Origin of the sequence: Microbacterium sp. zg-YB36, assembly GCF_024623575.2 — a bacterium.
Lineage (GTDB): Bacteria > Actinomycetota > Actinomycetes > Actinomycetales > Microbacteriaceae > Microbacterium.
Window position 1 is genome coordinate 115,344 of the sequence record NZ_JANJFD020000010.1, and the last position, 57,671, is coordinate 173,014.

General features: G+C 69.1%; 45 protein-coding genes (2 of these 45 cut by a window edge). 28 read left to right on the forward strand and 17 right to left on the reverse strand.

Going from position 1 to position 57,671, the window contains the following annotated elements:
• From NQ151_RS14240 to NQ151_RS14255, 4 genes are all read left to right on the forward strand, one after another.
• On the forward strand, positions 1 to 167 hold the end of the coding sequence (locus tag NQ151_RS14240) for a DUF3375 domain-containing protein (RefSeq protein ID WP_257528491.1). 1,303 nt of this gene lie to the left of the window's left edge; 167 of the gene's 1,470 nt are visible here — the last part of the coding sequence; its start codon lies off the left edge, out of view; it ends in the stop codon at positions 165 to 167.
• Positions 160 to 891: a DUF4194 domain-containing protein gene (locus tag NQ151_RS14245; RefSeq protein WP_257528492.1), complete on the forward strand. Its 732-nt coding sequence runs from the start codon at positions 160 to 162 to the stop codon at positions 889 to 891. The genes NQ151_RS14240 and NQ151_RS14245 overlap by 8 nt, the downstream gene beginning before the upstream one ends.
• Positions 888 to 4,244: an ATP-binding protein gene (locus NQ151_RS14250; protein ID WP_257528493.1), complete on the forward strand. Its 3,357-nt coding sequence runs from the start codon at positions 888 to 890 to the stop codon at positions 4,242 to 4,244. The genes NQ151_RS14245 and NQ151_RS14250 overlap by 4 nt, the downstream gene beginning before the upstream one ends.
• Positions 4,245 to 4,321: 77 nt before the next feature.
• Positions 4,322 to 5,563, forward strand: a complete 1,242-nt coding sequence (locus NQ151_RS14255) for a maltokinase N-terminal cap-like domain-containing protein (RefSeq protein WP_257508969.1) — start codon at positions 4,322 to 4,324, stop codon at positions 5,561 to 5,563.
• Position 5,564: 1 nt separating this feature from the next.
• Here NQ151_RS14255 and treS read toward each other — a convergent pair whose 3' ends face one another.
• Both treS and NQ151_RS14265 read right to left on the reverse strand, forming a co-directional pair.
• Positions 5,565 to 7,859 carry a maltose alpha-D-glucosyltransferase gene (gene treS, locus NQ151_RS14260; protein ID WP_257528494.1) on the reverse strand — a complete coding sequence of 765 codons (2,295 nt, stop codon included), beginning with the start codon at positions 7,857 to 7,859 and terminating at the stop codon, positions 5,565 to 5,567.
• A 78-nt stretch (positions 7,860 to 7,937) separates the two neighbouring features.
• The gene (locus NQ151_RS14265; protein WP_257508967.1) at positions 7,938 to 8,672 is read right to left on the reverse strand and encodes an alpha/beta fold hydrolase; all 735 of its coding nucleotides are present in this window, start codon (positions 8,670 to 8,672) and stop codon (positions 7,938 to 7,940) included.
• Positions 8,673 to 8,899: 227 nt separating this feature from the next.
• Between NQ151_RS14265 and NQ151_RS14270 the strand changes: the two genes are divergently transcribed.
• Positions 8,900 to 9,184 (forward strand): hypothetical protein, encoded by a 285-nt coding sequence (locus NQ151_RS14270; protein WP_257528495.1) that lies wholly within the window; start codon positions 8,900 to 8,902, stop codon positions 9,182 to 9,184.
• A gap of 192 nt (positions 9,185 to 9,376) precedes the next feature.
• Here NQ151_RS14270 and NQ151_RS14275 read toward each other — a convergent pair whose 3' ends face one another.
• The 4 genes from NQ151_RS14275 to NQ151_RS14290 all read right to left on the reverse strand — a co-directional run bounded on the left by NQ151_RS14275 (position 9,377) and on the right by NQ151_RS14290 (position 18,998).
• Positions 9,377 to 15,190: a peroxidase family protein gene (locus NQ151_RS14275; RefSeq protein WP_257528496.1), complete on the reverse strand. Its 5,814-nt coding sequence runs from the start codon at positions 15,188 to 15,190 to the stop codon at positions 9,377 to 9,379.
• A 194-nt stretch (positions 15,191 to 15,384) separates the two neighbouring features.
• Positions 15,385 to 17,583: an MMPL family transporter gene (locus NQ151_RS14280; RefSeq protein WP_257528497.1), complete on the reverse strand. Its 2,199-nt coding sequence runs from the start codon at positions 17,581 to 17,583 to the stop codon at positions 15,385 to 15,387.
• A gap of 118 nt (positions 17,584 to 17,701) precedes the next feature.
• Positions 17,702 to 18,463 carry a CPBP family intramembrane glutamic endopeptidase gene (locus tag NQ151_RS14285; protein WP_257528498.1) on the reverse strand — a complete coding sequence of 254 codons (762 nt, stop codon included), beginning with the start codon at positions 18,461 to 18,463 and terminating at the stop codon, positions 17,702 to 17,704.
• The gene (locus NQ151_RS14290) at positions 18,447 to 18,998 is read right to left on the reverse strand and encodes a hypothetical protein (RefSeq protein WP_257508962.1); all 552 of its coding nucleotides are present in this window, start codon (positions 18,996 to 18,998) and stop codon (positions 18,447 to 18,449) included. The genes NQ151_RS14285 and NQ151_RS14290 overlap by 17 nt, the downstream gene beginning before the upstream one ends.
• 202 nt (positions 18,999 to 19,200) lie before the next feature.
• Here NQ151_RS14290 and NQ151_RS14295 point away from each other — a divergent pair, with 202 nt between their 5' ends.
• The 7 genes from NQ151_RS14295 (at position 19,201) to NQ151_RS14325 (ending at position 27,813) form a co-directional block, all read left to right on the forward strand.
• A complete protein-coding gene (locus NQ151_RS14295; protein WP_257528499.1) occupies positions 19,201 to 20,577 on the forward strand; it encodes a tyrosine-protein kinase domain-containing protein in 1,377 nt (458 codons plus the stop codon).
• Positions 20,578 to 20,715: 138 nt separating this feature from the next.
• Positions 20,716 to 22,203 (forward strand): sugar transferase, encoded by a 1,488-nt coding sequence (locus tag NQ151_RS14300; protein ID WP_257528500.1) that lies wholly within the window; start codon positions 20,716 to 20,718, stop codon positions 22,201 to 22,203.
• 11 nt (positions 22,204 to 22,214) lie between these two features.
• Positions 22,215 to 23,198, forward strand: coding sequence for a WaaS/CpsH family glycosyltransferase (locus tag NQ151_RS14305; protein ID WP_502883579.1), 984 nt, complete (start codon positions 22,215 to 22,217; stop codon positions 23,196 to 23,198).
• A 1-nt stretch (position 23,199) separates the two neighbouring features.
• The gene (locus NQ151_RS14310; RefSeq protein WP_257528502.1) at positions 23,200 to 24,279 is read left to right on the forward strand and encodes a glycosyltransferase; all 1,080 of its coding nucleotides are present in this window, start codon (positions 23,200 to 23,202) and stop codon (positions 24,277 to 24,279) included.
• Positions 24,276 to 25,688 carry a hypothetical protein gene (locus tag NQ151_RS14315; protein WP_257528503.1) on the forward strand — a complete coding sequence of 471 codons (1,413 nt, stop codon included), beginning with the start codon at positions 24,276 to 24,278 and terminating at the stop codon, positions 25,686 to 25,688. The genes NQ151_RS14310 and NQ151_RS14315 overlap by 4 nt, the downstream gene beginning before the upstream one ends.
• Positions 25,685 to 26,698, forward strand: coding sequence for a stealth family protein (locus tag NQ151_RS14320; protein WP_257528504.1), 1,014 nt, complete (start codon positions 25,685 to 25,687; stop codon positions 26,696 to 26,698). Before NQ151_RS14315 ends, NQ151_RS14320 begins: the two co-directional genes overlap by 4 nt.
• The gene (locus NQ151_RS14325) at positions 26,695 to 27,813 is read left to right on the forward strand and encodes an NAD-dependent epimerase/dehydratase family protein (protein ID WP_257528505.1); all 1,119 of its coding nucleotides are present in this window, start codon (positions 26,695 to 26,697) and stop codon (positions 27,811 to 27,813) included. Before NQ151_RS14320 ends, NQ151_RS14325 begins: the two co-directional genes overlap by 4 nt.
• Here the strand turns inward: NQ151_RS14325 and NQ151_RS14330 are convergent.
• Both NQ151_RS14330 and NQ151_RS14335 read right to left on the reverse strand, forming a co-directional pair.
• Complete coding sequence (locus tag NQ151_RS14330; RefSeq protein ID WP_257528506.1) at positions 27,806 to 28,675, reverse strand: hypothetical protein; 870 nt, start codon at positions 28,673 to 28,675, stop codon at positions 27,806 to 27,808. The two genes, NQ151_RS14325 and NQ151_RS14330, sit on opposite strands and share 8 nt — an antisense overlap.
• The gene (locus NQ151_RS14335; RefSeq protein WP_257528507.1) at positions 28,672 to 29,949 is read right to left on the reverse strand and encodes a lipopolysaccharide biosynthesis protein; all 1,278 of its coding nucleotides are present in this window, start codon (positions 29,947 to 29,949) and stop codon (positions 28,672 to 28,674) included. Before NQ151_RS14335 ends, NQ151_RS14330 begins: the two co-directional genes overlap by 4 nt.
• Before the next feature lie 225 nt (positions 29,950 to 30,174).
• Here NQ151_RS14335 and NQ151_RS14340 point away from each other — a divergent pair, with 225 nt between their 5' ends.
• From NQ151_RS14340 to NQ151_RS14355, 4 genes are all read left to right on the forward strand, one after another.
• Positions 30,175 to 31,914 (forward strand): DUF4012 domain-containing protein, encoded by a 1,740-nt coding sequence (locus NQ151_RS14340; RefSeq protein WP_257528508.1) that lies wholly within the window; start codon positions 30,175 to 30,177, stop codon positions 31,912 to 31,914.
• Positions 31,915 to 32,003: 89 nt separating this feature from the next.
• Entirely contained in the window at positions 32,004 to 32,777 is a 774-nt protein-coding gene (locus NQ151_RS14345) for a response regulator transcription factor (RefSeq protein ID WP_257528509.1), read from the forward strand.
• Positions 32,778 to 32,799: 22 nt separating this feature from the next.
• The gene (locus NQ151_RS14350; RefSeq protein ID WP_257528510.1) at positions 32,800 to 34,446 is read left to right on the forward strand and encodes a sensor histidine kinase; all 1,647 of its coding nucleotides are present in this window, start codon (positions 32,800 to 32,802) and stop codon (positions 34,444 to 34,446) included.
• A complete protein-coding gene (locus NQ151_RS14355; protein ID WP_257528511.1) occupies positions 34,443 to 35,555 on the forward strand; it encodes a diguanylate cyclase domain-containing protein in 1,113 nt (370 codons plus the stop codon). Before NQ151_RS14350 ends, NQ151_RS14355 begins: the two co-directional genes overlap by 4 nt.
• Before the next feature lie 105 nt (positions 35,556 to 35,660).
• Here NQ151_RS14355 and NQ151_RS14360 read toward each other — a convergent pair whose 3' ends face one another.
• Both NQ151_RS14360 and NQ151_RS14365 read right to left on the reverse strand, forming a co-directional pair.
• The gene (locus NQ151_RS14360) at positions 35,661 to 36,017 is read right to left on the reverse strand and encodes a response regulator (protein ID WP_257508948.1); all 357 of its coding nucleotides are present in this window, start codon (positions 36,015 to 36,017) and stop codon (positions 35,661 to 35,663) included.
• A complete protein-coding gene (locus NQ151_RS14365; protein ID WP_257528512.1) occupies positions 36,011 to 38,647 on the reverse strand; it encodes an ATP-binding protein in 2,637 nt (878 codons plus the stop codon). The genes NQ151_RS14360 and NQ151_RS14365 overlap by 7 nt, the downstream gene beginning before the upstream one ends.
• Positions 38,648 to 39,105: 458 nt before the next feature.
• Here NQ151_RS14365 and NQ151_RS16790 point away from each other — a divergent pair, with 458 nt between their 5' ends.
• Entirely contained in the window at positions 39,106 to 39,579 is a 474-nt protein-coding gene (locus tag NQ151_RS16790; RefSeq protein WP_353477578.1) for an LLM class flavin-dependent oxidoreductase, read from the forward strand.
• Positions 39,576 to 39,878 carry a hypothetical protein gene (locus NQ151_RS14370; RefSeq protein WP_257528513.1) on the forward strand — a complete coding sequence of 101 codons (303 nt, stop codon included), beginning with the start codon at positions 39,576 to 39,578 and terminating at the stop codon, positions 39,876 to 39,878. Before NQ151_RS16790 ends, NQ151_RS14370 begins: the two co-directional genes overlap by 4 nt.
• Before the next feature lie 10 nt (positions 39,879 to 39,888).
• Here NQ151_RS14370 and NQ151_RS14375 read toward each other — a convergent pair whose 3' ends face one another.
• Positions 39,889 to 41,874, reverse strand: a complete 1,986-nt coding sequence (locus NQ151_RS14375; RefSeq protein ID WP_257528514.1) for a helix-turn-helix transcriptional regulator — start codon at positions 41,872 to 41,874, stop codon at positions 39,889 to 39,891.
• 314 nt (positions 41,875 to 42,188) lie between these two features.
• Here NQ151_RS14375 and NQ151_RS14380 point away from each other — a divergent pair, with 314 nt between their 5' ends.
• The 9 genes from NQ151_RS14380 to NQ151_RS14420 all read left to right on the forward strand — a co-directional run bounded on the left by NQ151_RS14380 (position 42,189) and on the right by NQ151_RS14420 (position 50,220).
• Positions 42,189 to 42,929 (forward strand): alpha/beta hydrolase, encoded by a 741-nt coding sequence (locus NQ151_RS14380; protein WP_257528515.1) that lies wholly within the window; start codon positions 42,189 to 42,191, stop codon positions 42,927 to 42,929.
• 2 nt (positions 42,930 to 42,931) lie between these two features.
• The gene (locus tag NQ151_RS14385; protein WP_257508941.1) at positions 42,932 to 43,648 is read left to right on the forward strand and encodes an alpha/beta fold hydrolase; all 717 of its coding nucleotides are present in this window, start codon (positions 42,932 to 42,934) and stop codon (positions 43,646 to 43,648) included.
• 93 nt (positions 43,649 to 43,741) lie between these two features.
• Positions 43,742 to 44,452, forward strand: coding sequence for an alpha/beta fold hydrolase (locus NQ151_RS14390; protein WP_257508940.1), 711 nt, complete (start codon positions 43,742 to 43,744; stop codon positions 44,450 to 44,452).
• Positions 44,453 to 44,567: 115 nt separating this feature from the next.
• Entirely contained in the window at positions 44,568 to 45,230 is a 663-nt protein-coding gene (locus NQ151_RS14395) for a hypothetical protein (RefSeq protein ID WP_257528516.1), read from the forward strand.
• Positions 45,231 to 45,398: 168 nt separating this feature from the next.
• Positions 45,399 to 46,235 carry an ABC transporter ATP-binding protein gene (locus NQ151_RS14400; RefSeq protein ID WP_257528517.1) on the forward strand — a complete coding sequence of 279 codons (837 nt, stop codon included), beginning with the start codon at positions 45,399 to 45,401 and terminating at the stop codon, positions 46,233 to 46,235.
• Complete coding sequence (locus tag NQ151_RS14405; RefSeq protein ID WP_257528518.1) at positions 46,232 to 47,005, forward strand: ABC transporter ATP-binding protein; 774 nt, start codon at positions 46,232 to 46,234, stop codon at positions 47,003 to 47,005. Before NQ151_RS14400 ends, NQ151_RS14405 begins: the two co-directional genes overlap by 4 nt.
• Entirely contained in the window at positions 46,998 to 47,879 is an 882-nt protein-coding gene (locus NQ151_RS14410; RefSeq protein ID WP_257508936.1) for a branched-chain amino acid ABC transporter permease, read from the forward strand. The genes NQ151_RS14405 and NQ151_RS14410 overlap by 8 nt, the downstream gene beginning before the upstream one ends.
• Positions 47,876 to 48,994, forward strand: coding sequence for a branched-chain amino acid ABC transporter permease (locus tag NQ151_RS14415; protein ID WP_257528519.1), 1,119 nt, complete (start codon positions 47,876 to 47,878; stop codon positions 48,992 to 48,994). Before NQ151_RS14410 ends, NQ151_RS14415 begins: the two co-directional genes overlap by 4 nt.
• Positions 48,991 to 50,220, forward strand: coding sequence for an ABC transporter substrate-binding protein (locus tag NQ151_RS14420; RefSeq protein ID WP_257528520.1), 1,230 nt, complete (start codon positions 48,991 to 48,993; stop codon positions 50,218 to 50,220). Before NQ151_RS14415 ends, NQ151_RS14420 begins: the two co-directional genes overlap by 4 nt.
• A gap of 71 nt (positions 50,221 to 50,291) precedes the next feature.
• Here the strand turns inward: NQ151_RS14420 and NQ151_RS14425 are convergent, their stop codons facing one another.
• From NQ151_RS14425 to NQ151_RS14450, 6 genes are all read right to left on the reverse strand, one after another.
• A complete protein-coding gene (locus NQ151_RS14425; RefSeq protein ID WP_257528521.1) occupies positions 50,292 to 51,263 on the reverse strand; it encodes a fumarylacetoacetate hydrolase family protein in 972 nt (323 codons plus the stop codon).
• The gene (locus NQ151_RS14430) at positions 51,260 to 52,282 is read right to left on the reverse strand and encodes an amidohydrolase family protein (protein WP_257528522.1); all 1,023 of its coding nucleotides are present in this window, start codon (positions 52,280 to 52,282) and stop codon (positions 51,260 to 51,262) included. The genes NQ151_RS14425 and NQ151_RS14430 overlap by 4 nt, the downstream gene beginning before the upstream one ends.
• On the reverse strand, positions 52,279 to 53,412 hold the full coding sequence (locus tag NQ151_RS14435) for an FAD-dependent monooxygenase (protein ID WP_257508931.1): 1,134 nt from the start codon (positions 53,410 to 53,412) through the stop codon (positions 52,279 to 52,281). The genes NQ151_RS14430 and NQ151_RS14435 overlap by 4 nt, the downstream gene beginning before the upstream one ends.
• A gap of 42 nt (positions 53,413 to 53,454) precedes the next feature.
• Positions 53,455 to 54,453: a cyclase family protein gene (locus NQ151_RS14440; protein ID WP_257508930.1), complete on the reverse strand. Its 999-nt coding sequence runs from the start codon at positions 54,451 to 54,453 to the stop codon at positions 53,455 to 53,457.
• A complete protein-coding gene (locus NQ151_RS14445; RefSeq protein ID WP_257508929.1) occupies positions 54,450 to 55,415 on the reverse strand; it encodes a fumarylacetoacetate hydrolase family protein in 966 nt (321 codons plus the stop codon). The genes NQ151_RS14440 and NQ151_RS14445 overlap by 4 nt, the downstream gene beginning before the upstream one ends.
• 80 nt (positions 55,416 to 55,495) lie before the next feature.
• Positions 55,496 to 56,506 (reverse strand): VOC family protein, encoded by a 1,011-nt coding sequence (locus tag NQ151_RS14450; RefSeq protein ID WP_257508928.1) that lies wholly within the window; start codon positions 56,504 to 56,506, stop codon positions 55,496 to 55,498.
• Positions 56,507 to 56,661: 155 nt separating this feature from the next.
• On the opposite strand from NQ151_RS14450, the gene NQ151_RS14455 reads away from it, so the two are divergent.
• Positions 56,662 to 57,671 carry the 5' portion of a LysR family transcriptional regulator gene (locus NQ151_RS14455; protein ID WP_257528523.1) on the forward strand. The gene runs 19 nt beyond the window's last position, so 1,010 of the gene's 1,029 nt are visible here — the first part of the coding sequence; the start codon lies at positions 56,662 to 56,664; the stop codon falls past the right edge of the window.

Genomic DNA, 57,671 nt, shown 5'->3' on the forward strand with positions numbered 1-57,671 from the left:
GCCGCCCCGTCGATCTGCTGGGGCTGCTGGAGATCGCCCACCGCAACGGCATGACCGAGAGCGACGAGATCTCCGTCGCCGAGGCGCGACGCCCCGACGGCACGAGCCGTCGGTTCGCCTTCGGCGGCGTCACCGCGAGCACAGTGAAAGAGCCCGAGCATGACTGACCTCCCGATCACCGAGGACCTCCCCACCGACGAGCCGTTCATCGCTCCCGTCGCGATGGAGTACGACCCGGAGCAGCTGTTTCCCGGCGACCGCGGCGTGCTCGACCCCGACGCGCGGCGCGTGCTCGTGCGTCTGCTGCAGCGCCGCTTTCTCCTTGCCGACCGCAACCGGAGCGAGTGGACCGTGCTGATGGACCATAGGCACGCGATCGAGTCCCGCCTCAACGATCTGTTCGTGCGGCTCGTCGTCGACCACGACCGCGGCGTCGCCTACAAGGAGCAGGTGCGATCGGATGAACTCGAGATCCCGATCCTCCTCCGCGACGAGGCATACTCCCGCGCCGAGACGCTCGTGCTCGTGCACCTGCGCACCGTCTATCAGCGCGAGACCACTGCCGGTGAGCCGTCAGCCCGCGTCGACGTCGAAGACATCGAGCAGACCGTGCTGACCTACTTCGCCGAGGCAGACGGCAGCACCGCCCGCCGCCAGAAGGCGATCAGGGCCGCCGTGGCACGGCTCCGCCAAGACGGCATCATCGAAGAGGAGTCGGAGGGCCGCTTCCGCATCAGCCCCCTCGTGGAGATCCTGCTCAGCTCCGAGCGGCTGCGGGAGCTGCGCGATTGGCTCGACGAGCAGTCGGCGCGCTCCGGCGCGATCGATCTAGACGAGTCAGACGAACCCGATGGCATGGATGCCGACAGCTACGCGGAGGCCGCACTGTGACCATGCTCGACACCCTCTTCGGCCTCATCCCCGCGGCATCCCGAGGCCAGCAATGGGTCGCCGATGAACTGCAGCTGGTCAACTGGGGCGGGTACGACGGCGCCCACCGTGTGCGTTTCTCCCCCACCGCGACCTTGCTCTGCGGTGGGTCGGGTTCGGGCAAGTCGACGCTCATGGATGCCTATGTCGCGCTCATGATGCCGCACACCACTCCCTTCAACGGCGCCTCCAACGGTGCCGTCGTCGGGCGGCCGCGCGGTCAGGAGCAGCGCAACATCCTCTCCTACGGTCGCGGGAAGATCGACGAGACCCGCACCGAGGACGGCACGAAGCTGACCGTCCTGCGCGGCGACGGCACCGACACGTGGACCGCCATCTCGATGACCTGGCTCGATCACGACGGCTCCCGCTTCACGGCGGTGCGCGCCTGGTACATCCCGGCAACCGCCCGCCACCTCGAAGACACCGTCCGCGTCCGCGCGACCGTCACGGGCCGGTTCGACCTGGGCTCGCTGGAAGCGGCGGCAGCGCAGCGGCTGACGGATGCCGCGGTCAAGAGTGCGGGCCTGGACACCGTCGCCACCGACCGCGAGTTCTCCGCGCGCCTGCACTCCGTGCTCGGCATCGGCGCGGCGGGAGCCGGCACCAAGGCGATGAGCCTGCTCGCCCGCATCCAGGCCGGTCAGCAGATCACCACCGTGGACGACCTCTACAAGAGGATGGTGCTCGAAGAGCCCGAGACGATGGCCACCGCCGACGCCGTCGTCGCGCACTTCGACGGCCTCGAGAGCACCCGCAGCCGCATGCTGACCGCACAGCAGCAGGTGCGCGCACTGGAGCCGATCCGCTCGGCGCGGGCACGCATCGGGGAGGCCGCGGAACGGCTGCGCCTGATCGATGAGATCGGCCGGTTCACCGAGCCGGATTCCCTCGCAACGCTGTGGCGCGCCTCCCGCCGCCTGGACCTGCTGCGAGACGTCGAGGCGGAACTGCAGACGGCCACGCACGCCGCCGACGCCAAAGTGCGTGAGCACCAGGCGATGGCGGATGCCGCAGACCTCGAGCGGGAAGGGCTCGGCGAAGTGCTGCGCGCCGCCGGCGGCGATCGCCTGGAGACCGCGCATCGCGAACTGCGCGCGCTGGAGCGCCGGCTCGACGATGCGACGCGGAAGCGGGAGCGGCTGGACGCGGCGCTCGGCGTCCTGCAGGCGCAGATCGCCTCGGCGCGGGAGTTCGAGGCGCTGTCCGACCGTGCCCGCAGTGCGCTCGCAGACCCCGATGCGAAGGCCACGCTGCGCGAGGCGTACGGGCAGGCGATCGGCGCGAGGAACGCGCTGGTCACCCGCGTGAGCGAGCTCGTGACTGAACGTCGCGAAGCGGCGGACCGCCACGACAACATCCCCGCCCGGCTCCGCGACTCCCGGGAGCTGCTGGCGCGGGCGGCCGGGCTCGACTCCGATCAGCTGCCTTTCGTGGGCGAACTGGTCGAGGTGCGCACCGAGTTCGAGCCGTGGCGGGAGGCGTTCAACCTCGCGCTCGGCGGGTTCGCCACGACGCTGCTCATCGACGCCACCCACCTGCCGGCGTTCCGGGCCGCCATCGACACCGTGCGCACGCCGGAGCGGCTGCGCTACGAGGGCGTGCACGCCGACCTCCCCGAGGCGGGGGCCGATGACCCGCAGACGCTGCCGGGACGGCTCGACTTCAAGAGCACGCGGTTCACCGGCTGGCTGCAGGACGAACTGTCGCGCCGATTCGGCTACGTCTGCGTCGACACGTCCGCCGAGCTGTCGGCACACCGCATGGCGCTCACGATCGCCGGGCAGACCTCGCAGGGCGCCCGCGGCGCGCACGGTGGGCACGGCCGCCGCAACGTCCTGGGGTTCTCGACCCATCGTCGCATCGGCGAGCTCGAGGCCCAGCTGGCAGCGGTGCGCGGCGAACTGGCGGTCGCTCAGACGGCGACGCTGGATGCCGCAGCCGAGCTGGATGCGCTCGACGCTCGACGCGGTGCCTACGACAAGATCCAGGATCTGACGTGGGACCAGGTCGACGTGGCATCCCTCGAGCAGGAGCGCGCGCGCTGGAGCGCGATCATCGAGGAGGTGACCGCCGACAATCCCACGATCGCCGGCATCCAGTCGCAGATCGCCGCCAAGCGAGCCCACGCCGCCCAGCTTCGCGAGGGGATCGGCCGCGCCAAGGCCGAGCAGCAGCGCCTGGCCGATGCGTGGGCCGCCACCACCGATGAGGTCGATCTGGCCCAAGCCGCGGTCGATTCGGCTGAGGATGCCGGGCGCGCACTGACCGACGACCAGACGGCGTACCTCGACGGCCAGTTCCTGTTGCCCGACAGCACGGGTGCGTCCACGCGCACGCAGGATCTGACCCGCTTCGACGCCGCCCTCGACTCGGCGTCCCGGCGCTTCGCCGAAGATCAGCGTGCAGCCCAGGAGGCCGTCGGCGAACAGCGCGACAGCCTGCGCCGCACCCTGGCGGGCTTCCTCGACCGCTGGCCCAACCCCAACCTGCTGGCCGATCCCGACCACTCACTGGGGGATTTCGAGCGCATCCTCGCCGACCTCGAGACCAGCGGTCTGCACGAGCTCGAGGCGGAGTGGCGGGACAGCCTGCTGAAGCTGTCGGGCAACGACCTCACCAACCTCGACTCCACGCTCGGCCGGTCGCTGCGCGAGATCCGCGATCGCATCGAGCCGATCAACCTGATCATGCAGGACCTGCCGTTCTACGACGACGACCACCGCCTGCAGATCTCGCCGCGCGAAAACCAGTCGGAAGCACGGCGACGGTTCCGCAAGGAGCTGCGCGAGGTGCGCGGACTCATCGACGCCGCGACGACGGACGAGGACCGCGAGCGCGTCTACCAGCGGATGGCGCGCCTGATCAACCGCCTCCGCCGCACCGCTCCCGACTTCGCCGACCTCATCGACGTGCGCAACCACGTGCGCGTGAGCGCCGAACGCATCCACGCCGGGACCCAGCAACACGTCGCCCTCTACGACCACATCGGGGAGAAGTCCGGCGGCGAATCGCAGGAGCTCATCGCCTTCATCGTCGGCGCCGCACTGCGCTACCAACTGGGGGATGCCGGCTCCCAGCGCCCGCGCTACGCGCCGGTATTCCTCGACGAGGCGCTCATCAAGGCCGACGCACACTTCACCAAGCGTGCGATCGGCGCGTGGCGGGGGCTGGGGTTCCAGCTCATCATCGGTGCGCCCAACGACAAGTACAGCGCGATCGAACCGCACGTGGACGTCGAGTACGACATCCTCAAGGACACCCACGGCCGCTCGTGGGCCAAGCCGAAGGTGGGACTGCCCGCCGGGGCGTGACCCGCGACGCGGTACTACGTCGCAGGCCTGTTCGTCCACCCCTTTCTTTCAAGACCCTATGTGCGTCATGGTAGAGGGTGCATTTCACGGATGAACTCAACGCTTGGGTCGCACGGCAGCGGTGGTACGCGGGCAAGAGCCACGAACCACGGTTCCGGATCCTCGACGTCCAGCCCGCCCCCGGGGCCAACCGCTACCTACTCATGGACGACGCCGGGTCGACACCGGCGCTCTACCACGTGCCTCTGGCGCTCGTCGCGACGCCCGCCGATGGCGACGCCGTCGTTTGCCACACCCCCGATGGCTATCTCATCGATGCGACGCGGCATCCCGCGTTCGCGGTCGGAACGCTCGCGGAGATGGGCGTCGATGTCAGCCGGGTGACCGGCTCCCGGGTGCTGTCGGCCGAGCAGTCCAACACGTCGATCGTCTACGACCAGGACGGCGAACCAACGATCATCCTCAAGCTCTTCCGCACCCTTCACCACGGCGAGAATCCCGACGTCACCGTCCAGCGCGTGCTGAGCGACGCCGGGTCGCCGTATGTGCCGGGATTCCTGGGGAGCCTGGACGCCGAATGGCCCGATGCCGGGCGCGAGTCGGGTGTCGCCCGCGGCACCCTGGGGTTCGCGCAGGAATTCCTCCGCGGCGTGCGGGACGGGTGGGCGGTTGCGCTGGACGCGGCGCGGGATCGGCAGGACTTCACCGCGGCCGCGCGCGAGCTCGGGACCGCCGTTGCCGGCGTGCACGGAGCTCTCGGTGCGGCACTGGGGACAGTGGATGCCGGACCTGACGAGGTGGCGGCGATGGGCGCCACCTGGCGGCGGCGCCTGGCGATCGCCGGGGCCGAGGTCCCCGCGGTCGCCGACCGACGCGCGGCGATCGACGCCGTCTACCAGGCGGCGCTCGAGCGACCCTGGCCACGGCTGCAGCGCATCCACGGCGACCTGCACCTCGGCCAGGTGCTCGCGGTGCCCCACGGGGGATGGCGCATGGTCGACTTCGAGGGCGAGCCCCTTCGGCCGATGCACGAGCGCGCCGCCCCGGATCTTCCTCCCCGCGACGTCGCCGGCATGCTGCGCTCCTTCGACTACGCCGGTGCGGTCGGTGGCGGTCCGGAAGCGGGCGGCTGGGCGGCGGCCTGCCGTGCGGCGTTCGTCGACGCCTACTCCGGCGCGCCGGGCTCAGTCGCGCTCGACCCCCAGTTGCTGAAGGCGCTGGTACTCGACAAGGCGGTCTACGAGGCGATCTACGAGGCCCGCAATCGGCCGGACTGGCTGCCCGTACCTCTCGCGGGCATCGACAGCGCCCTCGCCTGAGTCACCCGGCGTCGGATTGCAACGGCTTGAGCATGAGGAACATCGCTCCATAGGCCGGCAGGGAGACGGCGAAGCTTCGCAGGTCGTCGACCCGCCCGACGGTCTCGCCGGAGGCGGCATCCACCACCTCGCTGTCCGGCACGAGCTGCTCCGACCGTACGGTTCCTTCGGTCGGCTCGGAAGAGAAGTTGAGCACGGTCACCTGGATAGGGGCGTCCGCCTCCGGGTTGCCCTCGTCGAGGCGGTGCACGAGCACGAGCATGCCGGCGTGTGCGACTTCGGGGATGTCCACCTGCGAGGCCGTCGCGATGCCGTACTCCCGACGCAGGTCGAGGATGCTTGCCAGACGTGAGGCGAACGACTCCGGGTCCTCCAGCTGCGCGGGCAGCGGACCGTAGAGCGCACGCCCGCGCGGCATCCCCGCCGCCGAACGCGTCGCCTGCGGGTCGACATTCAGCAGGTCGTGCGCTCCGCGCTCGATCCACCGGGTGTCGCCCGCCGCGATCAGGTCGGCGACGTCGTCGCTGGGGATGGTGAGCATGCCGACCAGATCCCAGCCGGAGAGCGCGAAGACGCCGGGCTGCCATGCGTTGTACGCGCACAGCAGGAGGTGCGCAGCACGGATAGCCGGCACATCGGTCTCAGCGATCTCGTCGAGTCGCGCGATCCCCCTCGTCGCTGCGATCAGAGAGGTCGTCGTGCAGGCGATGCCGTTCTGGGTGAAGACGCGGTTGTAGTCGGCCGTACCGGTGAGAGTCTCGGTGAGTTCGGCGCGCACCAGCTCGGCGAGCTGGCCGCCCGAGATCTCCTGCCCCCGGAAGCGGTACTGATCGTCACCGTGCCGTGTCGCCCAGTGGACCAATTCATAGGTGAGCTCGTCGTGGTTCTGCATCCCGTGCACGAGCTGCACCGGCTGCACGCCGAGCTCGATCGACGTCGTGAGCGCGAGCCGGAGGAACTCCGTCTGACCGGTGGCGAGGGCGTGGTGGTAGCCGGGACGCCCGATGAAGTCGTAGGAGAGGTCGGCTCCGACCGCTGCGGTGTCGCGGATGTCCTCGATCGTGAGGTTGAGCTCCTGGAAGGTGAAGCCGCCGACCTTGCGCACCATTCCGGCGATGATGTGGTTGGCCGCGTGCGAGAGCGGATGCCCCTCCGACCAGGCGGGGCCACCCGCGCTCTTCTCCACGCCGAGGAAGCCGTTCGCGTCGAGGCGCAGGGCACTCGTGCCGAGCTCGCCGAGCGAGTGCAGGGCGTCGCCGATGACGAGACGCATACCCGCGAACGTGGGGTCCAGCCAGTTGATCGAGGGCTGTCCCTGCTTGAAGTAGTGCAGGTAGACCCAGCGGCGCGTGATGCCATCGGGGCCGATCACCGGCGCCGTCGCGCTCCAGTTCGTCTCCTTCACGCCCGGGGTGTAGAAGATGACGCGCTGGAGGGCGCCGATGATGTAGCCGCGCTCCTCGAGCTCCTGTTCGGACGCAGGAGAGAGATTCACGCTGTCGACCCCGTCCGGGACGTCGGGCAGAAGACCCCAATCCTCGGGCACGATCTCGACCATGTGGTAGATCCCGGGGTAGTCCTTGAACCCCATCTCGGCGAGCCGGAAGTCGGCCCCCTTCCCGGTGTGGCCCGGGACGATGTCATCGATGACGCTGCCGCCATGACTGTCGGCGGTGTCGCACAGGGCCCGGAACTCCTCTTCGGTGCCGAACGCGGGGTCGATCTCGGTGCTGATGCGGTCGAAGTGCCCGTCGACGCTGGGGGTGTCCAACCATCCGGCGATGCCTCCGGCCCGTTTCACCGGCCCGGTGTGGATGGCGTTGATCCCGACGCGCTCGAACGCCGACCACAGCTCTTCGTCACCGAGTGCTGCCAGGAACGACTGCCCCGGCCGGGTGATGAGGGATAGCGGGTACGCCGTGAACCACACGTCGGTCGTCGTGATCGCGCGCCTGGCGTCGGGGCGTGCGTAGGGATTGCGCCACATCGCGGGCTGGCCCGCGAGCTGGCGGGCGAGGACGTCCGCGTCCTTGAGCATCGACTGACGCACGAGCCACTCGACGTACGACGGGTTGGTGCCGTTGGCCGTGCGCGGGTCGGTCTTGATGCGGCGCACGCTGCCGCCGCGGAACTGGTCGCGCGGTCGCAGCCTCCTCGGCCGCGCGGGATAGCGCTGCTCGTCGTAGCTGATCTCGACCTTCTCGGTATCGGACTCCTCCTCGCCCAGAGCGGTCATTCCAGTCAGATCGATGGGGCCGGTGTAGAGATCTTCCGGTCGAAATTCGTCGTGCGGCATTGCTCAACGTTAGGCGATCAGAGCTCCCCACAATGACGACTGGTGCACAGCGGCGAAAGGAACTATGGGCTGCCGCCATCAGCCGACCGCTTCCACCGCTGACCGGATCGCGGCGAGAGTGACCTCCGGCCGCGACACCATCGACACGTGCGACGCATCGACTTCGGTGATCGTCGCGTTCGCGCGCTGGGCCATGTGTCGCTGGGTGGCGATCGGAATGACACGGTCCTCGGTGCCCAGCACCGCCCAGCTCGGAATCGACTTCCACGCGGGTGCGGCGGACGGCGTCACGTTCGCGACGAAGGACGCGGGTCGCTGCGTGGCAGCGATGACCCACCGGTCGGCTTCGGAGAGGTCCTGAGCGAAGGCCGTGTGCACCGTCTCCGGCTTCAGGAAGGCTTCGGCGGCGCCCTCGGGAGCACCCGGGTAGCCGGCGACGTCGAGCACCGTCGTCGGGTCGGCAACGGCGAGCGCCGAGCCCGAGCCTTCCAAGATGCCCACGACGGTTTCGCCCTCGTCGGGGATGAAGGCGTCCACGTAGACGAGCGCCCTGACATCGCCGCCGTTCGCCCCGGCGTTGGTGATCACGGCGCCGCCGTACGAGTGGCCGACGAGCACGACGGGGCCGGCGGTGCGCTGCGCGAGGAACGAACTGATGTACGCGGCATCCGAAGTCAGTCCGCGAAGTTCGTTCGGTGGCGCGAGGACCGTGTACCCCTCGGCCTGGAGTGGAACGATCACGGCGTTCCAGCTGGACGCATCCGCCCATGCGCCATGGACCAGGACGATCGTGGGCTTGCTGCTTTCTGGCATCGGACTTCCCCTTCGATAGGTCGCCAAACGGCGATTCGATTCGGGGGGCCGCGCCCTGTGGTACCCAGACGTTGAGCCAAAGATAGAGCCTGACTGCCGGTGTCCGACAGGGGGCACCGGGGGTGAGGTTGACTCTGTTCCGACCACACGGTGTTCACTCAACGACAGGGCCGCGCTCGGGACGTGGATGGATGTCCGGCGATGGGCCCGCGGAGAGGAACGGAATGATGAAAGTCGGAAGAATCGTGCTCTTGGTGGTGGTCATCCTCGCCTGGGTGGTCGCAGCGGGAGGCCTCATCAGCGGCATCTTCGATGTGTCCGCATTCCCCGAGGGGTTGCGCAATATTCTCGAACTGTGGCCGGATCCGGGCACCATGCTGGGCACGGTCGTCCGGTTCGGTGCCGTCGCCGTGCTGATCGCCGCGATCGTCGCCTACCGGGTCCTGGGAAATGCGGACAAGCGACGCGAGCAGGACCAGATCGAATCCGTCCGCGTGACGCACGTGGACTGAGCAGCGCGAGCGAGCAGGCCGTGCGACAGGCCACAACAGGCGCAGGAGGGCCGGCCCGTGAAGGCCGGCCCTCCTGCCGCCGCGCGTCCGGCGCCTCCTGCTACCCCCGGGGAGGGTCGCACATGTGGGAGACGGGGTTCGCGCCGGGGCGGCTGCTCGGATTGCTCATTCTGCTCGTTGCGACCGACGCACTCAGGGAAGCGTGACAGGAACGCTCGTCCAGGCGGATGCCTCATCAGGGTTCTGTGCGCCGTCGAGGTAGGACACGGTCACCCTGATCCAGCGGCCGACGTCAGTCGACTGCGGCGTGTACGCGGTCCCAGGAGGCACGATGGCCTCGGGCGGGTACGGCGTCCACTCGGGCTCGGCTCCCGGAGCATTGGGATCGGTCGCCGTCCACGACCAGGCGTAGGTGAGCTCCCCCTCCTCGGAGATTCCGCCGTCGGGATCGCTCGGCGTGCCGACGAGGATCAGCGCGCCGGGCTGCAGCGGGTCCGCGTGGTCGATCAGCAGCGTTCCCGGACCCGATGGACCTTCCGCGACCGCCGCATCGGACACCGGCGACGTCGCGGTTGCGAAGGAACCGTCCGCAGCCGTCCAACTGGCTGTCACCCGCAGGAGCAGACCGACAGCGGCCTGGTCGGGCACGTAGATCCCCGAACCGGTGCCGAGTGGGTTGGGTAGCTCTTCCCACTCCGTGACGGTCTCGACGGTCTCACCCTCGCCGCCCCACCAGGTGTAGCGGAGGTTGGTCACCGCCTGCAGGTCGAACGGAACCTCCGTCGGGGCGCCGGCCGCATCCGCCGCCCACACGTTGGCCGTGACCGGCTGGGCCTCGATCGGTTCCGTCGGCGTCATCGTCACCGCAGCATCGACCGTGCACGAGGTCCAGCTCGTCCCGTCCTCGGAGAGCTCGGCGCAGCCGTTGAGGAACTGCAGCCGCTCGAAACCGTGAAGGACATCGTTGCCGTTGCTCTCTTCCGGCTCTTCGGCGCCGACGTGAGACACGCGCCAGTAGCCCGAACCGAGCGGACCGATCGGCGTGATCGTGTATTCGGCGAAGGCATTGGCGTAGTACGCGGTGTCGGTGGAGAGGTCCGCGTTGGGGTCATCGACGATGTCGCGCACGATGTTGATCGCGCCTGGGTCGAGCGTGCCGGCGAACACCCGGCTCTGCAGCTGCGACGCACTGTTGTAGAAGTTCGTCCCATCCGTCAGACGCACGCGGAGCATCTTGTCTCCGTCGAGGAAGTCGTCGCCGCCTCGGCCTTCGACCATGTCGCTGCCGGGTCCCGCGATGATCAGCTTGTGCACGCCGTCGACATCGCCTTCAGGCGTGCCCCGCAGGAACGGGAGCGAGAAGTCGCCGAGCGCGACGGGCTCGCCGTCCACCTGGATGACCGGGCGCAGCATCTCCGACAGCCCGGGAATGCGGTCGATCGCCTCCTCCGTCGCCTGGTTCAGCTCGATCTCACTCTCGGAGAGATCGTCGGGCTCGGCGATCGGACCGCGCAGGGTGTCGTTGCCCGATCCGCCGGAGAGTGCTTCGAGCAGGTCGAACCGCGACGGCAGCGGGTTGTTCGGCTCGAACACCCGGTTGAATGCGAAGTCCGCAGTGATCCCGACGCTTGAGCCGTAGTAGGTGAGCCAGTCCCAGCCCAGCCCGCCGTGGTGACGGTCGGTTCCGCCGGAGTTCCCGATGAGGATGTCGTCACCGCCCTCGCCTTCGACGTCGTCGTTGCCGAGCCGGCCTGCCACGACGTCGTTGCCGCCCAGCGTGTCGTTCTGGAACTGGTCGGCGTTGTCGGCTTGGAGCAGGTCGGCGTGCCCGGATCCCTCGACCCAGTCGTCGTGCTCCCCGCCGATGACGGTCATGCGACCTGTCGTGCCGAGCAGGATGTCGTCACCCATTCCGGAGAAGAACGTGGAGGCGTCCCCGCCGCCGTTGACCATGAAGTCGTCGCCGAGCCCACCGATGGCGAGGTCGATACCGCCACCGACGTTGATGGCGTCGTCTCCCTGCTTGCCCTTGAGGTTGTCGTCGCCGAACGAGTCGGTGATGATGTCGTCTCCGGCCCCGCCGACGAGTGCGTCGTTTCCGGCGCCACCCTCGATGCGGTCGCGACCGCTGTAACCCCAGATGGAGTCGTCGCCCTCGTCGCCGCGCAGGTTGTCGTTGCCTGCGGTGCCGTGCATCTCCACGTGCTCGTCGCCCTGCCAGCGCCACTGACCGCCGACGAGACTGAGTCCCGGTTCGCGCTGCCCGGCCGGCAGCGCGGCTTGCTCGTCGATGTCGACGATGGGGTCCTGCAACGCGAAGATGTCGGCGGGCAGATTCGACGCATCCGTATTGCGCTGGATGATGTCAGAGAACGTGTTGCCCTCGAGCGCCGCGAAGAGCTGTTCGCCTTCGTTGCGGAACAGGTAGTAGAACCGGTCACCGAACTGCAGTTTCTCCAGCTGCGTCTCGAAGACGAAGTTGAACGTCGAGCCGAGCATGCCGCCGAACGGGTCCAGCCGCTCTGCGAGGCCGCCGACCCAGAAGTCGACGTTGTCGAGTCCGGTCTCCTGCGCCGCCCAGGCGCCAGTGCTGAACAGGAAGTCCTCCCGGTCTGCGGGCGCCGCCACGATGGGTGGTGCGAGCGCCGCGATCTGCGCCTCGACATCGGCCGACACCGAGCTCGGGCTGCCGACGATCTGAACCTGCTGGACGCCGAGTCGCTGGAGTTCGGCGACCGTGCCCGCCGCGAGTGCGGTCGGCTGCGTCAGCAGCAGCGGACCGCCCGCAACGCCGGCTGCGGGTCCGGCCGCGAGTGCGTCGGGGAAGTTCAGCCCGGTCGTGACGAACGCCGTCTCCGCGCCATCCGGGTAGAACTCCTGGCTCACCTTCACAGCGGTGTCGTAGCGGTTCACCCCCGCGATGCGACGCGTGTCGCCGTGCGCCGCGACCGCCGTCTGTACGGCCGCGCTGACCGACGGGGTGCCGCCGACGATCACGATCTCATCGGGCGCGAGCCGCGCGAGTTCCGCCGCCGTTGCCGGCGGCAGTGCCGTCGGCGTCGTCAACAGGACCGGCGAGCCGTCACGCGCCGCTACTGCGCTCACGGAGAGCGCGTCGGGGTAGTTGGTGCCATCGACCACGAACACCCGGTCCACACCCGGGTCAGCGAACCGCTGGCTGATGAGTGCTGCCGTGTGGAACCGGTTGGTGCCGGCGATGACGTCCACCGCGCCCGAGGTCGCGTACTCACTCATGTTGGCGATCGTCGCTGTGCTGACGGTGGTCGGCCCGCCCAGCACCACGATCCGCTCCGGCTGAAGCCGGGTCAGCTCGGCGGCCGTCGCCGACGGGATCTCACCCTCGGCGCTGTGCGCGACGAGAAGGAGCGGCCCGCCCTCCGCCCGGGCGGCCGCCGCGGCCGCGAGCCCGTCGGGGAAGTTGTAGCCGTTCGTGATGTAGACGACGGGCACGGGCCCGGCCTCGGGGAACTGTCGCTGGCTGACCAGAGCCGCCGTCTGGAAGCGGTCGGAGCCGGAGTGCCGGATGACGAACTCCTCGCCGGGCAGCGATCCGTTGACCAGGAGTGCAGCGGCGATGCGCTTGTCCTCGATCGTCGTCGCCTCCTGGATCGACGGATGCGTCCCGTAGGCCGCCATGAAGTTCACCAGCGATGCCCGCTCACCCGCGCGACCGAAGTTGTTCCCGTTCTTGATGTTGCGCCCGAAGTCGTCCCAGCTCGAGTAGGGAGCGAGAGTCGTATCTCCCGTCGCGTCGAAGAACGTCCGGCGCGCCTCCTGCAGGCCCGGCACTCCGGTGTCACGACCGCGTAGCAGGTTCAGCGTCGCGAGGTCCAGCGGGAGCCCCAGCAGGTTGTTGCGCAGGACATCGACGATGTGCTCGTCGATCTGGCTGCCTACCCGCCCGGTCATGCCGTTGATGAGCGACCCCGCCGCCTCCTCCGACGACAGCGAGCCGTTCTCGTCGAACAGCGTCGGGTTGAGGAATCCCGTCAGAAGCGGGATGTCCTGCATGGCCTGCCCGCCCTCGGTCGACTCGCGTCCGATCTCCTCCGTCATCATCGAGTGTCCGAAACGGTAGACCACATGCGCGAACTCCGCCGTGATCGAGGGGTCGATGGACGGGTTGTAGCTGTTCTCGTTGAAGACCACGGCGTCGAGGTTCGGCGACACCTTGCGGCCGAACTCCTCGAATACGAGGTGCTGGTACTGCATCTCGGTCGCGAACTTCGCCGCCTGGAAGAGCCGTTCCGTGAACGACCAGTCGTCCTGATCCCAGTTCGCCGGCAGGGATGCCGGGCTACCGCCCGCCGGGAAGTACCCGGGGAGGTTCTCCTCGGGCTTGTCGGACACGTACGAGTGCGCCTCACCGCGGAAGGCCTTGACGAATTCGGTGATCCCGCCGCGCTCGGCGGAGTCCTGAGCTTCCAGCTCGGGGCGCTCTCCGTTGAGCACCTGGAGGATCTGGTCGACCATGCGGTTGTGCTCGGCGTGGAACACCGCGTGCACGGCGGTGAGGCCGATGTTCTCGTTCACCCGGCCATCACCGGCGATGTAGTGCTCGTCGAGGGTGGCGTTGTCATATCCGGAGAGCACCGGCTCCCCGTTCTCATCGAGCACGGGGGTGCCGTCCTCGTTGAAGCGCGGGAGCAGGTCGCCGCTGCCCGGGTCCACGACAGGTGTCGAGCCGTGCGAGATGTCGTCGAGGAATGCGTGCCCGGTGCCGAGCACATCATTCGGGACCTCGACGCCGCCCGGAGCGCCTGAGACGAACCCGCTGCCGGTCACGTACTGCGGGTAGCCGTTGGGGCCCGGGACGAAGTTGCCATACGGGTCGACGGCGATCTGCGGGACGTCGAGCAGGTCAGCATCGGTGATCTCCAGTCCCAGGATGTCTCTCGCCTGCGCCTTCACGTCCTTCCACTTGGCCATGCCGCCGGTGTCACCCTCGATGAGGCGGCCGGTCTCCACCGGGACACCCCCTTCGAGGACGTACTCGCGGAGGAAGACCTGGTGGGCCGGGTGCGAGCTGTAGGTCTGGTTCTGGTCGATGAACGGCGACGTCAGGTTCTTGTGCTCGGGAGAGGTCTCGTCCATGCGACTGGCCCGCGACAGGGTGATGTAGTTCGCCTCCGGGTTGCATTCCACCGTCTCGCCGGGACGCTGCCCGCTGGGCGGGCAGTACAGCGGGTCGCCCTCCGACAGCGGCACGATCAAGGTCCCGCTGCCGCCCTTGCCGACGAGGTCCAGACCGTGGTCGAAGAACTGGCCGAAGAAACCCATGAACGTGTTGAACGGCGCCGACAGCTCTTCGTCGGGCGCGGTGTTCGGGATGACGACGCGGTCGGTCCCGGGTACCGGGATGGCGGTGCCGGCTTGGACCTGGTTGGCGATCGCGGGGTTGTCCATCGACTGGTCGACGATCGTGTTGCTGATCTCGCGTGGTTGGGCGTCGTACACGTTGCCGCTCGTCTGGCCGTAGCAGGTCGTCCCTGCTGCGCACCCGGCCGTCTGCTCTGGGGTGTTGGCCTCGAAGCCGAGGTCGAGTTCTTCGGGGTCGGCCTGGCGCCACTCGGCCTCGAGCAGGCGCGGGAACGCGTTGTCGGAGGCGCCGTACTCGGACTGCGTCACCCGCAGGTTGTTGAACGAGCCGTCAACGGTACGCACACCCTTCGGGCGGGCCTCGTCGGATACGCAGTTCTGCGCGGCATCCCCCTGGTCGGTGCACAACAGCTCGTAGTTCGACGGGTTGAGCACGTCAGCGGCATGCGCCTCCGAAACCTGGATCTGCCGGAGGATGAACTCCAGATCGTTCTGAGTGAGGACGAACGAGGGGTCCTCGTCCGTCGCCGCGTGCGCGACTTGCGGTGGCGCGGCGAACAGCAGCGTCACCACCAATCCGGTCACGGTGATGACGGCGAGCGCGAGGCGCCACAGCAGCCACTTCTTCTCCGAGACGTCCCCAAGCGACTGCAGATTCGTGTCCATCGACTTCCGTGCCCTTCAGACCGGGCGATGCGCCCCCAAGCGGAATCCCGACACTTCCCAATGTGCCGGCCGCACCGACCCCAACCGGTGCTGTCTGATTCCTACCGGACCTCACATGGAATAGCAAGGTAATTTTCACGCAATATTCAGATTCGATCCAGGGAGCGCCCAGGTTTTCCCCTGCGTCTGGCGTCTCAGACGGACGCGTGCTCTCTCTCCGGCTGCGTGGCCACGACGGGTGCAGGTCGCACCGCGTGCGCGCTCGGCCACCACGACCGGAAGTCGAGGTCGTACACGAGAGCGGGCACCAGGAGCGTACGCACGACGAAGGTGTCCAGCAGCACGCCGAAGGCGACGATGAACGCGATCTGCGTCAGGAAGAGCAGCGGCAGCACACCGAGCGCGGCGAAGGTCGCGGCCAGGACGACCCCGGCAGATGTGATGACGCCGCCGGTGAGGACGAGACTTCGCAGGATGCCCGCCCGCGCGCCATGGACGACGGTCTCCTCACGGGCGCGCGCCATCAGGAAGATGTTGTAGTCGACACCGAGCGCGATGAGGAAGACGAACGCGAACAGCGGCACCGTCGGATCGGCGCCCGAGAATCCGAACAGCTCGTTGAAGACGATGGCCGACACCCCGAGCGCCGCGCCGTACGACAGCGCGACACTGCCGATCACGATCACCGGCGCCACGAGCGATCGGAGCAGGGCCACGAGCACCGCGAAGATCGCCAGCAGGACGAGCGGGATGATGACCCCGCGATCGCGCAACGCCGCCTCGTTCGCATCGACGTCGATGGCCGTCTGGCCGCCGACGAGGACGTCGGCGCCGACCCGGTCGAGCGCGGTCCGCAGCTCGCGTACGACGGCCTCCGCCTCCGGCGTGTCCGGCGCATGGTCCAGCGTCGCCTCGAGGAGCACGCGATTGTCGATCACCAGTGGCGCGAGTGCGATTCCCGATCCCGCGGCGAACGGCTGGATCCCGTCCGGAGTGACGGGGGTGGGCCCGCCCAGCGTCGCGACGCGGGTGTGATCGACGCCCTCGACCTGGAGGATCGCCGCTGTGACCTCGAGCATGCGGGGCGCGTCGACGACCACCACAGCCGGAGTCCCCGAGCCCGCAGGGTAGTGCTCGGCGAGCACAGCCAGCCCGTCGCGCGCCTGCGACTGCCCCATGACGTATTCACTCGACGGCGAGCCGTCGGCGCGTAGCTGGGTGAGTCCCAGCGCCATGACGATGAGGGCGAGACCGGTGACGATCCACACCCTGCGATGCCGGCGCGCGACGAAGCGCGCGACGCGCGGCCACAGACCAGCGCCCGCCACGACGTCCGCGTGCTGTTCGTGGGCGACGAGCCGACGCGGCCAGAACGCGGCGCGGCCTGCCCACATCAGAAGGGCGGGCAGGAGGGTGAACGTGGCCAGGAGCGCGAAGGCGATCCCGATCGACGCGATCGGCCCGAGGGTGCGATTCGAGCCGAGTTCGCTCACCAGCAGCACCATGAGCGCCGCGATGACCGTAAGGCCGGATGCGAGGATCGGCTTCCAGCACCCCTTCAGCGCATCCCACGTGGCGTCCCACTTCGACCGCCCGCGCGCGAGCGCCTCGGTGTAGCGACTGATGTACAGAAGCGCGTAGTTGGTGCTCGCCCCGACCACCAGGATGAGCAGGATCCCCTGAGTCTGGCCGGCGAGGAGCACGGCACCAGAACGAGCGAGACCCGCGACGACGAGCACGGCCCCGCACAGCGCGGCCAAGCTCGTGAAGACCACGATGAGGGGCAGGAGCGGCGAGCGGTAGACGGTGATCAGGATGAGCAGCACCGCCCCGAGTGCGGCGAGGAGGAGTAGCCCGTCGATGCCGGAAAAGGCGGCGATGACGTCGGCGGCGAAGCCCGCCCCGCCCGTGATGTAGACGGCCGTTGCATCCGGCACCGCTTCCTGCAGCCCTGTCCGCAGCTGCGCGACCGTCTCGTCCAGTGCGCCCTGCGAGTCGACGGGGATGACGAACTCCGCGGCGAGCCGGTCGTCCGAGACGATGAGCGGAGTCGACCGGAACAGCGCCAGTCCCTCGATCTGCGGCATCCGCTGGACTTGCCGTTCGATCAGCGGCGCCGCATGGTCATCGAGCGGTTCGTCGAAGGTGAAGACCGCAACCGCGTACGAATACCCCTGCACCCGGAACTCGTCGTCGAGTCGGTCGACCTGCGTCGACTCGGCACTGTCGGGCAGGAAGTGCACACGATCGTTGGTGCCCAGGTCGTTGAGCTGGCTGAACATCCGCCCGCCTCCAAGGAAGATCGCGAACCACAGGACGATCACCGTCGCCGTGATCGCGATGCGCGCGCCCCGCGAGGCGCTCTCACGCCGACGCGCTGCTGGATTCCCCATACCGGCCCCCCAAGGTGGTGTGGGAGCAAAGATAGGGGGATTCCCCGTCTGAGATCCACCTTTAGCTGCTCCTTTACTGCAGCTCAGGAGAATTTCTCCTGGGGATACCACCGGGCTGCTATATCAGCAGAAGCGCCGCCCCGACGCCGTTGAAGACGACGTGCGCCGCGATCGGCGCGACGATCCGACCCGTGAGCACGGCGAGAGTGCCGCACACGATGCCCGTGAGCGTCGCGGCGAGCAGGAGGTCAGCGCGCAGGCCGCCCGCGACCGCGTGCAGCGCGACGAACGCCGCCGTCGACACCGCTATCGCGACGACGGCCGACGCCGTCCGCCCGATCGAGCGCGACAGGACGTCGGTCACGGCACCGAGCACGAGACCACGGAAGAACGCCTCCTCCACGATCGGCGCGAGGACCACGGCGGCGACCAGCGTGACGGCGACCGCTTGTGTCGAGGCGACGAATCCGGATGCCTGGGAAGCCGTAGGTGTGAGGATCTCGACGGCGGCCCTCAGCCCGAGCCCCGCACACGCTCCCGCTGCCAGGTCGCTCCACGACCAGCGCCAGACGCCCCTGAGCGGACTCGCCCGGCTCCGGGCGCCGCTCCCCGCGATGACGACGGCGACGGCGAGCGGCGCCATCGTCAGCACGACCAGCGCAGCGGCAAGTGCAGCGGGCGTCCACCCCGCGACGAACGGCGGCCACATCACCGCGATGACGGTGAGCACGAAGCCGGCCGCGGCAACGGCGAGGGCGCGCCATGGACTTGTGTAGCGCGGGCCGGCGCGGTGGACTGCGCCGGGGTCGCGTTGCCTGCCGCCCGCCACCACTGCGCGGCGGGTCGCGCTCGACGCGGTGAACCTACCGGCTCCGCTCACGCCGCCGTGCCAGCGCCGCCGTGAGCGCAACACCGCCGATGCCCAGCGCGCCTGCACCGACCCAGATCAACGCGGTCGGCACCGTCCCGCCTGTTCCCGGCAGCCCCCCGCCGCCCTCGGCGGCAGTCGCGCCGGTCACCGTGATCGACGCCGTCGCCGCGAACGTGCCGGCGGTATCGCTGACGCTGACCGTGTAGGTTTCGGTCTCGGTCACCTGCGGTGCCGTGAAGGTCGCCGACAGGATGCCGCTGCCTGACGCGGTCTTGGTCACCTGGGTGGTGCCGACAGCGGCGAAGACCGCGGACAGCGTCCCGGTGGACACGCCGGGCCCGCTCACAGTGAACACGGCCGATGTTCCGGGCTCGATCGTCCCGTCGCCACCGCACTCGACGACAGTCGACTGGCCGGGCGAGATCGTGGGATCCTGCACCTCGCAGGTGACGTCGGGTGGATAGGTCTGCGCGACGGCGGCGCCCGCCGTCATGATGATGAGAGCGCCGCTGATTCCGATGACGGAAGCAATCCTCTTGAGCATGAGTCCCCCAGTTCGATGCCTGCAACCCCTCGGACGCGGCCCCCGCCGCGTCGAGTGCGGCAATGCTACTCCCGGCCAGAGGTAATCACCAGCTTAGATTCAGACATTCACCAGGTTCGCTCAACCTGGATTGCGAGCGACGCCCCCGAAACCCGCCCAGGCGGTGTGGCACAATACCCGGAAGACCGGACGAGGGGGCGTCATGGAGCTCAGGGAGTACGTCCGGATTCTGCGCAGGAACTGGGCGATTATCGTCGCCGTCACGTTGCTGGGGGTCGGCGTCGCCGCGGCCTGGTCACTGTCGCGCACCCCCGAGTACCGCGCGCAGAGCACGGTCTTCGTCTCGAGCCAGGCGGGCGAGAGCATCGCCGAACTCGAGCAGGGGTCGAGCTTCACCCAGTCGCGTGTGGCGACCTACGCGAACCTGGTGACGACGCCGATCGTGCTCGATCCTGCCGTCGAAACGCTCGACGTCGACGTCGAGTCCGCCGATCTCGCGGCCCACGTGCGGGCAACGGTGGTGCCGAACACGTCTCTGATCACGATCGCCGTCACCGACACCGACCCCGAACGCGCCGCCGACACCGCCAACGCCGTGGCGGCATCGCTCGCCGCGACGGTCGAGGCGCTCGAGTCCGCCGACGGCAGCGGCGGTACGCCGAGCCCCGTACGCCTGACGCCGGTGCACGCTGCACGGGCGCCGCAATCGCCGTCGGGCCCCAACGTGCGACTGGACCTGTTGATCGGCGGACTCATCGGAGCCGCCGTCGGCATGGGAGCCGTCGTCCTGCGGACGGCGCTCGACACGCGCATCTCCAGCGCCCGCGATCTGGTCGCCGTCTCCGACCGGCCCCTCCTGGGCATGATCCCCTTCGACAGGAAGGCGAAGGAGCGTCCCCTCATCGTGCAGGATGAGCCGCTCGGTCCGCGCGCCGAGGCATTCCGTGCGCTGCGCACGAATCTGCAGTTCCTCGATCTGGACACCCGGCCGTCTTTCGTCATCACCTCGAGCGAGGCCGGCGAGGGCAAGTCGACGACGCTCATCAACCTCGCGACCGTGCTCGCCGACGCGGGACGCACTGTCGCACTCGTCGACGCGGATCTGCGCCGGCCCCGGGTCGCCGCCCTGCTCGGCATCGAGGGCGGTGCGGGGCTGACCGACGTGCTCATCGGCCGCGCCACTGCCGAAGAGCTCCTGGCCCCGTGGCGCACGAGCAACCTGCGAGTGCTCCCGGCCGGCACGATCCCACCCAATCCGAGCGAGCTCCTCGACTCCGCGCGGATGCGCTCGCTGTTGACCGCCCTGGAGCGCGAGTTCGACATCGTGCTGCTGGATGCGCCTCCCCTGCTCCCGGTGACGGATGCCGCGATCCTCGCAAAGGAGACTGGCGGCGCGATCGTCGTCGTCGCAGCCGGCCGCACCAAGACGACGCAGCTCGCGGCCGCCCTCGCGACGCTCGACACTGTCGGCGCGAAGACGGCAGGCATCGTGATGACGATGGTTCCGCTGCGGGGGCCCGACGCGCAGCACGCGTTCGGCTACCGGTACGGCGACCGGCACGCCGACTCGGAGAAATGACGCGACGACGTGATGATCGTTCCGAGCCGGCATCCCGACTCCAGGAAGAATTAGCATTTTCCGCACTTGACGCACAGGAGAAATCCGGCGAATCTCTATACACGACGACCGTTGGGGATCGGGTCGAGGGGTTCGAATGTGACGTGGGAAGCGAAGTTGGGGGCTTTGGCGCTGACACCGCCGCGCTCCGCCGTGCGAGGATCCGCCGGCGCGCGCTGGCGTGAGGCCTACACCGTGCGGCTGTGGATGACCGATGCGCTCATCCTGGTCTGGGTCGTGTACGGCACGCAGATCGCGTGGCTGGGGCTCCAGCCGCCCCTCGTCTCCGGACCCGCCGAGATCGACTACTGGATTTTCTCGGCAGCGCTCGTAGCCGCATGGATGTTGATGCTGGGGCTCATCGAGTCGCGCAGCGACAAGGTGATCGGTACGGGCATGACAGAGTACGTCCGCGTCGCCGACGCGAGTCTGCGCGTCTTCGGCGCGGTCGCGATCGTGGCCTTCCTGCTGCGCGTCGATATCGCACGGGGGTACCTCATCCTCGCGCTGCCGACGGGGATCGTGACGCTCGTCATCGGCCGTTGGCTCTGGCGCCAATGGCTGGTCGCGCACCGCCGCATGGGCCTGTACAACGCGCGGGTGCTCCTCGTGGGGTGCGAGGAATCCGTCGCGCAGATCGCACGGGAGCTCTCGCGCAACGCCGAAGCGGGCTACACGGTGGTGGGAGCATGCGTTTCCGGCGCCGTCGGGCGCACGGTGGCAGGGACCGGCATCCCGATCGTGGGAGACGTCGGGTCCGTGCTGGAGGCTCTGCACCGCAGCGGCGCCGATACCGTCGCCATCACCGGCACGGACGATCTTCCCCCCGACCGCGTGAAGCAGATCTCGTGGGCGCTCGAGTCAGGTGGCCAGCATCTCGTACTCGCGCCGAGCATCGTCGACATCAGCGGACCGCGCATTCGCACACGACCCGTCGCCGGGCTGCCGCTCATCCACGTCGAGCGGCCCGCCCTCTCCCGCGGACAGCGCGTGGCCAAACGGCTGTTCGACATCGTGTGCTCTGCCTCGCTCGTCGTCGTGCTCGCGCCCGCGCTCCTGGTCGTCGCGGCGGCGGTCAAGGCGACCAGTCCCGGGCCCGCGCTGTACCGCCAGAGCCGCATCGGCCGCAACGCAGAGCCCTTCCACATCCTGAAGTTCCGCACGATGCAGGTCGGCGCCGACGCCGAACTGGCGGCTCTGCTCGCGACGCAGGGCGCGGCCGGCCAGCCCCTGTTCAAAGTGCGTGAGGACCCTCGCATCACTGCGGTGGGCCGATTCCTGCGCAAATACTCGATCGACGAGTTCCCGCAGCTGATCAACGTGCTCTGCGGATCGATGAGCCTCGTCGGGCCGCGCCCGCAGGTGGATGCCGAGGTGGCCCTCTACTCGGAGGCCGCGCGGCGGCGCCTTCTCATCCGCCCGGGGATGACGGGGCTGTGGCAAGTGAGCGGACGCTCGAGCCTCGACTGGGAGGATGCCGTGCGCCTCGACCTCTCCTACGTCGAGAACTGGTCGCTCGTGGGCGACGCCGCAATTCTCGCCAAGACCGTGAAGGCCGTCGTGTCACCCGGAGAGTCGGCCCACTAGTGCGCGTGCTGATGATCGCACCGTCGTTCTTCGGCTACGAAGAGGCGATCGCCGGTGAGATCCGGGCGCAGGGCCACGAGGTCGACCTCGTCGACGAGCGTCCGTCGAACGCGCCGCTCGCACGCGCGATCGTGCGGGTCGCCCCTTTCCTGCTGCGCGGACGTATCCGCCGTCATTTCGCGGCGCTGCTGGCACGTACGCAGGCGGCTCCACCTGATCTCGTCCTCGTCATCAAAGGCGAGGTCGTGCCGGAGTGGTTCCTCACCACCCTGCGGTGGCGGAGCCCGACGACGCGATTCGTCTATTACACGTTCGACTCATCCTCGAACAGTCCGCGCGGGATCACCCTGCTCCCCCTGTTCGACAGGGCGTTCTCTTTCGACCCGGTCGACGCGCGGCGCCGCCCGTCGGTCGCCTACCTTCCCCTCTTCTACCGGCCCGAGTTCCATCCCGGAGAGGCACCCCGCGATCTCGACCTCTCGTTCGTCGGCACACTTCACGGCGATCGGCACGCGTTCGTGCACGCGGTCGCCGCAGCGGTTCCGCCGGAACGGCGCATCCTCTTCTTCTATTCCCCTGCAGCCTGGTACTTCTGGGCTCGCAAGCTCCTCTCTGCGCGGTATCGCGGCATCCCCCGATCCGCCGTCCGCACGACGCCCCTCACCATCGGGACTGTGGCAGACACGATGCGCAGGTCGAAGGCCGTCGTCGACCTGCAGCGCCCCGGCCAGACGGGGCTGACGATGCGGACCTTCGAAGTGCTCGCGAGCGGTGCCGCACTCATTACTGCCAACGGCTCGATCCGCGACGAGTACTTCCACGACCCCGCGCGCGTGCTCGTCGTGCCCGCCGAAGCCTCCCGCGTGAACCCCGCGGTCGTCGCCGCCTTCATCGAGGGCCTCCCTGCCCGGGGCACGACGCCGCCGGGATTCGAGGATCACTCACTGGCCGCATGGACCTCCACGATCCTCGAGTCGGCACGGGTCGAGGGCTAGCATGCGGGTCGTCATCGACGCGATGGGCTCGCCCGACCGCTCGGGCGGCATGAACCTGTACGCCCGCGAACTCGTGGCCTCGTGGGCGGCGGGCAACCCCGATGACGCGATCACCGTGATCGCCGGCCCCTGGGCAGCGGACGCGTTCGTCGGTCATCCGAACATCGCGGTGCACGTCGTTCGGAGCGGTTCGAGCGCCGCGAGGGCATGGACCCAGCTCGTCTCGTCGGGCGTGGTGTTCCACCGCTCCCGCGCGGACGCCCTCGTGTCGCTGAGCCCCCTGGCCTCACCCCTCGTGCCCGCGCGTCACCGCGCCGTCGTCGTGCACGACTGGCGCCACGAGAGTCGCCCGGGTGAGTTCGGGGTCGCGCAGCGATGGTATCGGCGACTCTGGCGATGGTCGGCCCGGACAGCGGGCACCACCATCGCGATCTCCGACAGGACGGCGGCGGAGTCGCGCCGCCATGCCCGTCCGCGCCGTCTGGTCGTCGTCGAGAACGGCGCCGACCACCCGCGCCGGTGGCGAGCGGTCGTGCGCCGCCCCGGTGACGAGGTGACGCTCGTCACCTACGGCCATTTGCCGAACAAGCGCCCGGAGGCCGTCATCCGGGCGCTCGCCCTCGTGCCCGACGGCACGCTGTGGGTGCTCGGCGCTCAGGGACGGTACCGGCAGTCGCTCGAGCAGCTCGCCGCATCGTGCGGTATCGCGCACCGCGTGCGACTGCCCGGATTCGTTCCGGATCAGGAGTACCATCGACTCCTCGCGACCGCGTCGGCCGTCGTCCTCAATTCGTCCGACGAGGGCTTCGGCTTCCCCGTCGTGGAGGCCGGCTACTTCGGCATCCCCGTCATCGCGGCGGCCGACAGCGGCCTGCACACCATCCATGGACGCGCCGTGCGGGTCTCGGCGCCCGACCCGCGGAGCATTGCCGAAGCGATCCTGGCGGCCGTGCGGGACACGCCGGGGCACGCCACGGCCGCGCGGTCGTGGGCGCGCTGCGCCGAGGAGACCCGAGCGGCAGTCGCGGCGGCGCGCGACCCGTCGGCGGCCGCAGCGGTCGCGGGCGGCAGCCGGCCATGAACATCAATCCCTGGGTGCCGCCCCTCGTGCTGCTCGGCGCGGCGTTCATCGTCCTCCTCGTCGGTGAGCCGTCGGACCCGGTCGCGCTGGGGCTGGCGAGCTTCTCCGCACTCATCGCACTGACAGGTGCCGTGCAGTCGGCCGCGCACGGGCTGCGACCCGCCGCCGCGGCGTTCTATCTCTTCTGGTTCGCGTGGCTGGGAGTCGGTCCGATCGCCCAGCTGACCCTGGGAAGGGTGGCGTGGGGCGACACGCGGGCGCTGGCCGATCCCGCCGCGGTGCACCTCGCGCTCGTGCTCACGGCACTCGCGATCGCGTGCTTCTCGATCGGTGACCTCGCGACCCGCGCGCGCGCGAGTCGTCCGAGTCTGGCGGCGCGTGCGTCGATACGCCCGGGTGTGCACGCTCTCGTCGTGGCCGCTCTCATGCTCGTCGGGCTCAACGCCGTCCGGGTGCTGGGGCTGGACAGTCTCTTCGCGAGCCGCACCGAGCGCGGCGATGCGCTCGATGCGGCGGGTGGGTCGCTCTCCGATGCGGGCGGCGTGGTGTACGCGCTCTACACGGTGCTCCCGTCGGGCCTTGCGATCGCGGCGACGCTCCTGGGCCTGTACCGCCTGCAACTTGCCGCGAGGAGCTTCGCGCGCGTCCACGTGCACGAACTGGGCCTCTTCCTCGTCGGGTTCGTCGGGCTCATCCTCTTCGCCAATCCGCTCTCGCAGACGCGCTTCATCGCGTTGCTCGCCTTCGGCGCGCTCGTGCTCGCGGCACTGCGCCCGCGCACGCCGGGCGCTGGCTTCGTCTTCCTCGCCGTGGGGGCGGTCGCGACGCTGCTGCTGTATCCGCTCGCGAGCGCTTTCCGGCGCGGCTCGTTCTCGGCCGCCGAGGTCACGGCCGACACATTCGCATCGGCCGACTTCGACGGTTTCCAACAGGTCGTGAACACCCTGTCGTACGTGCAGACGCACGGTCTCGCCGCCGGCCATCACCTCCTGTCAGCGGTTCTCTTCTTCGTGCCGCGCTCCGTGTGGCCCGACAAGGCCACGATCGCCTCGGCCGATGTCGCCACGCACGCCGGCTACAGCTTCACGAATCTCTCGCTTCCCATCCATGCCGAGCTGTACCTGCAGTTCGGTGGGGTGGGCATCATCGTCGGCATGGTGCTGCTCGGCATGCTCGCCTCGAGGGTCGACTCCGCATGGCTGCATGCCCCGCTGTCGAAGTGGGCGATGCTCGCGCCGCTCGTGTCGATGGCGATGTTCGGCGTGCTGCGCGGACCACTGGGCGCTCAAGTCCCCGCGTACCTGCCCGCGATCCTCATCCTGCTCGTCGCCGTGCGCTCCGGCGCGCCGCCCACCCCCGGGAGCGACCCCGTCGCGGACTACAGAGTCCACCCGGCAGGTGCGCGATGATCGCGCCCGTCGACGTCGTGGTCACGTGGGTCGACGACCGCGACGCCGCGTGGCGTGCGCTGCGCGACGAGCACCTCGCACGTTCCGCCGCCGACCCGTCGGACGTCGCCTCGTCGGATCGCTTCCGCGACTGGGACCTGCTGCGCTTCTGGTTCCGCGGCATCGCGGCGCACTGCCCCTGGGTGGGCACGGTGCACCTCGTGACGCAGTCACCACCGCCGGACTGGCTCGACACGACCCATCCCCGCGTGCGGATCGTGCGGCACGAGGACTTCATCCCGCGCGAGTACCTCCCGACCTTCAACTCCCGCACGATCGAACTCAACCTCCACCGCATCGAGGGCCTCGCCGACCGCTTCGTCTCGTTCAACGACGACATGTTCGTGCTCCGCCCGATCGACCAGACCCACTTCTTCCGCGGCGACCTGCCCGTCGGATTCGCCGTCATGAACGCCCTCTCGCTGGGCGACAACGTCTCGCACGCGATGCTCAACGACGTCCACCTCCTCAACGCCCGCTTCGCCAAGCGGAAGGTGATCCGCACCTCGCCGCGCCGCTGGTTCACGCCGCGCTACGGCCGGGGCGTGCTGCAGAACCTCGCGCTCGCGCCGTGGCCGAAGTTCACCGGTTTCCTCAGCCACCACCTGCCCTTGCCGATGCGGCGCGCGACGATGGCCCGCGTCTGGGACGAAGCCGGTACGCAACTGGAGCGCACCTGCCGCTCGACGTTCCGCAGCTTCACCGATGTCAACGTGTTCCTGTTCGCATGGTGGGCGCTGTGCGAGAACGCCTTCGCCCCCGCGAACCCGCGTCGGTACGGCACGTTCATACAGCTGGACGACGCCTCGATCGCGCACGCCTGCGCTGTGATCGCCGGCGCGCGCACGCCCATCGTCTGCCTCAACGACGGCCCGCTCGACTTCGAGCCCGCCCGCGCCCGTCTCGCGGCCGCCTTCGCCGCCCTCCTCCCCGCGCCGTGCGAGTTCGAGCGACACCAGGAGACATCATGATCGAACGCATCCTGATCACCGGTGGTGCCGGATTCATCGGAAGCCGGCTCGCCGCGCGGCTCCTGGCCGAGGGCCACGAGGTGCGGGTGCTTGACTCTCTCAGCGAGCAGGTGCACGGTGCTCGCCCGGGCAGAGCTTCGCTTCCGGCACCGGTCGAACTCATCCAAGGCAACGTGCTCTCGTGGACCGCTCTGCAAGCGGCATTGCGAGGGACGACCGTCGTCGTGCATCTCGCCGCCGACACTGGCACGGGCCAGTCGATGTACGAGATCGACCGCTACGTGCAGACCAACGCAGGTGGCACGGGGCGCCTCCTCGACGTGCTCGCGAACACGCGCCACACCGTGCGGCGGATCGTCGTCGCATCCTCCCGAGCCGTCTACGGTGAAGGCGCCTACCGCACAGCGGACGGGCGCATCGTGCACCCCGGCCCGCGCGCGGAAGCCGACCTCGTTCGCGGCGATTTCGACATCCACATATCTGGGGAGGACGTTCTCCTGCCCGTTCCCACGACCGAATCGGCACCGCCGCGCCCTTCGAGCGTGTATGGGATAACGAAGCACGTGCAGGAGGCTCTCGTGACGACGGCGGCCCCGGCGATCGGTATCGAAGCCGTGGCGCTTCGGTACCAGAACGTGTACGGCCCGGGTCAGTCGCTGACGAACCCGTACACCGGCATCCTGTCGATCTTCTCCGGGATCCTCCGTCACGGTGCCGAGGTCAATGTCTTCGAAGACGGACGGGAGAGCCGGGATTTCGTCTTCGTCGACGACGTCGTCGAGGCGACACGGCTGGCCGCGCTGCACCCCGCCGCGCGGGGCGTTTACAACGTGGGGTCCGGGACGTCCACGACGGTCGTCGAAGTCGTCGAAGCACTGGCCGCAGCCTTCGACGTCGAAGCCCGCATGCGCATCTCGGGCACCTACCGGGCCGGCGACATCCGTCACAGCATCGCCGACAGCGGCCGCATACATCGCGCGCTCGGATGGATGCCGACCACGACCTTCGCCGCGGGCGTGCGGCTCTTCGCCGAGTGGGTGCGCGACCAGCCAGCCGACCCCGACGGCTACGAGCGGTCGCTCGTCGAAATGTCGGCCCGCGGGCTGTTCAAATGACACCCGTCGCACCGCGCGACGTCGCGGCGAGCAGCGCGAGGACGTCGGCGGCATAGGTCTGCGCGATCTGGCGATCGTTGCCGCCGCTTTCGTTGGCTCGGTACAGCCCCGTCGGTCTCGTCCCGGGCACCCCGAGGAACTCCGCGGGACGAGGCCGCACCTGCGCGATGCGCAGGCCGGCGCGAACGGCGAGACAGTGCAGCCACACGTCGTCGGCACGGGGAGCGCGCTCCAGGAATATCGTGCCGGCCTCCCGCACGACGTCGGCGAACGAGCGCGGATAGAGCACACCCGACACCCCCGTCGCGAAGTGCAGCGCCGACGGTACCGTACTGCGGCACGGCGTCCATGACGTGTACGGCAGGATGCGCGGCGGCGCGCCGGTGTCGTCGAACCGCACGACGCGGGCACGGAAGCACACGACGGCATCCGGCAGGCGGTCCGCCGCTCGGCGGAGCTCTGCCAGCCAGCCGCGGGGATAGAAGACGTCGTCGTCGGCGGTCGCGAAATCACGCTCCGGTCGTGATGCGATCAGCGGCCAGTACTTCGTGTGCGGGCCGAAATCACCCGCTTCCCGCACCTCGAGACCGCGCGTGACGAGTCGGCGCAGCGTCGGCGGAAGCGGGCGGGCGTGATCCTCGGGCGCCAGCCACAGCACGATCCGCGCGGGACGCAGGCTCCCCCGGCCGATCGACTCGACGGCCAGATGCGCGCTCCCGAGCCGGGGGCCGTGTGTCGTGAGCGAGACGATCGGGCCGTCGCCGGTGACGGGCGACCTCGACACCCGGTTGCGGATGCCGAACCGCACGCGCAGCGCGCGACGGGCCACGCCATTCCACACTCGTCGGGCCATGGTCGTCACGCGTCATCTCCCTTGCGCGCCCGCGCTCGCGGAAACAGCGCCAGCACACCGCGGACGTCGGCGAGCCGGAACGCATAGAAGGACGAGATGGGGATGCCCGATGCCCGGCGGAGGAACAGGAGGTTGAGGTTGCTCGCGATCAGGCTGCCGACGAGCGTTGCGACGGCGGCTCCGACCGCGCCCCACGCCGGGACCAGGACGAAGAAGACGGCGACGTTGACCACGCAGGCGACGACGAGGCTGACGCTGCGACGACCCGGCCGACCACGCGCCGAGAGCCCCGTTCCCGCGACCGACCCGGGGTTGCCGAGGACCACGGCGGTCAGGAGCACCAGCAGAGGGGTGAGCGCTCTTTCGAACTCCTCGCCGAAGAGCACCGGCAGCCAGAGCCACGCCGTGGCGGCGATCGCGACGGCGACGGCGCCCGTCGCGATCGTCGACATCCGCGACGCGCGCGCGAGGAGCTCGTTGTCGCCGCGGGCCGCATCGTGGGTGAACATGACGTCGCGCACCGCGGCGTTCACGACGAGCGGCGCCTCGCTGATCGTGACGGCCACGGCGTAGAGCCCCAACTCGTACGCGCCACCGACGGGGACGAACAGCAGCTGGTCGACGCGGATGAGCAGGATGCCGGCGACGGCACCGATCCACGACCGCAGGCCGTACTGCAGCAGCTCACCGGTGCGCGCCGCCGCTTCGCCGGGCTCACCCGACGCAGGTGACCCGCCCGACCGCAGCCCCAGGTACACGAGGCCTCCCACGACGGGAGCGAAGGCGACGACGATGACGGCGGCCGCGACCGTGAGTGCATCCGCACCGAAGAGCACGGCGATCGCGACCACCTTGACCGCTGACGCGATGACCCGCTCGGCGGCGATGAGGCGCCACTGACCGAGACCGGCCGCTCCCGCCTGCACCACCGCGATCAGCACGGTCGGAACGATCGCGAGGGCGCCCACGAGCATGTAGCCCGCGAGCGCGTCATCCCCCGCGCTCAGCAGCGCGGCGGTCTGCACGGCGACGCCCAACGCGACGAATCCCGCGAGCAGCACGAGCACGCCGCCGCGGCGCAGTGCGACCCCGAAGAGCCGGGGGGTGCGCGCCACGACGTAGGTGACGGCCGACGGAATCCCCAACGGGGCGATCGTCACCGCGAGCAGAAGCGGTGCCGTCGCGGCAGCGAGCTCTCCCCGGCCGGAAACACCCAGCCCCACGGCGAGCAGCGGCGCCGTCACGAGAGCCGCCGCCGGAGGGAACGCGCGCCCGACCATCATCGTGACGAGGCCGCGCCGTAGTGTCGGTGCAGACCCGCGCCCCCCGCCCTGAGCCGCCATCCGTCTCCCCCGCCAGCCCGCCCACCCCCGTGGTGGCAGTCAGCCTATGTCTAGAAGGTCCAGTTCCGCGACAGGGAACCTCAAGGTAAAGTGTGGGCACTTGGGGGCAGCATGGGGATGCGAGGCGACACGATCGGCCCGCGCCGACGGGGGACGAGAACCACCGTGGCATGGGTCGCGTTCGGCGTGCTCGTGGTGTTCCTCGCCGGCGCCGCCTGGATCGGCATCCGCGCGGCCCTGGCATATGGCCACGTGCGCGCGGCGCAGGCCGCGGTGACTGACGCGCGGAGTCTGCTGGACGATCCGGCCTCCGCGGTGAGTGTCCTCTCCGACATCTCCCACCACACCGCAGCCGCCAGAGTCCTCACGTCGGACCCGGTCTGGCACGTCGCCGCGCGATTGCCGTGGCTCGGCGCGCAACTGCACGCCGTAGGCGCTCTCACGGCGGCGCTCGACGAGTCGGTCAGCGGCGCGTTGACGCCGCTCGCCGCGTCCGTCTCGCAGCTCGACTTCGCCGACCTCGGTCCGCGCGGCGGCCGCATCGACGCCGCGCCGCTCGCGGGCATCGGCCCCGACGCGCACCGTGCCGCGGTGCGGCTCGACACGGCTCTCGCGACGGTCTCCCAGATCGATCGCCGCGCACTCGTGGCCCCGCTGCGCGATGCTCTCGACGAGGTCGCGCAGCTGCTGACGGTCGCGCAAGGTGGCGCGGATGCCCTCGCCCGTGCGGGCGTCCTGCTTCCCGGGATGCTCGGTGCCGAAGGCCCGCGCGAGTACCTGCTCCTCTTCCAGAACAACGCGGAGTGGCGCTCGCTCGGCGGCGTTCCCGGGGCGATGGCGCTCGTGCGCGTCGACGACGGCCGGATCGAACTGGTCGCGCAGGAGTCCTCGCCCGACTACCCCCGCTACCGGGAGCCGGTGATGCCCCTCGGACCCGAGATCGAAGCGGTCTACGGCGCGAACCCGGGCAGATGGATCCAGAACATCACGCAAGTGCCCGACTTCACGATCGCCGCGGCGCTCGCGCAAGAGATGTGGGCCGAAGAGCACGACGGGCTCCGCGTCGACGGCGTCGTCTCGTTCGATCCGGTGGCCCTGTCCTATCTCCTGAGCGCAACGGGACCCATCACCACCGCGACGGGGGACCGGCTGACGGCAACCACCGTCGTGGATGTGCTCCTACGCGACTCCTACCTCCGCTTCGAACGGCCCGCCGACCAGGACGCGTTCTTCGCAGCTGCTGCCGCGGCCGTCTTCACTGCGGTGACCGAGGGCGACCTTGATCCGTCCCGTCTGCTCACCGCGCTCGGTCGCGCAGCCGAAGAGCGGCGGTTGCTCGTCTGGAGCGCAGACGCGGCCGAGCAGGCGGTCCTGAACGAGACGGTGCTCGCAGGCCGTCTGCCCCGAAGCGATGCCGAGACCGCGCGTTTCGGGGTATATCTCAACGACGGCACCGGCTCGAAGATGGACTACTACCAGTCGGCGGCCAGTTCGGTGCACTGGCGGTCGTGCGAGCTCGCACAGACCGGCGGCGCCACGGGGGTCGCCGAGATCTCGGTGACGATCCAGAACAACGCGCCGGCGGATGCGGCATCCCTCCCGCGGTACATCACCTCGGGCGGCAAGTACGGACTCGACCCGGGAACCGTACGCACGGTCGCCTACCTCTACCTCCCCCCGGGGTTCGACCTCGTGGACGCCTCCGTCACGGGTGACGTGGGCTTCGGCGGCGGCGTGCACGACGGACACCGCGTCGTGAGCGTGAGCGTGGACGTGGTTCCCGGCGCAACCGCGACCGTGACACTCGCGGCGCACACCCGTGAAACGTCGGCACCGACGCTCGCCGTCGTCTCGACGCCGACGATCGATCCACCGCCCGCCGAGGAGGCGATATGCCAGGCCTAGACCCCGACACCGAGTCCCACGCGCCATCGCACGGAAGCGAGAGTGCAGTGTGGAACAATTCGGACAGGATCCAGGAAGAGGAGGGCCCGATGAATATCGGCGCGAAGGGTGCCCGGGCCGTCGTCATCGAGGACGACGAGGTCGTCCGTGAGCTGCTCGTGGACATCTTCGAGTCGGCGGGTGTCCAAGCCTTCGGCGCCTCCAACAGCGCCGACGGCGTCGAGGCGGTCCTTAAGCATGAACCGCTCATCACCACCGTCGACATCAACATGCCCGGCATCGACGGATTGGAGACAACGCGCCGCGTACGTAACCGCAGCGCGACCCACATCATCGTCGTCTCGGCGCTGACAGAAGAGGCCGACGCGGTCCTGGCGCTGTCGGCGGGCGCCGACGACTTCGTCGCTAAGCCGTTCCGCGCGCGCGAGTTCCGCGCCCGCGTCGAGGCGGTGCTGCGGCGGGTGAAGGCCGACGCGCCGGCGGATGCCTCGACACCCGCCGACGGTCCCGCCGCAGGCGAGGCGCCCGCCGTCCTCGCGTACGATGACCTCGTCGTCGATCGCGCGACCCGCATCGCCGCGCGCGGTGGCGACGACGCCGGGCTCACGCGCACGGAGTTCGACCTGCTCGTCGCCCTCATGGAGACAGGCCAGCGCGTCCGCACGAAGGAAGAGCTCGCCCTCGCCGTGCGCAGCCAGCGCGGCAGCTCCGATGCGGAGGTGTCGGACGTCGAGATGAGGACGATCGAGACCCACATCGCCAAGCTCCGGCGCAAGCTCGACGAAGACCCGACCGCCCCTCGGTACGTCGAGACCGTGAGAGGCGTGGGGTATCGCCTCACGGGCAGCGCGACTCGGCAATGACGACGCCCTTCGAGGAGGAGCCGTGCCGACCGGGGTGATCCCCGCGGTCGACCCTGCGTTCGATCTGCGCGGGACCGACGGGGGCATCCGCACGGTCTGGATCTGGCAGCTGCTGTTCGCCGCCGTCGTCGCGATCATCATCATCGTCGGTTACCTGCTCGATCCCGCGGTGCTCGGCATTCCGCCTCTCGTGATCGGCGTCGCGGGCGTCTTCGCCACTACTATCGCCGCACTGGTGATCCCCTGGCGTCGCCTGCCCGAAGGCGCCATCGTCTGGCTGCCGTACCTCGACATCCTGTGGGTGGGCCTGCTGACGTTCAGCACCGCGCTGCGGATCTCGCACCTGTGGGTGTTTCCCATCACGTGGCTCGCGGCGCAGTTCCCGCTCTCCCGGCTCGTGGCGGGTCTGGCCGTCATCGCGGTCATCACCCTCATCGAGGTGCTGGCGAACGAGTCGTCGCCCGCGAGTGCGCTGCGCGTGCTCATCGCGGTGCTGGCGCTGGCCTTCGTCGGCGTCGCGGTCCATGCCACGGCGCGGCAGGCACGCGCGTATCGCACGCTGCTCATGCGCCAATCGCGTCGCATCCATCATTCGCTCGACACAGTCTCGATCGAGCGCCGCCGCATCAGCGACATGCTCGACGCCGTCCACATTGCCATTGCCCAGGTCAGCACCACCGGAGAACTGCTGTCGGCGAACTCCGCCTACCGCACGCTGTACGCGATCGACGAGTCCGACCCGAGCCAGCGTGCACACTCCATCGAGTACGACGGGCTGCGCGGACGGGCCCTCCGAACCGGCGAGCGTTCCTATGCCCGCGCGATGCGCGGCGAGGAGTTCGAAGACGAGCGTGTCTGGCTGTTCGATCCGGACGGTCGCTGGCATGCGCTGTCGATCACGACCCGGCATCAGCAGCCGCGGCCGGGGGAAGAAGACAGCACCGTGCTCATCGCGGAGGACATCACGGAGGTGGTGGCTGCCGACAAGCGTCGCCAGGCACTCGCCGCACAGGTGTCGCACGAGCTGCGCAATCCGCTCACCGGGATCCTCGGTCACACCGACCGCCTTCTGGAAAGCGATCGCATCGATGAGCGCGAGCGTAAACGCCTGCTCGTCATTGAGGAGTCCAGCGAGCGCATGATGCACCTCGTGTCCACGATCCTCTCCTCCCAGCCCGACGCCACGACGCGGGCCGACCGCGATGCGCGCGCCGTCACCGATCTGCGCGCCGTTGTCGAGGCCTCCGTCGAGTCGTTCGCCGTGAGCGCGAACGACCATCACGTACGGCTGTCACTGGATGCCGGGGAGCCACTGATGATCTGGGGGGATGCCTTCCGCCTGCGACAGCTCACCGACAACCTCCTCGGCAACGCGCTGAAGTACACCCCCGCAGGCGGGACGGTGCACGTCAGCGCCCGCCACGACGGATCGACGGTCGAACTGAGCGTTGCAGACACCGGCATGGGGATCGCGGCAACTGAGCTCCCCCACATCTTCGAGCCCTACTTCAGGTCGGAGACTGCCGTTGAGAGTGGCATCGCGGGCACGGGTCTCGGGCTCAGCATCGTGCGCACGATCGTCGAGGCGCACGGCGGAACGATCCATGTCGACAGCGAACCCGGCGTCGGCACGACGATCACGATCCGGATCCCTGCGGAGGCGCCATGACGACCGCGACGGTGGACGGCTCGGTCATCCTGGCGGTACTGGCCACGCTGACCTCGATGATGATGATCGGGCTCGGCTTCTTATATCGACCGTCGGTGGCGACTCTGCTGTGGTCGCTGATGTTCCTGCTCGTGATGATCTCGAGCTTCGGCGTGCTCATCTCCGACGCGACCGGGATGCCGACCCTCGCGGAGGTGTCGGAAGGCGTCGTCATGGCGGCACCGGCGTTCGTCTGGTCGGGTCTGCGGGTGGCGCGCGGCGCGCGCGGGTACATGTGGGTGGGACCCCTCGTGGCGGCCGTCGCCGCGACCGCGCTCGCCACCAGCATCCACGCGCCGTGGCACTCGCTCATCTACTCGACGTCGTACCTCCTCGCCTCGACCTGGGCGGCGCTCTCGGTCCTCGAGCTGATCCGGAGGCATGAGCACGACGCGAGCCGACTGCTCCCGCTGCTCATCGTGTCGGGTGTGCTTCCCCTCATCGGCATCGCGAGCGTCGTCGCCGCCATCGTCAACGGGCTGTCCGGCAACGTTGAGCACGTGCTCCCCGACCTCAAGGCGATCGGCGTCATCGCCTACCTGACGTGCGCTCTCGTGTCGCTGCTGGGCCTCGCGCGCAATCCCGTCGAGGCCGGGACGTTCGAATCCGGGGAGTTCTTCCCTCATACGGCGAGGGATCGGCTGGCTCGCGCCGAGGCGGCGGGAGAGACGACCTGGAGCCTCATCGCGCTGTCGCTCGACGACACCGACGCTCTGCGGATCGCGGGCGGCGAGGACGCGTTCCGCCGCATCGTCGACCGCCTCGGCGCCGACGTGCGCGCATCGTTCCCCGCGGATTCCGACATCGGCGGGGACGGCGGCGCCGGCTTCCTGGTGCTGCTGTCGCGACCCGAAACCACGGTGCGCGACTGCATCCGAGATCTGCTCGAGCGTGTATCCACGGTGCAGACCGACCAGCCGCTGGCCGTCGAGTTCTCGGCGAGCGCCGGATCGGCGTCGGTGCGCACCCACGGCTACGACCTCGACGCGCTCGTGACGGCCGCACAGACGGCGATGGACCGCGCCCGCGCCGCCGGTGGGCACCGCTGGTCCACAGCAGGCGCCGTCTGAGCGGGATCGGCACGGCAACGCTGGACTCATCCGGTCGTTTCTGGGAAACCCGCTGGTGGAGCCCAGGCCTCGCTCAGCGAACCCCGCCAGCGACCGGCGGGAGCGTCAGTCCGACTGCCCGAGTTCCAGCACCAGCGCGATCAGCTGGCGGGGACCGGCCTTGTTCACCAGGCGGATCTCGAGACGCTCGAGCTCGTTGGCGTCGAGGGTCCCTGACCAGCCGGTCCACAGCACGATCGGAGTGGTGTCGCCGAGTGCCCGGCGCGCCGTGGCCACCGAGGTGCCGGAGCCGGGGGGCATGTTCTGATCGAGAACCAGCACGTCAAAGGTTTCCGCCGCGAGAACGGCCAGAGCTTCTTCTCCGGACGCCACCATGGTCACCACGCAGCCGCGCCGGCCAAGCAGTTCTGCGGTCATGTCGCGGATGTCCGGGTCGTCGTCTGCGAGAAGAACTCTCAGCACGGTCGCCTCCTCGGAAGGCGCAACGCGAACACCGAGCCCTCCGGACCGGTGGACTCCAACTCCAGTGCGCCTCCCTGCGCTTGGGCGGCGGCTCGGGAGATGTGCAGCCCGAGGCCGTTGCCCTTCGCAGCCGTAGTCGGGCCAAACGCCTCGAAGAGGAGCGGTAAAACCTCAGGACTCACCCCCGATCCATCGTCGACGACCCGCACAACGCACAGGTCGTCGTCACTCTCTATCCGGATCTCGATATGGGTGCGGGCCACCCGCTCCGCGTTCTCCACGAGGTTATGAAGGATCTGAGCGGTGCGTCGGTCGTCACACCACACTTCCCGTTCTGGGTCCCCGGTCACGCGAATCGCGATCTGCTCGTGCTCGGAGACGATTTCGCTGATGATGTCCTTGAGGTCCACTGCTCCGACCCGGATCGGGAGCGGCTCGCTCATGTTCAGTCTCGACCAATCCAGGAATTGCGTCACGAGTCGGCTCAGCTGGGCCGCACGCACCTGGGCACGGGTCAGGATCCCGCGGCGACGCCCCTCATCCATGCTGGGCTCGCTGAGCAGGTCGAGGGCGCTCGTAATGACGGACAGGGGCGTCTGCATGTCGTGGCTCACGCCAGCGAGCAGCGCGCCGCGTGCGTTGCTGGCCGCAGCGGTCGCGCGGTACTCAGCGAGTTCGAGGTTCATGCGGCACCTGGCCAGCAGCTCTCCGGGTGTGAACGGCTTCACCACGTAGTCGTCGGCCCCCGCCTCAATCGCTCCCGCTGCTGCCTCGGACCCCGCCACGGCGGAGAGCAGCACGACCGGAATCCTGCGCAGTGACTCGTCGCCACGAATCGCCTGCAGGAGGGTCAGCCCGTCCATCCGTGGCATCATCACGTCGGTCACCACCAGGCTCACCTGTTCGGACCGGAGAATCTCAAGCGCCGCAACCCCGTCCGGGACGGCGGTGACCGTCCCCAGGTCGCTGAGCAACCGGGCGAGCCGCGAGCGGAGCGCGGCGTTGTCCTCCACCACCAGGATGGCAGGTCCATCCCGTCCCAGGGGCGGCTGCTGGCCCACACGCACGATCTCCTGGTCGTCGGACGCCACCAGGTCTTCCGCTATCGCCATGGCCACATCGACGTGGGGGCTCCACCGGGAGGCGGGACCCGTGCGAACCAGCGGCAGCGTCACCTCGAAGGCGGAACCCATCCCCGGCTCGGAGCGCACCGTCGCTGTGCCGCTCATCGCCCGCGCAGCCTCGGCCACGAGAGCGAGGCCGAGGCCGGTGCCCTCCACGCTGCGGGTGTCGTCGTCCCTAACCCGGTGAAAGCGGTCGAAGACGTGCGGGATCTCCGAGGAGGGTATGCCCACCCCGGTATCGGAGACGCGGAGGACCAGTCGGCCGTCGCGGGCGGCGACCATCACACGAACCGAGCCGCGCAACGTGAACTTGATCGCGTTGGCGACCAGGTTGAGCACGATCTTCTCCCACAACTCCGGATCAACGAGCACCTGCCCGAGGGTCGGATCCAGATCGCTGTGCAACTGAAGCCCGGTCCGCCGAGCAGCCAGTTCGAACGGTCGGAGCAGGTCCCCAGTGATCTGAGCGACATCGATCATCTCCGGTGTGGCGACCATGCCACCTTCCTCGATCCTGGCTACGTCCAGCAGTGTGTTCACCATCCAAAGGAGCCGCAGCGCAGTGGATCTCATCACCTCGGCCTCGGCCCGTTCAATCGCCGACGCCCGCCCGTCAACGACGTCCTGCAAAGGGCCGAGGAGGAGGGTGAGCGGGGTCCGGAACTCATGGCTGACATTGGACAGGAACGCAGTCTTCGCCGCATCGAGCGCAGCCATCGCCTCCAGGCGTGCACGTTCACGATCTCGTGCCGTCGCCATGCCCAGGATCTGCCCGATCTGGTCGGCGATCAGCTCCAGGAACCGATCCTGGTCGGTGTCCGCTGGCCGGAGCGGGTGAGGGAACAGCGCTAGCACGGCCTCGACCTCGCCCTGTCCGTGCACGGGAATGGCGACCCACGACGTCGGAAGTCTGCCCGCCGGCGCCCTCCCGTTCTGGGCGCGGACGGGCGACCGCCCTTGCCACGCGTGCGCCACCGGATGGGACGACGAGTGAATTCGCTCAGGGAACTCCGCACACCCGACTTCTCCGAAAACCCCCAAACGTCTCATGATTGGCGCGGCGCCGTCCGACGGCTTCGTGCGGGTGTAGAGCGCTCCACCCACCAGATCCTCGCTCGCGCCGGACAGGACCTGCAGGGCTGCGTCCATAGCCTCGTGGGGCGCGAGCGCCCGGTCGACCTCCAAAGCCAAGCGGTGCAGCAACGCGAGGCGGCGAGCCGCCACCACCTGGCGGGTGGTGAGGGACATGACCGTCAGCACTCCACCGGGACCTTCGTCATCCGGGACGTGGGAGTACGAGAACGTGAAGAAATTCTCTGTCAGGCCGCTCGCCAGCTCGATGGAGAGGCGGAAGTCCTCGAGGTAGACCGCCGGCCCTCCGGCGAGCACCGACCGCTGCATAGGACCGATGTCGTCCCAGATCTCCGCGAACACGTGGCTGAGCTTTTCGCCCAGCGCAGGGTGCTTGGGCCCGACGGTGGGAATGTAAGCGTCGTTGTAGAGCATCACGAGGTCCTCGCCCCACGTGAGCACCATCGGGTAGCGACTCCGCAATACGAGCCCCACCGCCGTCCGAAGTGCGGCTGTCCAAGAGCTGACGGGCCCCAAGGGCGTCCCGGACCAGTCGTGTGCAGCCACTGCTGACGCCATCTCCCCCTCGCAATCGAAGAGCGGGTCGGGAGGCGACATGTGGGGAGCCTAGCCTAAGGGGTGACGCGCCGGAGTGCGTGCTCGGCGCCTGCCTCCGTCGGCCCGCGTGAGAGATTGATCGAAAACACGTGCTGACCGCACCCGCGCCGCGGGCAGCAGCAAAGCTGCCATCTACCGTCGGTGGCCGGGCAAGATCGACCTCGCCGTCGCCGCGGTGCGCGCGCTCGAGTTCGGCCGTAACCCGGAGCTGTACGAGGCCGCCCGCGAGGCCATCGGCGGTCCGCCGTTCGCGGCGATCGTCGCCGTGATCGAGAGTGGGATCGAGCGAGGCACGGTGGCCCCCCGGACGCGGGTCTTCCATCGAGTCGTTTCCGCTCTTCGGGTACGACCTTCAGGACTACGATCGCCTGTTCGCTGAGAAGCTCGACCTTCTCATCGAAGTGAACCGATCCGCCCGCGTCTCGTGGCACGGGAAGACTCGGCCGGCCCTGACCGGCCAGTATGCCCCTCCGCGAGCTGAACAGGGCCCCATCCCGATCTGGCTCGGCGTCGGGGGAAACCCTGGCTCCGTCATCCGGGCGGCTCAACTCGGCCTTCCGATGGCGACCGGCGTGCTGGGAGGAAGCGCGATCCGCTCCGCCGCGAACGCTGAACTTTATCGCCGCGCGTCGGCTCACTTCGCAATTCACCCCAGCAGACGCTGGTCATGCTCGGGTCACCGGGCTTCGTCCTTTAGAACGGCAACCACGCGCGCGAAACGTGGTGGCCGCACTGGCATCAGTTCATGAAAACCGTCGGGGAGCAGCGCGGCTTCAGTCCTCCGACGCGGGATTCATACGATCGCGACACCGGCCCGCAAGGAGGGTTGCTGGTCGGTTCACCGGAAGAGATCGCCGAGCGGATTCTTCTCATGCACGAACACTGGGGGCATGTGCGCCAGTACATCCACATGGACATGGGGGCAGTGCCCCAGCGAGAGCTCCTCCATGCGATCGAGTTGTTCGGAACGCAGGTGCGCCCGATTGTGCAGAGCGAGCTGGGCGGCACCTCCGTCGACGCACTGATGGGACGCTCGATCTCGGCGTGAGAACCGGGCGCTACCCTTCTGTGGTGTCGTGGAGATTGGCGTTCACCAACGCGTCACGCAACTGAGCGCGGGTGGTGATGCCGAGCTTCGGGAAGGCCTTGTAGAGGTGCCCGCCGACCGTACGGGGCGAAAGGTGCAATCGGGTGCCGATCTCCTTGTTCGACAAGCCGCCGGCGGCGAGCTCCGCGATCCGAGACTCCTGTTCGGTGAGATCGGCGACGTGCATCACGGCCCCGCGCTGGCATGCGCGCAACTCGCTGTGCACCCGGTCCATCCAGGCGCCGGCCTGCACCGTCTTGAACTCCACCTCGACACGAAGGAGCTGGCGGCGGGCCTCGGCGGTGCGGCTCAGCCGCCTGAGGCGTTCGGCGTAGACGAGGCGGAGGCGGGCGCATTCGTATACGAACGGCAGTGTCTGCGCGCGGGCGAGGAGATCCTCCGCGGGCGTCAGAGTGGTGCGCGCGGCGATCGCCGCTTCGCAGGCGGCCAGCACAAAGGCTGCCCGTTCGGAGTGATGCGGGCGCAGAATCTCCCGGGCCTGCTCCACCCGTGCGACGGCCTCCTCGTGCTGCTGGAGCAGCAGCGCGTAGTCGACGAAGTCGAAGATTTCCACAGGGCCGCACGGGCCGACCGTGAGGTCGAGGATGTCGGGCTCCCGTGTGGATAGCAGGGCCAGGGCATGCTCGTAGTTGCCCTGGGGCCCCTCGATCATGACGTCGACCGAGTCCAGAACCAGCCGAAGTCGGTACGCGCGCCGCAGCGCAGGCTCGGAGCGGATGCGATCCAGGCGCTCCCGCGCCGCGGCACGTTCGCCGCGGAACGCTTCAAGAAGGGCGAACAGAGCCTCGGCATTGAGCCGCATCAGCGGGGCGGGCACGATGCTCGTCGTATCCATCGCGACCTTCAACTCTGTGTCGAGCATGCTCCAGTGGTGGTTGTGGGCGAGCGTCACCGAGACCCATGTCGCCGCGACCGTTCGAACGAGCCGGTTGCCCGCGCGCGCACCCAGCACGGCAGGGGCGGAATATTCCAGGCGCATGTCGCGGAATGCGTCCAGCAGCGAGGACATGCACTCGGCCAGCTGCGACCATCCCCGTCCGTCGGTGACCGGCGGATCCAGGTGCGGTTCGTATGCCGTATTCGGGGCACCGATAGTGCGCACGATGGCCACGAACGCGGGATGCGCAGGCGACGGCGCTGCCGAGAATGCTCGGGAGAATCCTTCCCAGGCGGTCGGGTCGCCGTCGATGATGTTGGCGAGCGCGTAGACCGCCAGAGCCTCTCCGGCTGCGCTCGCGGAAAGGTCGGGCTCCACCAGGCGCGCCAGAACGGTCGCCCGCGCGGCGACGGTGTTGTTCTCGACGAGCGCTTGGCGCAGCGCCCTGGCAGGGGCGCTGTCTCGAACAAGCACCTTGGTGTCGCTGGGGGTGAAGTTCCTCATCACCCGCTCGGCCTCGGAGAAGTCGCCCTCGAACGCGGCGATGTTCGCTGCAGCGGCGGCGAACGAGGCGGCGTCGGCGGGAGTGGGGGCGGCGTCGGCAGCGCTGACGAGGCAGACCATCGCCCACGACGGTCGGTCCGCGCGCGCGAAGAAATCGGCCGCGGCAATCAGGTCGGTGTGGTCGACCGTCTCCCGTGCCAGGAGCAGGTGGAGCGCGCCACCGTGCCGGGCCGAGGTGCCTGAGAAGCAGAGGCGGCCGGCACCCCGATGATCGTCGAGGTCAGCGCCGGCGAGGACTGCAACGCGGTGCACGTCCGAACTCCAGGTGATGAGCCCCCCGCGCTCCACATCGACGAACCCGGTGGCCGAGGCAGCCGCAGGATCCAGCGGCACAACGCCCGCCACACCCTGGAGGGCGAGCGCGAGCACATGAGCGCGAAGCTCGGGCGACAGGGCCTGGAAGTCAGCGGCGGCGGCCACGCCCTCGACGGTCAGATCGCTGAGCCGGGGAAGGACCTCCGGCCAGCGGTCTCGGCGGGACAGGCGCGCGATCACCGCTGCTGGTGCCGCCTGCGGGCCGAACACATCTTCGACGTGCCGGAGGATGAGCGCGGACGGTGCAGGTGCGTCAGTCGCCGGCGGTGTTCGCGTCACCATGGTTCATTGTACGAAAAGGGCCTCTGACCTGCATCCCTTGGTCCGCTATCGACGACCGCTGAAGACTTTCCGACGGACGACTCGCGTGACCTGCCCTGACCCGCTGATGACTCGAGTCAGTCGATCGACTCTTCCCGCCCGTTACGCGGGCGGCAGATCATCGCCATGTGGGTACACCGCCGCCCACCCCCGGATCCTCGATAGGAGATGACATGAGCAAGCATGTGCTCGAGAAGGAGGGTCAGGCGTTCGCCGACGCGACCGCTCAGCCCCCGTACCTGTACGAGATCGGCCCGGAAGCGGCGAGGAAAGTCCTCGACGACGTTCAGGCCGCACCGATCGACAAAGTCGACGTCGATGAGCGGTGGGTGACTGTTCCGGCTGAGGTCGGGGATGCTCGGGTCCGCATCCTGCGCCCGAAGGGCGCGACCGAGGTGCTTCCCGTTGTCCTGTACATCCACGGCGGCGGCTGGATACTCGGCAACGCCGGTACGCACGACCGGCTCACCCGCGAACTCGCGGCCGGCGCCTCCGCGGCTCTCGTCTTCGTGGAGTACGACCGCTCGCCCGAAGCCGCGTTCCCCGTCGCCATCGAACAGGCCTACGCCGCGGCACAGTGGATCGTCGCGAACGCCGAAGCGGAGAAGCTCGACGCCACCCGGCTCGCGGTTGCAGGCGACTCGGTGGGCGGTTGCATGGCCACCGCCGTCACTCTCCTCGCCCAGCGCCGGGGGGACGTCACAGTCATCCATCAGTCGCTTTACTACCCCGTCACCGATGCAGCGCAGGACACCGACAGCTACCGGGAGTTCGCCGACGGGCCGTTCCTGACGGCGAAGTCGATGGCGTGGTTCTGGGACGCCTACACGCCTGACCCGGCGGCGCGGGCGGACCCGATCGCGTCCCCGCTGCGCGCGTCCGACGAAGAGCTCGCGGGACTGCCCGAGACCTGACCATGTCTCCCAACAGCAACACCACGGTCGTCCTCGTGCACGGCGCATTCGCCGAGAACTCCAGTTGGAACGGCGTGATCGAACAGCTCGCGCAGAACGGCGTGCGCGCACGCGCAGCATCCAACCCGTTGCGCAGCCTGACCGGTGACGCGGAGTACGTCGCCGACCTCGTGCGGGGCGTCGACGGGCCGGTCGTCCTGGTAGGGCACTCCTACGGCGGCATGGTGATCACGCAAGCGGCGGCTTCGGCCGAGAACGTCGAAGCGCTCGTGTACGTCGGCGCCTTTGCACCCGACACCGGGGAGTCGACGTCTCAGCTCACCGACCTCTACCCCGGAAGCTCCCTGGGTCAGACTGTGTCGGCGTTGCCGCTGACCTCTGGAGGGACCGACCTCACCATCCGCACGGAGCTGTTCCACCAGCAGTTCTGCGCGGACGTCGACGACGCCACGGCGGCCCTCATGGCCGCGACGCAGCGTGCGATCTCCGATCGTGCGCTGAGCGAGCCGCTGGCCACGTCGTCGCCGGCGTGGCGATCGATCCCGTCGTGGTTCGTGTCCGGCGGAGCCGACAGAAACATCCCTGCTGCCGCGATCGCGTTCTTCGCCGCGCGCGCCGGTTCGAAGGGCACGACGGTCGTGGCGGAGGCATCCCACGCGATCGGCGTCTCGCAGCCGGATGCCGTGACCCGCACGATCCTCGCCGCCATCACGGGGTGACCCCTCGACAGCACACGTCTATCGAGTTGGCGACCGCTATCTCGACAACGCTCCCGCGAGTGAAGCTCCGCGGGCCACGAAAGGAAGGGAAACATGAGTCACACGGATCACATCATCAGGAACGTCGTGCTGGTGCACGGCGCGTTCGCGGACGGTTCCGGCTGGCGGCGGGTCTACGACACGCTGACCGCCGAAGGACACCGGGTCACGATCGTGCAGAACCCGCTCACCTCTCTGCAAGACGACATCGCCGCGACAAAAAGGGTGCTCGACCTGCAGGAGGGCCCGACGATCCTCGTCGGTCACTCCTGGGGCGGCACGGTGATCACCGAGGCCGGCAACCACCCCGCCGTCGCGGGACTGGTGTACGTGTCCGCCCTGGCTCCGGACAGCGGCGAGAACACGGCCACGCAGTACGAGGGGTTTGCGCCCACCCCGAACTTCACCATCGATGTGGGAGAGGACGGGTTCGGGTTCCTCAATCCCGACACCTTCAAGATCGGTTTCGCGGCGGATGCCAGTGACGAGGATGCGGCGTTCCTGCGTGACTCGCAGGTGCCGATCAACATGTCGGCCTTCGCCACCCCGGTGGCGCACGCCGCGTGGCACGACAAGCCGGCTTGGGCGGTCATCGCCACCGAGGACCAGTCCTTCGACCAGGCGATGCTGAAGCACATGGCTGAGCGGGCGGGCGCGGAGATCACCTACGTCTCGGCCAGTCATGCCGTCTTCATGACTCAGGCCCGCGTCGTCTCGGAGGTCATCCACACCGCAGCCGAGCATGCGCTGGCGACGGCGCACTGAGGGAACCGATCTCGATCCGTCGAAGCGGAGTTCTCCGCGAGAAGGCTCCAGGTCGCGTCATTACGCGGACCTGGAGCCCTTCTCTGAGCTGAGGCGGACCGGTAGCGTCGGGACGGTGACCACCTCATCGATGGATCCCGCGCTGCCGAGCACGACATCGGCGCGATCCGAACGCGCGGCGACGGCGGCAGTTGCGGTCGTGGTCGTGGTCGGAGGACTCCTTGCCTTTCTCTTCGCGGGGGGCTCAGTCGGCCTTATGCGCGAAACGCTCCACTTCAACTGCTCGTGGGGCATCGGCGGTGAATGGGGCGCGGACGGAAGCTGGGCGTGCGGGGACGGCATCGGGTACCTCGGGGTGCTCGTCGTGCTTGGCGGGATGTCGGGGGTGCTGCTGCTTGCCGGGCTCGTCGTCGCTGTCGTCCGGCCGTCGACCGCCCGCTCGGCCGTGTATCTCGTCTTCGCGGCAGTCTCACTGGCATGGGTCGGCTCCTGGACGTTCTATGCCGCAACTGCGTACACCGGCGCCCGACCGGCCGGCGAGACCGGGGCGAGCCTGTGGATCTCCGCCGTCCTCCCCGGTCTCGCGACGTGTGCGCTCGCACTGCTCATAGGGGCTGTGGGCGCCTTGACGTCGCGCCGCTGGTCGCCACTGGTGCTGTGGGTCGGCGTGGGTTTGATGCTCCTTGGCACCGCCCTCGCGCCCGGCATTGCCGTCGCGTCCTTTGTCTCCGGCGCGATGCTGACAGCTGCCGGCGTCGACCGGCACCGGACGCGCTGACCACCCGTTTCAAGCGGCGCCGCGCGCGCACGCTCGACGGCGAAACGGCTCACGCTATAAACAGCATCGATCCTGTGTATAGGTAAATCAGTCTCGCCCACATGCATGCTCGCTCGTAGGTTTGGCCGTGAGGCATTGCCGCCCCGCCTACCCGAGACATCGAGGATGATGACCCTGGACACCGATGCGACCGTCGGCCCTGACGAGCGCGATATGGCCGCCCCTGCCCTGACGATCCGTGACGTGGGCATCGGCTTTCGCGGCGTGCGCGCGCTGGACGCCGTCAGCTTCTCGATCCCTCGCGGCGGAACGAGCGCGGTCATCGGGCCCAATGGGGCGGGCAAGACGACCCTGTTCAACTGCATCAGCGGGATCTACCGCCACGAGGGCGAGATCGAGCTGGCCGGCCGGCCCATGAGCGGCGTGCTGGCGCAGGCCCGGGCGATCGCAGGCATCGCCCGCACCTTCCAGACGCCCGCGCTCCTTCCCGACCTCAACGTCTTCGAAAACGTCCTGCTGGGTGCGCACGGCGGGATGCGCGCCGGAATGTGGTCCGCCGCGCTGCGGATCGGCCGAGCGAGCCGCGAGGAACGCGCCGTCCGCCTCGAGGCGTGGGATCTGATGGGTCCGCTCGCGCTGCAACCTCTGGCGCTCGCGCCGGTGAGCAGCCTGGCCCACGCCGATCGACGCCGAGTGGAAGTGGCGCGCGCGCTGCTGTCACGTCCCTCGCTGCTCCTGCTCGACGAGCCCGCCGCCGGACTGAGTGCCGACGAAGCCGATGAACTGCTGGAGGTCATCGCCGACTTCGGGGCCGACACGGACATGACGAGCCTCCTCGTTGAGCACGACGTCGGCCTCGTCATGCGCGTCGCTCGCTTCGTCGCGGTGCTCGACGCCGGCCGGCTGCTCGCGTACGGCGACCCGACAACCGTGTCCGCTGACCCCCGCGTGATCGCCGCGTACCTCGGTGCCGACGCGCCGTCTGACGGGGAGCTGCTGCCATGACCGTCCTCACGACCCAGAACCTCCGCGCGCGCTACGGCGGGGTCGAAGTGCTCCACGGTGTGGATCTCGCGATCGAAGAGGGTGAGATCGTCGCCCTGCTCGGCGCGAACGGCGCCGGCAAGACGACCCTGCTCCGTGCCATCTGCAGACAGGTCGATTCGAGCGGTGCCATCACTCTCGACGGCACCCGCATCGACAAAATGACGACGGCGCGCGTGGCCCGCCTCGGCATCGGCCATGTCCCCGAGGGCCGCGGAACCTTCACGGAGCTGACCGTCGAGGAGAACCTGCGCCTGGGCATACTCGCCCGGCCCCGCCCCGTGCGGGCGACGGCCAACGAGGACCTGAACCTGATCAATGAGACCTTCCCGGTGCTGCACGAGATGCGCGGCCGCCAGGCGGGGGCGCTGTCGGGAGGACAGGCGCAGATGCTCGCAGTGGCGCGGGCACTTCTCGCCCGGCCCCGCCTGCTTCTGGTCGACGAGCCGTCACTGGGCCTGGCCCCCCTGACCACGCTCGAGTTGTTCAACCGCTTCCAGTCGCTGCGGGATGCGTGGTCGCTGACGATCCTGCTCGCCGAGCAGAATGCGCGATTGTCGCTGCGGGTGGCCGACCGCGCGGTCGTCCTCACCCGGGGTCGCGTGTCGCTCGAGGGTCCCGCCGCGGATCTGCAGGATCACGACGCGCTGCGTGCGGCCTACCTCGGCGAGGCGCCGTCCGCCCCTGCGGACCGCCCGTTCCCTTCGACCCGAGGAGCGCTCGATGACTGAGTTCTTCCAGATCTTCCTGGACGGCCTCACCACCGGAACCGTCTACGCCGCCCTCGCCCTGGCGCTGAGCGTCGTGTTCCAAGGCACCGGCATGCTGAACTTCGCGCAGGGGGAGCTCGCCGTCGTGGCCGCCTTCATCGCGTTCACGATGCTCTCGACCGGCATCTCGCCGTGGCTCGCGATCCTCATCGCCGTCGCCGCATCCGCCGTGATCGGCGCCCTCGTGCACGTGCTGGTGGTCCGCTGGGCCGACACCCGCAACGAAGGCGTCCTGATGGCGATGGGTGTGGCGTTGCTCCTCGGGATCAGCGCGCTCGCCGGCATCATCTGGGGAACCGACCCGCGCAGCTACCCCAGCCCTTTCGGCTCCGGACTCATCGAGTTCGCCGGACTGCGCCTCACCTACCAGCAGGCCGGTGGCGCGCTCCTCGTCGTCGTCGCGATGGGCCTGACCGCGCTCCTCTTCCAGAAGACCCCGATCGGATTGCGTCTGCGCGCCGTCGCGCAGAATGCCCCCTCGGCGGCACTGCTGGGGCTGTCAGCCCCCGTGTGGCTCGCCCTCGGGTGGGCGATCGCCGGCGCCGTCGGCGCGGTGGCCGGCGTCGTGGCCGCCCCCACCCTGGGACTGTCCCCGTCGATGATGAACTTCCCGCTGTTGATGGCCCTCGCCGCCGCCACGCTCGGAGGCTTGACCAGTCGAGTGGGCGCGGTCGTCGGTGGCCTGCTGATCGGCGTCGTCACGGCGTTTGCCGGCCGGTACATTCCCTTCCTCGGTGGGGACCTCAACATCGTGGTCGCCTTCGTCCTCATCGTGATCGTCCTGCTTGTCAAGCCCGGCGGACTCTTCGGAAAAGAGCGGATGGTGCGCGCGTGACCAGTCCCATCCCCTACCCCCACGCGCGGCCCTGGTACCGCACCCCGCGAGGCCTGCTCACCCTCGCCCTGCTCGTGGTGGGCGTCGCGATCCCGTTCCTGGTGAGCGACTACGACCTGTTCAACATGACCCGCGTGCTCGCGATCGCTCTGGGAGTGGCGGGTCTGAACCTCCTCGTCGGGTTCTCAGGGCAGATCAGCGTCGGGCACGGCGCGATCTTCGGCATCGGCGGCTACACGACGATGCTCCTGATGCTGAACCTCGACGTACCGTGGCCACTCGCCCTCATGGCGAGCATCGGCGCGGGGCTCATCGTCGGCCTCGCGATCGGCATTCCGGCGCTGAAGCTCGGCGGGCTGAACCTCGGGCTGTTCACCATAGCCATCGCCGCGGTCTTCCCGCTCGTGGTGAGCCGGTTCAGTGACTTCACCGGCGGGACCGTGGGGCTGGCGCTGCCGACCTCGCCCTTCGTCGCTCCTGACGGGATCGCGCTCACGCCCGCCCAGTTCGGTTTCCTCTTCGCCCTCCTGGCGCTTGCGGGCACGCTCGTGCTCCTCCGCAACATCACGGTGGGCCGCTTCGGCCGCGCCTACGCCGCGATTCGGACGAACCGGATCCTCGCCGTGTCCAACGGCGTGCGCGTCCCCCAGTTGAAGCTCATCGCCTTCGTCGTCAGCTCCGCCGTGGCGGGTCTGGCCGGCGGCATCCTCGTGCTCGTACTGACGGTCGCGACGCCCGACAGCTACCTGCTGACGTTCTCGCTGATCCTGCTCATGGCCGCCACGGTCGGAGGCAGCCGCTCGTGGATCGGCGCGATCGTGGGTGCGGCGATCGTCGTGTACCTCCCCGACTTCGCCAGCAAGGTCCTGCCCGGCCAGGCGTCGGGGCAGTTCGCCCAGCTCATCTTCGCCGTGCTCCTCGGTGTCTGCCTGATCCTCGCGCCCGGTGGCCTGGCCGCGTGGAGCACGTCGATCGGCCGCAGCGGCGCCGCGCTCGTGCGCGGTCGCCGAAGCACCGCCCCACGCAACCCCAAGACCGAATCCGGCAGTAACACCGACCCCGAGTCCTATCCCGAAACAACAACAGCATCCACACGAAAGGAAGCGAATCGATGATGAAGACGTCACGACGAGCTCGCTCCGCCGTCATCGCCGCCGCCGCAGTAGCGGTCACCACCCTGCTGCTCAGCGGCTGCACGGGACGGCAGGCCGCGAACGAACCACCCGCTGAGCCGCAGGATGACAGCCCGATCGTCATCGGGGCCAGCTGGCCCCAAAGCGGGCCGCTGGCCGCGGCGGCCGCAGGCTTGCACGGCTTCGAGGCCTACATCGAGATGACCAACGCGGAAGGCGGCATCGACGGACGCGAGATCAAGCTCGTCACCGCCGACGACGCCTATGACCCCGCCCGTCTCGCCGACAACCAGCGCAGCTTCGTGGAGAAGGAGGGCGCCATCGCCGTGGTCAACTTCGGCGGCATCGCGGTTCCCGGCCGGCCGTATCTCAACGACAAGAAGGTCGCGCAGATCGCACTGGCCGGGCAGACCCCGCTCAGCGACGTGGAGAACTTCCCCTATACGCGCGCCTTCTGGCCCGACGTGGTGTGGGAGGGCCAGTTGCACGCCCAGTGGCTGCAGGAGAACCGCCCCGACGCGGTCGTCGGCTTCATCGGGTTCAACAACGACCTCAGCGAGAGCCACATCGCCGGTCTCGAGGCCGGTGGCCTGACCCCCGCGCAGGTCGCCATGGTTCCCCCGGGCACGGCCGACCTCACCGCGCAGGTCAGCCAGTTCCAGGCGGCGGGCGTGGACACCGTCATCATCAACATCGGCGCCCCCACGATCGGCGCGGTCACGAAGTACATGGACGAGATCGGCTACGAGCCCACTCTCCTGCTCGCAGGCAACATGGCCGACTTCGTCACCGTGGTCGACCCCGCCGGCGCGGACGCCGTCGTCGACGCCTACGCGTTCCACTGGGGCAAGGACCCGGCCGACCCGAAGAACGCCGAGGATGCCGCGACCCAGACCTTCATCGAGGTCATGACCGAGTACGGCTACGAGAGCGACACCCGGCAGGCCCTCGCGTTCAACGGCTACGGACTGGGTGCCGCGCTGGTGGAGGCGCTGAACAACGCTCCCGAGCTGACCGCCGACGGGCTGCTCGAGGCGTGGGACGCTCTCAAGGACACCGAGAACCCGTACCTCCAGGACGGCATGATGCTGGACGCGGGTTTTGGCGGGCGACTCATCTTCCAGGTGCAGCTCACGCAGTTCGACGGTGAGACCTGGGTGCCGCAGGGCGACGTGATTGACCTCCGGGACCTCGGCATCGTCGAATAGCCGCAACGCAAGAGATCGCCCCCCGCACGGATACCGTGCGGGGGGCGATCTTCTGTTGTCCCGAGATGCCGTCAGCGACGACGCGCCCGTGAGCGCGGGCGTGCGGGCGGCAGAACCGGAGCCGGCACGGGGGCGCCGACGCGGGCGCGGATCTCGCCGATGCCCTCGACGACCATCCGCACCTCGTCGCCGGTCTGCAGCGGAGGCGGGATGAGGCCCTGGTTGCGCCCCCACAGCTCGCCGAGGCATCCTCCGTTGCCGACGGTGCCCGAGCCGAGCACATCGCCGGGGACCACCCGCGAGTTGCGCGACGCGTACGCCACGAACTCCGGGAACGGCCAGCCCGCGTTGGACACGAGGTCCTCGCCGACGAGCGCGTCGTTGACGTACACCTCGGCGTGGACGGCGAGGAAGCCCTCCGCGTCGAGGTAGGGCGCGAGCTCGTCCGCCGTCACGATCCAGGGCCCCAGCGTCGTGCCGAAGTCCTTGCCCTTGCACGGCCCGAGGCGCACCTTCATCTCGCGGGCCTGCAGGTCGCGGGCCGACCAGTCGTTCATGATCGTGTACCCGAAGATGTGCTCGGCGGCCGCGTCCGGCGTGAGGTTCGACCCCGTCGATCCCGGCACTGCCCCGATCACGACGGCGACCTCGAGCTCGAAGTCGAGGCGCTCGGTGACCGGTGGCGCGACCTCCTGGAACGGGGCGAGGATCGTGTGCGGGTTCGTGAAGTAGAACGTCGGCGCCTGGTACCACTCGGGCGGCACGTCGATTTTCCCCTCTACTCCGGCACTCACACCTTCGACGTGCTCCTCGAAGGCGACGAAGTCGCGCACGGATGGGGGTACGACGGGGGCGAGGAGGTTCACGTCGGCGAGCGGGATGCCGATGGCGTCGGCGACGCGCGACAGCAGCGCGGCGGATCCGTCGATCCCCCGGGCGAGGGCGTCGGCGACCGTCAGCCCGTCCGGGAAGGGCACGACGCGGCCGTCGACGACGAAGCCCTCCCCCACGGTCTCTTCGTGGGTCCAGCGAGCGATTCTCATGCGTCCACCGTCTTTCCCAGCAGGGCCGCCGCGTTCGAGCGCAGGATGCGCTCCGCGGTCTGCGGTGCGAGACCGGCGGACTCCACGAAGGCGACGGGATCCTCCAAGCCCATGTCGAACGGGAAGTCGCTGCCGAGCACGACCTGGCTCTCGCCGGCGACCTCGATGAGGTGACGCAGCGCGCCGGCGTCGTGCACGACCGTGTCGAACCAGATCCTCCGCAGGTAGCTGGACGGTTCGTGCGCGCAGCCGCGCGCATCGGGACGCACGCGCCACGCGTGATCGCTGCGGCCGATCGAGGTCGGCAGGTACCCGCCGCCGTGCGCCGCGACGAGCCGAAGACCGGGGTGACGGTCCAGCACCCCCGCGAAGATCAGGTGCGACAGGGCGACGGCGTTCTCGACGGGCTGCCCGACGGTGTTGGCGAGGTAGAACCGGTCGAGCCGCTCGTCGAGCGAGCAGCCGAACGGATGCAGGAAGACGACGCAGCCGAGCTCCGCCGCGCGCGCCCAGAACCGCTCCAGCCGCTCGTCCGACAGTTCCACGTCACCGGCGAAGGAAGAGATCTCCACCCCCGCGAGCCCGCGGCCGAGCACGGCGTCGTCGAGCAGTTCGACGACGCGCTCCGGATGCTGCAGGGGCACGAGTCCCAGTCCCACGAGGCGATCCGGCGCCTGCGCGGTGTGCTCTGCGATGAGACGGTTCGCCTCGGCCGCGGCCCACACCGCAAGCCCCTCGGGCGCCCACGGATAGAAATGGTTGGGCGAGGCGCTGACCCACTGCACGTCGACGCCCTGCGCGTCCATCGCCGCCAGGCGCAGGCCCACGTCGGTGAGCTTGGGGACGCGGGCACCGACCATCGGTCCTGACACTGCCTGGCTGTCGGCACCGTGGCGCACGAGCTCCAGTGCAGCCGCCTCGGCGACGAGGTCGGGGGCGCGGCGCGCGACCTCGGCGTGCAGCCCAGGCAGGAGAAGATGGGCGTGGACGTCGGTGACGGACTGCGGCGGCGCGGTCATGCGGGCTCTGCCATCTTCTGCGCGATCCCGAAGATCAGCCCGCCGGCGTCGGCGCTGCGATCACCGTCGATCTGCCATTGGCCGAGCTGCACCGACGCTGCCACCACCGCCCCCGCGCGGGGGATGCGGCGGGCGTGGAACTCGTCCCACATCCCCTGGTCGAGGCTCTCGCCCCGCGTGAGCAGTTCGGTGAGGACGAAGGCATCCTCCACCCCCTGCGCGGCGCCCTGGGCGATCGTCGGGGGGCAGCTGTGCGCGGCGTCACCGATGATGACCACGCGGCCACGGTTCCACGGCTCTGCCACGAGATGCTGGGTGAACCACGTGTAGTGCGCGTCAGCGCCGGCTTCGATGTCGGCGCGGATCTGGTTCCACGGCCCGTCGTACGCACGTGATGCCTCGAGCATGAGCCGGCGCGCCTCGTCAGGGTCGACGCCGAAGCGGTCTTCTGCCTTCTCCACGAGGAACGCGTACATGCTGTCCTCACCCGTCGGGGTGTAGCCGGCGATGTAGACCGGCCCGCCGTAGTAGAGCGTGCTGCGTTCGACCTCCGCCGGGCGCGAGACGAACGTGCGCCAGATCCCCATCCCCGTCGACTCGGGCTTCGCCTCGATCCCGATGAGCTCGCGCACCGTCGAGTGCAGCCCGTCTGCGCCGATCACGAGGTCGTAGCGGCCGGCAGGCGCGCCCTCGATCTCGATCTGGACGCCGTCCGCATCCTGGGTGAGGCCGGTCAGCTTCGCTCCGAAGTGCACCTGCACGCCCGCGCGCTCGGCGTGCGCCAAGAGGATGCGGGCAAGCTCTGCCCGCGGCATCCCCATCCCGGCCGGATAATCCGGACCTCCCGTCTTCACATCGGGAAGCTCGGCGACCACGGGAGCACCGGGACCGGGCGCGCGCAAGGTGAGCCCCTCGAACGGGTATCCGGCCTCGCGGATGTCGTCCCACGCGCCCAGCGCGTCGAACACCCGCAGGGCGTTGCCCTGCAGACTGATGCCGGAGCCGAGGGCGGTCAGCTGCGGCTTGGCTTCGAAGAGATCGACCTCGACGCCGGCCTTGGCCAGCTGGATGCCGGCGGCCAGGCCGGCGACGCCGGACCCCACGATTGCGACGGTGTGCACTGCAGTCATGTCAGAACCTCTCTGTTCTGTTCGGGTGTGCGGTGGTGTGTGTCAGAAGACGGCCACCGGATTGATCGGCGAACCGACCGCCCCGGTGATCGGCAGGGGTGGCGCCGACAGCAGCACGTCCCAGCGTCCGCGTGCGGCGCACGCGTCGGCGAGCTCGTCGAAGTCCCACATCTCACCGATCGTGAGCCCCATGTTCGGGATCGCGATCTGGTGCAGAGGCTGGAACGACGGCACGTCGAACTCGTTGGGGCGCACTTCGAAGCCCCACGTGTCGGTGGCGACCGCTGCGACCTCGCTTCTGTGCAGCCAGCCGGCGGTGGTCAGCGACATGCCGGCCGCTTCGCCGCCGGCATAGTCGTTCCACCCCTCGCGCCGGGCACGGGCGAGCCGGCCCGTGCGAACCAGCAGGATGTCGCCGCGTCCGACCCGGCTGGACTCCCCCTGCGCCGCGATGCACGCGTCGAGGTCGGCGGCGGTGATGCCGTAGCCGTCGGGCAGTTCTCCGGTGTCGGGCTGAAGGAAGCGCCCCATGTCGAGCAGGACGCCACGGGAGACGATGACAGCGGCCGCGTGCTCGATCCCGGTGACGAGGTCGCCGTCACTGGTGACGACATCGCCCGCACGGCGACCGTTCCACGCCATCCCGTGGTCGAAGATGTGGCCGAGGCCGTCCCACTGCGTGGAGCACTGCAGAGGCATCGTGATGTAGTCGTCGGCGCCGCCGATGCCGTGCGGGAACGGCTGGTTGCCGCGTTCGGCGTCGGTGCCGGTGTCGGTCATGGTGTGGACGGGATTGATCCGGCGCCGCCACCCCTTCTGAGGGCCGTCCGTGTTGAACGCCTGCGACAGCGAGACGACACGCCCTTGCGTCACGAGTGCCGCCGCCTCGACGCGCTTGGCCTCGTCGATGAAGTTGAGGGTGCCCAGGACGTCGTCCTCACCCCAGCGGCCCCAATTGCGATACGCCGTCACGCGCGCGGCGATCTCGCCTTCGGGGTCGTTGCGGTCGAGGTCGGCCGGGTGCTCGCTCGGCGCGGTCATGCGGCCGCCTCCGCGACGCAGCGGACGACTTGCGTGCCGACGCCCTCGATCGTGCCGGTCATCACGTCACCATCGCGCAGGAATCGTTTCCAGTGCTGGCCGTTGCCCGCGGGGCTGCCGGTGAGCAGGATGTCGCCCGGCAGAAGCGGCAGCGTCTGGGACGCGGTCGAGACGAGCGCGGCGACGTCGAAGACCAGCTCCGCGGTCGTGGCATCCTGCATCACCTCGCCGTTCAGCTCCAGGCGGATGGCGAGATTCGCGGGGTCAACGAACGGCGCCGGGACGAGGTATGGCCCCGTGGGGAGGAAGCCCGGCGCGTTCTTGGCGCTGAACCAGTCGGCGCCGATGTCGCCCACGTCGGAGGGGAAGAGCAGATCGCGGGTCGAGATGTCGTTGGTGATCGTGTACCCCGCAACGTGGCTCATGGCCTCGTCTCGGCCCACGCGGAACGCCTCGGGGCCGATGACGACGGCGAGTTCGAGCTCCCAGTCATGCACGTCACTGTAGGACGGAAGCGTGAGGGGGACGTCGTCTCCCACGACGCACTGCGGCATGCCGATGAAGACGAACGGGCGACCGCTGGCGGCGCGCGCATCCATGATGCGTTCGGCACGGGCCCGCGCCTCCTCCGGCGTCAGCGCCGACTCGCCCTTGGTCAGTCCGCCGACGATCAGCTGCACGACATGCGTGCGATAGTTCGCGCCCGCCTGCAGCACCTGGCGCGGCTGCACCGGAGCGGTCAGAACCACCTCGGACAGCGGAGTCCACGGCCCCTCCGCCTCGGCGAGCGCTGCGAGACGTTCCCATTCGGGTTCCGCGAGGAACGCGTTCAGATCGGCGGCTCCCAGGTCCTCCTCACCGAGGGGACGGATGCGGTCGCCGGCGACGAGCCCGAGAACGACATCATCGCCCTGCCGGTATCGGGCGAGGGCGAAGGGGGCGGTAGGTGGGGTATGGGTCATGAGTCCTCCTCGAGTCGTGACGTCCGGCGTCCCAGGGCGGCAGCAACACGGCGGCCGCCCCGGGACAAAACGAGCAGCGCTCAGCCGTGACGGGTGTACGGGTTCAGCAGCGCGGCCTTGATCTCGTCGGGAACGCCTTCCTCCGTGGCGGTGGGCCCATCGGCGGGCGGGAACGACTCCGTCATCGACATCGGCATCGCAGCGTTGCGGTACACGTTGCTCGACCCCAGCGACGGTTTCCACGTCTGCGGCTCCCAGTCGGGCACGTAGTTGCGGTAGCCGCCGGTGTTCAGCTCGATCCGCATGCTCGAGGGCTCGCGGTAATAGAGGAAGCTCTGCTCGCCGATGCCGTGGATGGAAGGCCCGTACTCGATCGCGGTGCCACGCTCCATGAGGACGTCGGCGGCGATGAGCAGCTCCTCGCGGGTGTCGACCCAGAAGGCGTAGTGGTTGACCCGCCCGGCGCGCGAGGAACCGTCGAGCACGACGCCGAGGTCGTGCGACTTCTCGTTCGTGGTGAGCACCGAGAACACCGAGATGGGCGCCTCGTCGAGCACGGTACGCGCCATGATCCGGAAGCCCAGCACCTCGTTGTACCAGCGCGCGAACCCGTCGACGTCGCTCGCGGCGATCGTGACGTGGTCGAGCTGGCGCGGAGCGCCGGCGACATGACTGCGCTTTTCGGGCCGGTCGGGGTAGATCGACGCGGCCGACGGCTCCGCGCGGTGCCGAGTGACATCCCAGTGCAGCGTCATCGAGTGCCCCCACGGACCCGTGAAGCGGTAGGCGCGACCGATCGCGTGCTGCTCGACCCATTCGCCCTGCACCCCGGCGGCCTCGATCCGGCGCACGGCCTCGTTCAGCGCCTCGGCGCTGGAGGTCCGCCACGCCATCGTCGCGAGCGACGGTTCGTCACCGGGCACCACCACGAGTGAGTAGGCGTAGTAGTCGCCCCAGCAGCGCAGGTAGACGGCGTCGCCCACGCGCTCGACTTCGGTGAGCCCGACCTGGTCCCTGTAGAACTCCACCGATGCCTCGACATCCGTCGACGTGATCGTGACGTACGAGAGGTGAGAGAGAAGCATGATCATCCTTGACCTTTCCGAAAGGGCTCCGTGCGCCCCGTCCTTCCACTATCGACGCCGTCGACTTATCAGGGAACACCCGGTTGTCGATGCCGGGCATCGATCCCATTTATAGTGGCGGGATACTCTTCGGCACCGTCGCCGTCCCTTAAGGAGTCGCCATGGCAGAGAAGCCACCGCTGTCCCGATTGGACCTCAATCTGCTCACGGCGCTGGACGCGCTCCTGACCGAACGCAGCGTCACGAGGGCGGCACAGCGACTGCGACTGAGTCAACCGGCACTCTCGGCGTCACTGGCGCGTCTGCGCACGCATTTCTCCGATCCGATCCTCACCCGCCGTGGCCACGAGTACGAGCTCACGCCGCTGGCCATCCGCCTCCTCGAACACACCTCCATCGCGTTGGAGATGGCGCGGCGCGTGTTCGAGAGTCAGACCGAGTGGGTCCCGAGCACCTCGACCCGGGAGTTCTCCGTCTACGGATCCGATTACGGATTCGCCACGATCGGGCAGGCGGTGTCGAAACTGGCCGCGGCGCGGGCGCCCGCCGTGAAGCTCCGCTTCATGCTCCACTCACCGCAGATCATCGAGAACATCGAGGAAAGGCTCCGCTCGACCGATGCCCTTCTCCTGCCGCACGGCTTCGTCGCCGACCTCCCACACCTCACGTTGAACAAGGACTATTGGGTCGTCCTCGCAGCCACCTCCAACAACAGCATCGGAGCGACGCTGAGCATGGCGGACATGGCCGCCGCACCATGGGTCTACACATACCAGTCCCGCACCGCCTTCACCTCCGTCAGCCAGCAGCTGCAGCACCTCGGCGTCGAGCCGCGCGTGGAGGCCGTCGTGGAGAGTTTCCTGTCGCTGGCACCGTTCATCTCGGGAACCCGCCGCCTCGCGATGGTGCAGTCGCGACTCGCCGACCTCCTCGTCGGCATGGGCGGGGTTCGCGCGATAGAGCCCCCGTTCGACCCGACCCCCATCAGCAACGCCCTGTGGTGGCATCCGATCCACACGCACGATCCGGAGCACATCTGGATGCGGCAGCAGTTCGTCGAGGCGACGGCTTGTGATCAAGACGCGAAGGTCGCAGCGGGCAGGCTGCAAGCGCCCGTGAACACTGTTCGCTATCGAGTCAGTCGCTTTCGAGAGTCGACCGGCTCGACATC

Excerpts from the sequence above, each read along its gene's own strand:
- NQ151_RS14245 (WP_257528492.1), top strand. The coding sequence starts at position 160 with ATGACTGACCTCCCGATCACCGAGGACCTCCCCACCGACGAGCCGTTC.
- treS (WP_257528494.1), bottom strand. The coding sequence starts at position 7,859 with ATGCCGCACGACGAATTTCGACCGGAAGATCTCTACACCGGCCCCATC.
- NQ151_RS14265 (WP_257508967.1), bottom strand. The coding sequence starts at position 8,672 with ATGCCAGAAAGCAGCAAGCCCACGATCGTCCTGGTCCATGGCGCATGG.
- NQ151_RS14270 (WP_257528495.1), top strand. The coding sequence starts at position 8,900 with ATGAAAGTCGGAAGAATCGTGCTCTTGGTGGTGGTCATCCTCGCCTGG.
- NQ151_RS14275 (WP_257528496.1), bottom strand. The coding sequence starts at position 15,190 with ATGGACACGAATCTGCAGTCGCTTGGGGACGTCTCGGAGAAGAAGTGG.
- NQ151_RS14280 (WP_257528497.1), bottom strand. The coding sequence starts at position 17,583 with ATGGGGAATCCAGCAGCGCGTCGGCGTGAGAGCGCCTCGCGGGGCGCG.
- NQ151_RS14290 (WP_257508962.1), bottom strand. The coding sequence starts at position 18,998 with ATGCTCAAGAGGATTGCTTCCGTCATCGGAATCAGCGGCGCTCTCATC.
- NQ151_RS14295 (WP_257528499.1), top strand. The coding sequence starts at position 19,201 with ATGGAGCTCAGGGAGTACGTCCGGATTCTGCGCAGGAACTGGGCGATT.
- NQ151_RS14305 (WP_502883579.1), top strand. The coding sequence starts at position 22,215 with ATGATCGCACCGTCGTTCTTCGGCTACGAAGAGGCGATCGCCGGTGAG.
- NQ151_RS14310 (WP_257528502.1), top strand. The coding sequence starts at position 23,200 with ATGCGGGTCGTCATCGACGCGATGGGCTCGCCCGACCGCTCGGGCGGC.
- NQ151_RS14315 (WP_257528503.1), top strand. The coding sequence starts at position 24,276 with ATGAACATCAATCCCTGGGTGCCGCCCCTCGTGCTGCTCGGCGCGGCG.
- NQ151_RS14320 (WP_257528504.1), top strand. The coding sequence starts at position 25,685 with ATGATCGCGCCCGTCGACGTCGTGGTCACGTGGGTCGACGACCGCGAC.
- NQ151_RS14325 (WP_257528505.1), top strand. The coding sequence starts at position 26,695 with ATGATCGAACGCATCCTGATCACCGGTGGTGCCGGATTCATCGGAAGC.
- NQ151_RS14335 (WP_257528507.1), bottom strand. The coding sequence starts at position 29,949 with ATGATGGTCGGGCGCGCGTTCCCTCCGGCGGCGGCTCTCGTGACGGCG.
- NQ151_RS14345 (WP_257528509.1), top strand. The coding sequence starts at position 32,004 with ATGAATATCGGCGCGAAGGGTGCCCGGGCCGTCGTCATCGAGGACGAC.
- NQ151_RS14355 (WP_257528511.1), top strand. The coding sequence starts at position 34,443 with ATGACGACCGCGACGGTGGACGGCTCGGTCATCCTGGCGGTACTGGCC.
- NQ151_RS14365 (WP_257528512.1), bottom strand. The coding sequence starts at position 38,647 with ATGCTCTACAACGACGCTTACATTCCCACCGTCGGGCCCAAGCACCCT.
- NQ151_RS14370 (WP_257528513.1), top strand. The coding sequence starts at position 39,576 with ATGAAAACCGTCGGGGAGCAGCGCGGCTTCAGTCCTCCGACGCGGGAT.
- NQ151_RS14380 (WP_257528515.1), top strand. The coding sequence starts at position 42,189 with ATGAGCAAGCATGTGCTCGAGAAGGAGGGTCAGGCGTTCGCCGACGCG.
- NQ151_RS14385 (WP_257508941.1), top strand. The coding sequence starts at position 42,932 with ATGTCTCCCAACAGCAACACCACGGTCGTCCTCGTGCACGGCGCATTC.
- NQ151_RS14390 (WP_257508940.1), top strand. The coding sequence starts at position 43,742 with ATGAGTCACACGGATCACATCATCAGGAACGTCGTGCTGGTGCACGGC.
- NQ151_RS14400 (WP_257528517.1), top strand. The coding sequence starts at position 45,399 with ATGACCCTGGACACCGATGCGACCGTCGGCCCTGACGAGCGCGATATG.
- NQ151_RS14405 (WP_257528518.1), top strand. The coding sequence starts at position 46,232 with ATGACCGTCCTCACGACCCAGAACCTCCGCGCGCGCTACGGCGGGGTC.
- NQ151_RS14410 (WP_257508936.1), top strand. The coding sequence starts at position 46,998 with ATGACTGAGTTCTTCCAGATCTTCCTGGACGGCCTCACCACCGGAACC.
- NQ151_RS14420 (WP_257528520.1), top strand. The coding sequence starts at position 48,991 with ATGATGAAGACGTCACGACGAGCTCGCTCCGCCGTCATCGCCGCCGCC.
- NQ151_RS14425 (WP_257528521.1), bottom strand. The coding sequence starts at position 51,263 with ATGAGAATCGCTCGCTGGACCCACGAAGAGACCGTGGGGGAGGGCTTC.
- NQ151_RS14430 (WP_257528522.1), bottom strand. The coding sequence starts at position 52,282 with ATGACCGCGCCGCCGCAGTCCGTCACCGACGTCCACGCCCATCTTCTC.
- NQ151_RS14435 (WP_257508931.1), bottom strand. The coding sequence starts at position 53,412 with ATGACTGCAGTGCACACCGTCGCAATCGTGGGGTCCGGCGTCGCCGGC.
- NQ151_RS14440 (WP_257508930.1), bottom strand. The coding sequence starts at position 54,453 with ATGACCGCGCCGAGCGAGCACCCGGCCGACCTCGACCGCAACGACCCC.
- NQ151_RS14445 (WP_257508929.1), bottom strand. The coding sequence starts at position 55,415 with ATGACCCATACCCCACCTACCGCCCCCTTCGCCCTCGCCCGATACCGG.
- NQ151_RS14450 (WP_257508928.1), bottom strand. The coding sequence starts at position 56,506 with ATGATCATGCTTCTCTCTCACCTCTCGTACGTCACGATCACGTCGACG.